The sequence below is a fragment of the Paenibacillus sp. AGC31 genome, assembly GCF_057334655.1.
Genome location: NZ_JBHFJH010000003.1, coordinates 57,672 through 113,757, shown reverse-complemented (window position 1 = coordinate 113,757; position 56,086 = coordinate 57,672). Strand labels below are relative to the sequence as shown.

The 56,086-nt window shown below is 46.3% G+C and carries 64 protein-coding genes and 1 other annotated feature (1 of these 65 running past the window's edge); of the genes, 61 read left to right on the top strand and 3 right to left on the bottom strand.

Annotated elements, in window-relative coordinates:
- Positions 1 to 29 precede the first annotated feature (29 nt).
- The gene (locus tag ACE04G_RS03420; RefSeq protein WP_486094156.1) at positions 30 to 905 is read left to right on the top strand and encodes a BclA C-terminal domain-containing protein; all 876 of its coding nucleotides are present in this window, start codon (positions 30 to 32) and stop codon (positions 903 to 905) included.
- A gap of 299 nt (positions 906 to 1,204) precedes the next feature.
- Here the strand turns inward: ACE04G_RS03420 and serA are convergent, their stop codons facing one another.
- The gene (gene serA / locus ACE04G_RS03415) at positions 1,205 to 2,800 is read right to left on the bottom strand and encodes a phosphoglycerate dehydrogenase (protein ID WP_047843574.1); all 1,596 of its coding nucleotides are present in this window, start codon (positions 2,798 to 2,800) and stop codon (positions 1,205 to 1,207) included.
- Positions 2,801 to 2,999: 199 nt separating this feature from the next.
- Positions 3,000 to 3,230, bottom strand: a binding site (T-box leader).
- A gap of 334 nt (positions 3,231 to 3,564) precedes the next feature.
- Between serA and ACE04G_RS03410 the strand changes: the two genes are divergently transcribed.
- Genes ACE04G_RS03410 through ACE04G_RS03400 form a run of 3 tightly spaced genes read left to right on the top strand, consistent with a single transcriptional unit; the run spans position 3,565 to position 5,434 of the window.
- Positions 3,565 to 4,158: a CPBP family intramembrane glutamic endopeptidase gene (locus tag ACE04G_RS03410; RefSeq protein WP_036607728.1), complete on the top strand. Its 594-nt coding sequence runs from the start codon at positions 3,565 to 3,567 to the stop codon at positions 4,156 to 4,158.
- The gene (locus ACE04G_RS03405; protein ID WP_221820294.1) at positions 4,155 to 4,607 is read left to right on the top strand and encodes a hypothetical protein; all 453 of its coding nucleotides are present in this window, start codon (positions 4,155 to 4,157) and stop codon (positions 4,605 to 4,607) included. The genes ACE04G_RS03410 and ACE04G_RS03405 overlap by 4 nt, the downstream gene beginning before the upstream one ends.
- Positions 4,608 to 4,636: 29 nt before the next feature.
- Positions 4,637 to 5,434: a metallophosphoesterase gene (locus tag ACE04G_RS03400; protein WP_449003589.1), complete on the top strand. Its 798-nt coding sequence runs from the start codon at positions 4,637 to 4,639 to the stop codon at positions 5,432 to 5,434.
- Positions 5,435 to 5,480: 46 nt separating this feature from the next.
- Here ACE04G_RS03400 and ACE04G_RS03395 read toward each other — a convergent pair whose 3' ends face one another.
- Entirely contained in the window at positions 5,481 to 6,377 is an 897-nt protein-coding gene (locus ACE04G_RS03395) for a polysaccharide deacetylase family protein (RefSeq protein ID WP_221820296.1), read from the bottom strand.
- A 94-nt stretch (positions 6,378 to 6,471) separates the two neighbouring features.
- Between ACE04G_RS03395 and ACE04G_RS03390 the strand changes: the two genes are divergently transcribed.
- From ACE04G_RS03390 to ACE04G_RS03120, 55 genes are all read left to right on the top strand, one after another.
- Positions 6,472 to 6,825: a hypothetical protein gene (locus ACE04G_RS03390; protein WP_221820297.1), complete on the top strand. Its 354-nt coding sequence runs from the start codon at positions 6,472 to 6,474 to the stop codon at positions 6,823 to 6,825.
- A 187-nt stretch (positions 6,826 to 7,012) separates the two neighbouring features.
- On the top strand, positions 7,013 to 7,627 hold the full coding sequence (locus ACE04G_RS03385) for a genetic competence negative regulator (RefSeq protein ID WP_076209900.1): 615 nt from the start codon (positions 7,013 to 7,015) through the stop codon (positions 7,625 to 7,627).
- 43 nt (positions 7,628 to 7,670) lie between these two features.
- Complete coding sequence (gene prsW / locus ACE04G_RS03380) at positions 7,671 to 8,366, top strand: glutamic-type intramembrane protease PrsW (protein WP_221820298.1); 696 nt, start codon at positions 7,671 to 7,673, stop codon at positions 8,364 to 8,366.
- A gap of 114 nt (positions 8,367 to 8,480) precedes the next feature.
- On the top strand, positions 8,481 to 8,651 hold the full coding sequence (locus tag ACE04G_RS03375; RefSeq protein ID WP_165980215.1) for a hypothetical protein: 171 nt from the start codon (positions 8,481 to 8,483) through the stop codon (positions 8,649 to 8,651).
- Between the two features lie 121 nt (positions 8,652 to 8,772).
- Positions 8,773 to 10,119, top strand: coding sequence for a germination protein YpeB (ypeB, locus tag ACE04G_RS03370; RefSeq protein WP_221820299.1), 1,347 nt, complete (start codon positions 8,773 to 8,775; stop codon positions 10,117 to 10,119).
- A 148-nt stretch (positions 10,120 to 10,267) separates the two neighbouring features.
- The gene (locus ACE04G_RS03365; protein WP_221820300.1) at positions 10,268 to 10,921 is read left to right on the top strand and encodes a flagellar brake protein; all 654 of its coding nucleotides are present in this window, start codon (positions 10,268 to 10,270) and stop codon (positions 10,919 to 10,921) included.
- A 62-nt stretch (positions 10,922 to 10,983) separates the two neighbouring features.
- Positions 10,984 to 11,208, top strand: a complete 225-nt coding sequence (locus ACE04G_RS03360) for a hypothetical protein (protein WP_221820301.1) — start codon at positions 10,984 to 10,986, stop codon at positions 11,206 to 11,208.
- Positions 11,209 to 11,311: 103 nt separating this feature from the next.
- Positions 11,312 to 12,016, top strand: coding sequence for a (d)CMP kinase (gene cmk, locus ACE04G_RS03355; RefSeq protein WP_076209905.1), 705 nt, complete (start codon positions 11,312 to 11,314; stop codon positions 12,014 to 12,016).
- Positions 12,013 to 12,600, top strand: coding sequence for a lysophospholipid acyltransferase family protein (locus tag ACE04G_RS03350; protein ID WP_076209906.1), 588 nt, complete (start codon positions 12,013 to 12,015; stop codon positions 12,598 to 12,600). Before cmk ends, ACE04G_RS03350 begins: the two co-directional genes overlap by 4 nt.
- Before the next feature lie 142 nt (positions 12,601 to 12,742).
- Positions 12,743 to 13,957, top strand: a complete 1,215-nt coding sequence (rpsA, locus tag ACE04G_RS03345) for a 30S ribosomal protein S1 (RefSeq protein WP_036607712.1) — start codon at positions 12,743 to 12,745, stop codon at positions 13,955 to 13,957.
- 185 nt (positions 13,958 to 14,142) lie between these two features.
- Entirely contained in the window at positions 14,143 to 15,465 is a 1,323-nt protein-coding gene (gene der, locus ACE04G_RS03340) for a ribosome biogenesis GTPase Der (RefSeq protein WP_076209907.1), read from the top strand.
- Positions 15,466 to 15,476: 11 nt separating this feature from the next.
- Positions 15,477 to 16,100, top strand: a complete 624-nt coding sequence (gene plsY, locus ACE04G_RS03335) for a glycerol-3-phosphate 1-O-acyltransferase PlsY (protein WP_221820302.1) — start codon at positions 15,477 to 15,479, stop codon at positions 16,098 to 16,100.
- Positions 16,093 to 17,133: an NAD(P)H-dependent glycerol-3-phosphate dehydrogenase gene (locus tag ACE04G_RS03330; RefSeq protein ID WP_221820303.1), complete on the top strand. Its 1,041-nt coding sequence runs from the start codon at positions 16,093 to 16,095 to the stop codon at positions 17,131 to 17,133. Before plsY ends, ACE04G_RS03330 begins: the two co-directional genes overlap by 8 nt.
- A 103-nt stretch (positions 17,134 to 17,236) precedes the next feature.
- On the top strand, positions 17,237 to 17,512 hold the full coding sequence (locus ACE04G_RS03325; RefSeq protein ID WP_145322508.1) for a stage VI sporulation protein F: 276 nt from the start codon (positions 17,237 to 17,239) through the stop codon (positions 17,510 to 17,512).
- 173 nt (positions 17,513 to 17,685) lie between these two features.
- On the top strand, positions 17,686 to 17,865 hold the full coding sequence (locus ACE04G_RS03320) for a DUF2768 family protein (protein WP_017687688.1): 180 nt from the start codon (positions 17,686 to 17,688) through the stop codon (positions 17,863 to 17,865).
- 83 nt (positions 17,866 to 17,948) lie between these two features.
- Entirely contained in the window at positions 17,949 to 18,566 is a 618-nt protein-coding gene (locus ACE04G_RS03315) for a hypothetical protein (RefSeq protein ID WP_221820304.1), read from the top strand.
- A gap of 17 nt (positions 18,567 to 18,583) precedes the next feature.
- Positions 18,584 to 18,934 carry a 2Fe-2S iron-sulfur cluster-binding protein gene (locus ACE04G_RS03310; protein WP_017687690.1) on the top strand — a complete coding sequence of 117 codons (351 nt, stop codon included), beginning with the start codon at positions 18,584 to 18,586 and terminating at the stop codon, positions 18,932 to 18,934.
- Between the two features lie 46 nt (positions 18,935 to 18,980).
- Positions 18,981 to 19,760, top strand: a complete 780-nt coding sequence (locus tag ACE04G_RS03305; protein ID WP_221820305.1) for a DUF3939 domain-containing protein — start codon at positions 18,981 to 18,983, stop codon at positions 19,758 to 19,760.
- Between the two features lie 453 nt (positions 19,761 to 20,213).
- Complete coding sequence (spoIVA, locus tag ACE04G_RS03300) at positions 20,214 to 21,692, top strand: stage IV sporulation protein A (protein ID WP_036607700.1); 1,479 nt, start codon at positions 20,214 to 20,216, stop codon at positions 21,690 to 21,692.
- Positions 21,693 to 21,909: 217 nt separating this feature from the next.
- A complete protein-coding gene (locus tag ACE04G_RS03295) occupies positions 21,910 to 23,007 on the top strand; it encodes a sugar ABC transporter substrate-binding protein (RefSeq protein WP_036672016.1) in 1,098 nt (365 codons plus the stop codon).
- 114 nt (positions 23,008 to 23,121) lie between these two features.
- Complete coding sequence (locus ACE04G_RS03290; RefSeq protein ID WP_221820308.1) at positions 23,122 to 24,639, top strand: sugar ABC transporter ATP-binding protein; 1,518 nt, start codon at positions 23,122 to 23,124, stop codon at positions 24,637 to 24,639.
- Positions 24,636 to 25,622 (top strand): ABC transporter permease, encoded by a 987-nt coding sequence (locus tag ACE04G_RS03285; protein ID WP_017687695.1) that lies wholly within the window; start codon positions 24,636 to 24,638, stop codon positions 25,620 to 25,622. Before ACE04G_RS03290 ends, ACE04G_RS03285 begins: the two co-directional genes overlap by 4 nt.
- Positions 25,623 to 25,839: 217 nt before the next feature.
- Positions 25,840 to 26,112, top strand: a complete 273-nt coding sequence (locus tag ACE04G_RS03280) for an HU family DNA-binding protein (RefSeq protein ID WP_024630670.1) — start codon at positions 25,840 to 25,842, stop codon at positions 26,110 to 26,112.
- 169 nt (positions 26,113 to 26,281) lie between these two features.
- The gene (gene mtrB, locus ACE04G_RS03275; protein ID WP_017687697.1) at positions 26,282 to 26,503 is read left to right on the top strand and encodes a trp RNA-binding attenuation protein MtrB; all 222 of its coding nucleotides are present in this window, start codon (positions 26,282 to 26,284) and stop codon (positions 26,501 to 26,503) included.
- A gap of 121 nt (positions 26,504 to 26,624) precedes the next feature.
- A complete protein-coding gene (locus ACE04G_RS03270; protein ID WP_076209915.1) occupies positions 26,625 to 27,176 on the top strand; it encodes a hypothetical protein in 552 nt (183 codons plus the stop codon).
- 101 nt (positions 27,177 to 27,277) lie between these two features.
- Positions 27,278 to 28,141, top strand: coding sequence for a heptaprenyl diphosphate synthase component 1 (locus ACE04G_RS03265; RefSeq protein ID WP_221820310.1), 864 nt, complete (start codon positions 27,278 to 27,280; stop codon positions 28,139 to 28,141).
- Positions 28,142 to 28,156: 15 nt separating this feature from the next.
- Entirely contained in the window at positions 28,157 to 28,885 is a 729-nt protein-coding gene (locus ACE04G_RS03260) for a demethylmenaquinone methyltransferase (protein ID WP_017687700.1), read from the top strand.
- Positions 28,878 to 29,744 (top strand): UbiA-like polyprenyltransferase, encoded by an 867-nt coding sequence (locus ACE04G_RS03255; protein ID WP_449003578.1) that lies wholly within the window; start codon positions 28,878 to 28,880, stop codon positions 29,742 to 29,744. The genes ACE04G_RS03260 and ACE04G_RS03255 overlap by 8 nt, the downstream gene beginning before the upstream one ends.
- Positions 29,745 to 30,365: a UbiX family flavin prenyltransferase gene (locus ACE04G_RS03250; RefSeq protein ID WP_221820317.1), complete on the top strand. Its 621-nt coding sequence runs from the start codon at positions 29,745 to 29,747 to the stop codon at positions 30,363 to 30,365.
- 343 nt (positions 30,366 to 30,708) lie between these two features.
- A complete protein-coding gene (locus ACE04G_RS03245) occupies positions 30,709 to 31,683 on the top strand; it encodes a polyprenyl synthetase family protein (RefSeq protein ID WP_017687703.1) in 975 nt (324 codons plus the stop codon).
- A 154-nt stretch (positions 31,684 to 31,837) separates the two neighbouring features.
- Complete coding sequence (gene ndk / locus ACE04G_RS03240) at positions 31,838 to 32,281, top strand: nucleoside-diphosphate kinase (RefSeq protein ID WP_017687704.1); 444 nt, start codon at positions 31,838 to 31,840, stop codon at positions 32,279 to 32,281.
- A 25-nt stretch (positions 32,282 to 32,306) separates the two neighbouring features.
- Positions 32,307 to 33,101, top strand: a complete 795-nt coding sequence (locus ACE04G_RS03235) for a CheR family methyltransferase (protein WP_047843560.1) — start codon at positions 32,307 to 32,309, stop codon at positions 33,099 to 33,101.
- 178 nt (positions 33,102 to 33,279) lie between these two features.
- Positions 33,280 to 34,449: a chorismate synthase gene (gene aroC, locus ACE04G_RS03230; RefSeq protein WP_221820319.1), complete on the top strand. Its 1,170-nt coding sequence runs from the start codon at positions 33,280 to 33,282 to the stop codon at positions 34,447 to 34,449.
- A gap of 1 nt (position 34,450) precedes the next feature.
- Positions 34,451 to 35,545: a 3-dehydroquinate synthase gene (gene aroB, locus ACE04G_RS03225; RefSeq protein ID WP_221820321.1), complete on the top strand. Its 1,095-nt coding sequence runs from the start codon at positions 34,451 to 34,453 to the stop codon at positions 35,543 to 35,545.
- A gap of 5 nt (positions 35,546 to 35,550) precedes the next feature.
- Entirely contained in the window at positions 35,551 to 35,928 is a 378-nt protein-coding gene (gene aroH, locus ACE04G_RS03220) for a chorismate mutase (RefSeq protein ID WP_036607677.1), read from the top strand.
- 731 nt (positions 35,929 to 36,659) lie between these two features.
- Entirely contained in the window at positions 36,660 to 38,228 is a 1,569-nt protein-coding gene (trpE, locus tag ACE04G_RS03215; RefSeq protein ID WP_449003579.1) for an anthranilate synthase component I, read from the top strand.
- Positions 38,229 to 38,296: 68 nt separating this feature from the next.
- Complete coding sequence (gene trpD / locus ACE04G_RS03210; protein WP_091034830.1) at positions 38,297 to 39,337, top strand: anthranilate phosphoribosyltransferase; 1,041 nt, start codon at positions 38,297 to 38,299, stop codon at positions 39,335 to 39,337.
- On the top strand, positions 39,327 to 40,115 hold the full coding sequence (gene trpC / locus ACE04G_RS03205) for an indole-3-glycerol phosphate synthase TrpC (protein ID WP_405117902.1): 789 nt from the start codon (positions 39,327 to 39,329) through the stop codon (positions 40,113 to 40,115). The genes trpD and trpC overlap by 11 nt, the downstream gene beginning before the upstream one ends.
- Before the next feature lie 35 nt (positions 40,116 to 40,150).
- Positions 40,151 to 40,852, top strand: coding sequence for a phosphoribosylanthranilate isomerase (locus tag ACE04G_RS03200; RefSeq protein WP_449003580.1), 702 nt, complete (start codon positions 40,151 to 40,153; stop codon positions 40,850 to 40,852).
- Positions 40,849 to 42,048 (top strand): tryptophan synthase subunit beta, encoded by a 1,200-nt coding sequence (trpB, locus tag ACE04G_RS03195; RefSeq protein ID WP_405117901.1) that lies wholly within the window; start codon positions 40,849 to 40,851, stop codon positions 42,046 to 42,048. Before ACE04G_RS03200 ends, trpB begins: the two co-directional genes overlap by 4 nt.
- A complete protein-coding gene (trpA, locus tag ACE04G_RS03190) occupies positions 42,045 to 42,851 on the top strand; it encodes a tryptophan synthase subunit alpha (protein ID WP_047843555.1) in 807 nt (268 codons plus the stop codon). Before trpB ends, trpA begins: the two co-directional genes overlap by 4 nt.
- Positions 42,852 to 42,937: 86 nt before the next feature.
- Positions 42,938 to 44,038: a histidinol-phosphate transaminase gene (gene hisC, locus ACE04G_RS03185; RefSeq protein ID WP_221820327.1), complete on the top strand. Its 1,101-nt coding sequence runs from the start codon at positions 42,938 to 42,940 to the stop codon at positions 44,036 to 44,038.
- A 26-nt stretch (positions 44,039 to 44,064) separates the two neighbouring features.
- Positions 44,065 to 45,159 (top strand): prephenate dehydrogenase, encoded by a 1,095-nt coding sequence (locus ACE04G_RS03180; RefSeq protein WP_017687717.1) that lies wholly within the window; start codon positions 44,065 to 44,067, stop codon positions 45,157 to 45,159.
- Between the two features lie 726 nt (positions 45,160 to 45,885).
- Positions 45,886 to 46,479 (top strand): RNA polymerase sigma factor, encoded by a 594-nt coding sequence (locus ACE04G_RS03175; protein ID WP_036607662.1) that lies wholly within the window; start codon positions 45,886 to 45,888, stop codon positions 46,477 to 46,479.
- Positions 46,476 to 47,111 carry an anti-sigma factor family protein gene (locus ACE04G_RS03170; protein ID WP_076209924.1) on the top strand — a complete coding sequence of 212 codons (636 nt, stop codon included), beginning with the start codon at positions 46,476 to 46,478 and terminating at the stop codon, positions 47,109 to 47,111. Before ACE04G_RS03175 ends, ACE04G_RS03170 begins: the two co-directional genes overlap by 4 nt.
- A gap of 43 nt (positions 47,112 to 47,154) precedes the next feature.
- On the top strand, positions 47,155 to 47,754 hold the full coding sequence (locus ACE04G_RS03165; protein WP_221820330.1) for a histidine phosphatase family protein: 600 nt from the start codon (positions 47,155 to 47,157) through the stop codon (positions 47,752 to 47,754).
- Positions 47,755 to 47,986: 232 nt separating this feature from the next.
- Positions 47,987 to 49,105, top strand: a complete 1,119-nt coding sequence (locus tag ACE04G_RS03160) for a hypothetical protein (RefSeq protein WP_221820332.1) — start codon at positions 47,987 to 47,989, stop codon at positions 49,103 to 49,105.
- A 44-nt stretch (positions 49,106 to 49,149) separates the two neighbouring features.
- Entirely contained in the window at positions 49,150 to 49,656 is a 507-nt protein-coding gene (locus ACE04G_RS03155; protein ID WP_091028957.1) for a gamma carbonic anhydrase family protein, read from the top strand.
- A 23-nt stretch (positions 49,657 to 49,679) separates the two neighbouring features.
- Entirely contained in the window at positions 49,680 to 49,859 is a 180-nt protein-coding gene (locus tag ACE04G_RS03150) for an IDEAL domain-containing protein (protein WP_017687723.1), read from the top strand.
- Positions 49,860 to 50,011: 152 nt separating this feature from the next.
- Complete coding sequence (locus tag ACE04G_RS03145) at positions 50,012 to 50,434, top strand: DUF2487 family protein (protein WP_221820334.1); 423 nt, start codon at positions 50,012 to 50,014, stop codon at positions 50,432 to 50,434.
- Between the two features lie 192 nt (positions 50,435 to 50,626).
- Positions 50,627 to 51,169, top strand: coding sequence for a QcrA and Rieske domain-containing protein (locus ACE04G_RS03140; protein WP_017687725.1), 543 nt, complete (start codon positions 50,627 to 50,629; stop codon positions 51,167 to 51,169).
- Positions 51,170 to 51,184: 15 nt separating this feature from the next.
- Entirely contained in the window at positions 51,185 to 51,856 is a 672-nt protein-coding gene (gene qcrB / locus ACE04G_RS03135) for a menaquinol-cytochrome c reductase cytochrome b subunit (RefSeq protein WP_017687726.1), read from the top strand.
- Between the two features lie 21 nt (positions 51,857 to 51,877).
- Positions 51,878 to 52,762: a menaquinol-cytochrome c reductase cytochrome b/c subunit gene (locus tag ACE04G_RS03130; RefSeq protein WP_405117832.1), complete on the top strand. Its 885-nt coding sequence runs from the start codon at positions 51,878 to 51,880 to the stop codon at positions 52,760 to 52,762.
- A gap of 111 nt (positions 52,763 to 52,873) precedes the next feature.
- Positions 52,874 to 53,500 (top strand): DUF1405 domain-containing protein, encoded by a 627-nt coding sequence (locus ACE04G_RS03125; protein WP_221820336.1) that lies wholly within the window; start codon positions 52,874 to 52,876, stop codon positions 53,498 to 53,500.
- Between the two features lie 66 nt (positions 53,501 to 53,566).
- Positions 53,567 to 54,436: a sporulation protein YpjB gene (locus ACE04G_RS03120; RefSeq protein ID WP_405117831.1), complete on the top strand. Its 870-nt coding sequence runs from the start codon at positions 53,567 to 53,569 to the stop codon at positions 54,434 to 54,436.
- Positions 54,437 to 54,544: 108 nt separating this feature from the next.
- Here the strand turns inward: ACE04G_RS03120 and ACE04G_RS03115 are convergent, their stop codons facing one another.
- A complete protein-coding gene (locus ACE04G_RS03115; RefSeq protein ID WP_221820340.1) occupies positions 54,545 to 55,414 on the bottom strand; it encodes a YitT family protein in 870 nt (289 codons plus the stop codon).
- Between the two features lie 171 nt (positions 55,415 to 55,585).
- Between ACE04G_RS03115 and ACE04G_RS03110 the strand changes: the two genes are divergently transcribed.
- Both ACE04G_RS03110 and ACE04G_RS03105 read left to right on the top strand, forming a co-directional pair.
- Positions 55,586 to 55,915 carry a nucleotide pyrophosphohydrolase gene (locus ACE04G_RS03110; protein WP_017687732.1) on the top strand — a complete coding sequence of 110 codons (330 nt, stop codon included), beginning with the start codon at positions 55,586 to 55,588 and terminating at the stop codon, positions 55,913 to 55,915.
- Between the two features lie 50 nt (positions 55,916 to 55,965).
- Positions 55,966 to 56,086 carry the beginning of a tetratricopeptide repeat protein gene (locus tag ACE04G_RS03105; RefSeq protein ID WP_091028965.1) on the top strand. Its footprint extends 404 nt past the window's final position, so 121 of the gene's 525 nt are visible here — the first part of the coding sequence; the start codon lies at positions 55,966 to 55,968; the stop codon falls past the right edge of the window.

Below are 56,086 nucleotides of genomic sequence, written 5' to 3'. Positions count from 1 at the left end.
GCATAACGGGAAGCATCGGGGTGACTGGTATCACAGGGGAAACCGGAGCGACAGGTATAACGGGAGCCACAGGAGTCGGCATAACGGGAAGCACCGGGGTAACTGGTGTCACTGGGGGAACAGGAGCGACAGGTATAACCGGAGCCACGGGAGTCGGTGTAACAGGAAGTACCGGAGCAACTGGTGTTACGGGGGAAAGCGGAGCGACAGGTATAACGGGAGCAACGGGAATCGGCGTAACGGGGAGCACCGGGGCAACTGGTGCGACGGGGGAAACCGGAGCAACGGGAAGTACCGGGCCAACTGGTGTCACTGGGGAAACAGGGGCCACAGGTATAACGGGAGCTACGGGAGTTGGCCTAACGGGAAGCACCGGAGCAACTGGTGCGACTGGGGGAACAGGAGCTACAGGAGCCACGGGAGTGGGCTTAACCGGAAGTACCGGAAGTACCGGAAGTACCGGAGTAACCGGAGCAACAGGTGCAACAGGTGCAACTGGAACATCTGTAACATCTAACTCGGCTTTTGCTGAGAACACTAATGGTACGATTGTTGTAATATTGGGTGGTACACTCGTTCCATTACCGAATAACCAAAATATTGGCACAGGTATAACCGTCAATGGGGCTAATGACACCTTCACACTGACCAACGCAGGTCGTTACTACATCTCATACAAAATAAGTCTGACAGCTGCACTTGCTATCCAATCTCGGGTTTTACTTAACGGTACAGCTATTCCAGCGAGTGTAGTATCTCCAGTACTTTCTCTCAGTCAGCTGCAGTCGGACTTTATGATTACCGTTACCGCTGGTTCAACAATACAGTTACAATTACTCGGGCTCGTTGGCACAGCTATTCTTTCTCCTCCGGGATCTACACTAAACATTATTCAGTTAAGTTAATAGTTCGATAATGTATTAAGACTATTTCCCTAATAGGCAAAAGAAGCGGAACTCATATGAGATTGGTGCATTTGATTCTCGAGAAACCCAGATCAATTTAAGATCTTGGGTTTCTCTTTCTTTCCAGGTAGTAGTGGTCAATCCTACATTAGATGTTTGGGACGACCGAAAGAGTCAGTTCCGCACGGCCAGAAGTAAAATTAATTTTAAAATTGAAATGAATACGCAATTTACTTAGCGACAAAAAAGACGGAACCACAAGGGTCCCGTCTCTTCTTATACATTTAAAAATATTTTGATTATTCCAGAACAATTTCAACAGCAGTATTGATTTCTGGCAGCGCAGCAAGCTGCACAAGCACATCTTTTGGAACAGCTTTATCTACGGTCAGAATCATGATCGCTGCACCACCAATAATTTTACGTCCAACTTGCATGGATGCGATGTTGACATCGTTTTGTCCAAGTAGGGTTCCTACACGCCCGATAATACCTGGTTTATCATTATGTGAGATCAAAATTTGATGACTTTCCGGAGCGATATCTACCGGGAATTTGTCCAGACGAACAATACGTTCTCCATAACCTGCAAGCAATGTACCTGCTACACGGCGTTCCTCAGCATCCTGAGTTGTAACCAATGTTACGGTAATCAGGTTAGTAAATCCTTTAGTTGTTGAGGTTTGGCTTACAACCACATTCAGATCACGGATTTTGGCCAGATGCATGGAGTTAACGATGTTGGCTTCCCCACCCAAATGTCTGGCGAGAATCCCTTTCACAATGTAACGTGTGAGAGGAGAAGTATCTACTTCAGAAAGTTCACCAGCATAGTCGATCCGAATCTCCTGCACTGCATTTTGTGTAATCTGTGCTGCAAAACTACCCAACGTTTCACCCAATTTGAAATACGGCTGCAATTTGTTCATCACGGTTGGTGCAACAGCCGGCATGTTAACTGCGTTCTTGAACGGTTCATTGCGCAGAATATGAAGAACTTGTTCCGATACATCGATAGCCACGTTCTCTTGTGCTTCTACTGTGGATGCACCAAGGTGAGGCGTAACGATAATGCTTGGGTGATTCAGGAACGGGTGATCAGCGGCTGGCGGCTCGCTTTCAAATACGTCAAATGCTGCACCAGCAACAATACCTTGATCAATGGCTTCCACAAGTGCCATCTCGTCAACTACACCACCACGGGCACAGTTGATGATACGCATGCCTTTTTTCATCACTTCGAATTGTGGACGTGAAATCATATGCCGTGTTTCCGGTGTTAATGGCGTGTGAACGGTCATGAAGTCCGCATTGCGAATGATATCATCTACACTAGCAAGTTTCACTTGCAGCTTCTCGGCACGCTCCTCCGTCAGGAACGGGTCGTAAGCAAGAATGTCCATTCCGAATGCTTTGGCGCGCTTGGCAACTTCACTACCGATCCGTCCCATACCCAGTACACCGAGCGTTTTATTTCTTAATTCCACACCCAGGAAGGTTTTACGATCCCACGTACCCTGAATTGTTTTGGCGTAGGCCTGAGGAATGTGTCGTGCCAATGCCATCATCATGGCAAACGTGTGCTCACAGGTTGTGATGGTATTGCCATCAGGTGCATTAATAACGATAATACCGCGCTGTGTAGCAGCTTCCAGATCAATGTTATCTACACCAACACCTGCACGTCCGATCACCTTAAGGTTGGTACCAGCTGTCATAATACGATCTGTAACACGAGTCTGGCTGCGAACCAAGAGAGCATCATAATCACCAATAATGGCAACAAGTTCATCTTCACTAAGACCGGTTTTCTTCTCAACAACAACATCATTTGCATCCACCAGTTGCTGGATTCCCAGATCACTGATTGGGTCCGACACTAACACTTTGTACATGGTTTCTTCCTCCTTAGGTATGTGTATCTATATCGTCAAGGTCTGACCTCAGCGAAGAGGTATTCCTTAAAACCAGGTTGATTCTTCCGCCCAACAACGCGGTGTCGCAACAGAGGGGGAAGGTGAAGCAAATAGAGTGATCCCACAGATATCCTTTAAAATAAATCAAAAAACTCTCAATCCAAATACTGCTTGCGCAATAAGGGACGAGAGTTGTCGTGGTACCACCCTAATTCACCGCCGTTTCGCAACGACAGTCTTAGCGGTCAATGAAGACCGAAGAGGATAACGGGTCTAAACCGATTGCACCTACTCCAATTTCAATGCAATAACTCAGGAGCGCTCAAGACCATTTGCCTGCCACCGATTCACACCTACCATCGGCTCTCTGTAAGACGAAGCAACGTCTTTTTTCCATCATCGTGTTTAACGTGACTAATTTTTTCATAATGTATCATGGCTGACATGAGCATGTCAATAGGCTTAAATGTTTTAAAATGTTTTGCAGATGTCTTTAGATTCACACATAAACAGAGTCACCATAAGTAATACCATAGTTAATATACCTACCACAAGAAGATGGAAAGTAAGCTGTTTGATGAACTGGATTTTACTGCTTAATGAAGTAATGGCATGGATATAAAAGCAGGACTTGGGGCAGGTCTTGAACCTAATTGGTTTTTTGGCTATCATTTAGTATACTATCCGATTGGACAACGTAATTGTTATCCATCAAATTTAACTCAAGAGGACAGACACATCCGATGAAAAAATTCAAGTTTCCCAAGTTCAAGATTCAGAAGGCTGAGCCACAGCAGCTTACCGAGCGTTTGCTTTTAATCAATCTATACTTTACACAAGGTCTGACACTGATTATCGGAGTTGTGTGGATCTTATTGCAGAAACGAAACTTGTTAGATGTACTCGCATGGCCTGACAATTACCAATTTATATGGTGGGGTCTTGGTCTTGCAGGAATTATGCTTGTTATGGACTTGGTACTGTCGTATGTTATACCTCAGGAAAGCATGGATGACGGTGGAATTAACGAGATGCTGTTCCGTGGGCGTCCGATCTGGCATATTGTATGCATAGCAGCCATTGTTGCTGTGTGTGAGGAATTATTATTCCGTGGAGCCATCCAACATGCCATCGGTCCTTACTGGACAAGTATTTTATTCGCAGTTATCCATATTCGTTATTTGCGCCACTGGATTCCAACAGGCTGGGTGTTTGTCTCAAGTTATGGATTGGGTTGGATTTACTTGCAGTCCGGCACATTATGGGCGCCTATATTATGTCACTTTATTATTGATTTGGTGTCCGGATTAGCGATACGTTTTCGGAGGGGATCATGAATCAGCCATTAAGTAGAATGAAGACATATGGCAGTCAGCGCCATCGTCAATCGGATAAAAAAGAGAAATCTGAGCGTCAGGTGGCTTCTCAAGTAAGCATCGTTGCTGAAACGGCAGCAGCTGCTGAGGTTGGCGGAATCACACCAATTACTTCCGTTTCTTTACCTAGATCACAGCGCAAGCCCTATACAGAAAAGCTGGAAAGTCCAGTACTTCCTCAAAGGGCACCATCACGCTCCAAAAAAACGTCAACATCAACGGAAGAATCGATCCCCGAAGCGGGTTCGCTTCCTACACGAACAGAGTTGCATCCTTCACGTCGGTTAAAATTGAGCAAGAGGTTTGTCAATTCACTCATTTTTATTTTTGTCATGTTAACGATTAGTCTGGTTTGGTGGGGGGTTGAAGGGGCACCCGCTCTGAATACGTTCCTTCCCTTGCCGTGGTAATGCTTTTACTCACAGGTTTTATCATTTTGATGGGAATTTTACTACTTTTTCATATGTGGCGTGAAGCCCGCGTTCATCAAATGATTGAAGAAGAGGTTGAAGTGCCTCATCTGCCAACATCCTTTGACGGGGCTAAGATTTTGTATGTATCCGACACGCACAAGCGCAAGCTGAACCAGAAGGATCTGGAAAACGTTAAAAACAAGGTGGACTGGGTTCTCATCGGCGGGGATGTTGCGGAAAAAGGAATTTCATGGTCTATAGTTAGACATAACATGAAAATTTTATCGAACATTGCTCCTTCATTTACGGTGTATGGCAACCATGACAAGAGGGCGGGTACCGCTCAACTTGCGCGAATCCTTCGGGAATCGGACGTTAAACTCCTGCAGGATAATGTGGAATATCTGCAAAGGGGCAACGACAGATTGAGCCTGATCGGTGTAGATTATCGTTCCAAACAGGGCGATGTATTACTACAGCAGATCGGTAACCGTTTTTGCAAAATTGCTATCGTTCATGATCCTTTGCAGGCCCTTCGCTTGGAAGAAAATGCAGATCTTATTTTAAGCGGTCATACACATGGCGGACAATTGGTTGTACCATTTTTCGGACCTGTGTTCCTGAGCAAAGCGTATCGTCCCGTATCGAACGGGTGGTACTCCCTGAAGCGAAGTCCGGAGGACGTTTACCAAGAAGGCAAAATGCTTGTTAGCAGAGGATACGGTACAAATCATCTTCCTCTCCGACTAGGTTGTCCTGCGGAGATGCATATCATCACGTTAAGAGTGCCCACGGAAAAAGCACTCACAGAGAAACAGCCTTAATCCATTGGATCAAGGCTGTTTCATTATTAATGCGCAAAAGTACAATTTAACGAGCTTCCAATTCAATTGCGCGCGGATCAACAAAGGAATATCCTTTCTTCTCGAGCTTGGTCAGCAATTCATCCAATGCTTCAACCGTCCATGGCAACTCGTGCATCAAAATATTGCTTCCGGGATTTAACTGGTCCAGTACATTTTGGATGACTTTTTCCGGTTTGTCTTTGGTGCTTTTATCCCAATCGAGCGAACCATTAGACCAAGTCATATATAACATGCCCTTTTTCTTCACAGCAGCCTTCAGTGCATCATTTCCCGACCCAAAAGGTGGACGGAAGAATTGCGGTTCCTCACCAATGGTATCCTTCACTATTTTTTGGACATCTGTAACCTGTTTTGCCGCCTCAGCTTTGGACATTTTTTTGAGATCCTCATGATCCCAGGCATGATTGCCTACAATCTGACCCCGTTCATGTATGAGTTTGAGCAATTCCGGATGGCTTTTCACCCGATATCCATTGACGAAAAATATCGCTTTAGTGTTATGTTTATCTAAAGTGTCGATCAGTGAAGTAATCATTTTTTCTTCTTTGGGCCCATCATCAAATGTTAACAAGACGACCTTGTTTGGACTCGCTTCATCGTTTGGTTTAATATAATAATTTTCATTCATATGATACGTCTTTTCCACTTTCTCTTGTGTAGAAACCTTCTCCGAAGATTCAGGTTTTTCTTCATTCGCAGTTGAATCTTCCGTTGAAGGCTCGGGTACACCAGATCCGGGTTTTCCTGTTTCAGCTGGGTTAGAGTTATCTTGCTCTTCTTGAACCGTGGTAGTTGATTCACCCGCTGGTGCGGAATTATCAGATGTTTTTTCTTCCGCTGTCCCACAAGCTGACAGCAGCAAACTTGCAGCAATGATCAATGCGGCTGTATGTCTAAACATGATTTCAACTCACTTTCCTGTATTTATACGGAATGAGATCGCTCACTACCGCAAACACTAAATATGATTTTAACACTTGAAGGAGGTTGGTGTAATGAAGACGTCATCCTTTTTTTGGGGCATTGTCATTGGTGTTGCAGCCAGTTCATGGCTGTCCAAAGGCAGATTGCCCATGATGTCATCGGGTTCATCACGTAACATGATGGATCAGGCAAAACATAAGATGATGGAAATGACTTTCCCGGGTATGGACGGGTTCACAAGCAAGCAAAATCAACATGGTGAATCCCACAAAAATCCGGCTGCAAAGACCGCAAGAGCAATCACACCGCAGGAGAAAGAAGCGAATATGAGTATGCTCAAAGATTTTATTCGCACCAATCCGGATGTGAAGCATGAAGTTGAGCAAATTTTAAGTCAAACAAACACAACAGTACCGGGTTTATAAACCAAAACCTCCAATTAGAATCATCCACAGTCTAGATTGGCTGTGGAATGATTCTTTTTTTGTCGATTTTACTTCGTGCATTTAGAGGTATAAAATGATAACATAACTACATAGATTTATTTTCAGCACATATTGTTTTGTGCTTCATAATCTGTTATAAGACTTGCTTATAAAGGGGAGATCCTGTATGAAAATAGAACGACTAAGTCACGATAAGATACGGATTTTCCTGACCTTTGACGATCTGAGCGAGCGCGGAATACAAAAAGAAGATATGTGGCAGGAAATACCTAAGGTTCATGAACTGTTCACTGAAATGATGGATCAGGCCTATTCCGAACTTGGATTTGATGCCACAGGTCCACTCGCTGTCGAAGTATTCGCACTTCCCGCTCAAGGGATGGTTGTCATTGTCACACGAGGAAAATATGATCCGCAACAATATGGTTCAGGTCATGAAGATGATCTTCCTGAAGAAGTATATGAAATGGAAGTTACACTCGAGCAAAGCGATTCCATCGTTTATGCATTCAAGGACTTTGAAGTGCTCATTGAAGCTGCACATATGTTGCGTCAGCATGTTACGGATGCTGGGAGACTTTATTCTTATAAAGACAAGTGGTTCTTGCATTTGGAGCCAGATGAGGTAGATTCCACCAAACATGCGGCATTGATTGCCTTGCTTGCTGAATTTGGCGAAGGTTCCTCAGTTACTCCAGCAGTTATGGAAGAGTATGGTAAGGTTGTTATTCCTGCACAAGCGATTGATGTTATCTGCACCCACTTCAAACGCCAGGATTAATCTCTAGTTGTAATCGCGTCTTTAGTCAGAGGAGGGAATTTCGGTGCTTTTGTTTTCGGTCTTAGCGGCAGCAGTTGCTCCGGGTCTCGCCTTGTTAACATACTTTTACCTGAAAGACCGTTATGATTATGAGCCACTTCATATGGTATTGCGGGTTTTCCTCATGGGGATTCTGATGGTACTGCCTGTGATGATTATTCAGCGTGGCATGATGATATGGCTCGGGGATAATCCTTATCTTGAGGCCATTATGATCTCAGGTGGTGTAGAGGAATTTGTTAAATGGTTCGTACTTTACCATATCATCTATAATCACACCGAATTTGATGAGCCGTATGACGGGATCTTATATGCAGTCGCTGTTTCACTTGGATTTGCCACTGTTGAGAATGTGTTGTATGCCTTTGCGGGGAATGCATCCGTCTCAGCCATGTTCCTTCGGGCACTGCTCCCTGTTTCAGGGCACGCTATGTTTGCGGTAATCATGGGTTATTATATGGGTAAAGCCAAGTTTATCGGTGGTAAGAAAAAGCGGTGGTACCTGGTTCTTTCTCTGGTTTTGCCTTTTTTCTGGCATGCATTGTACGATGTCATCATGAACACCATGCTGAACAATTGGTTGTGGTTTATAGCGCCGCTAATGGCGGGCCTGTGGTATGGGGCAATGGGTAAAATCACACGAGCTAATAACCGTTCTCCTTTTCGTTTTGTGAAGCGGGAGGAAGAGGTTAAATTATAAAAATACGGACACACTGGTGGACATAAAGCGCATATTGCGCCTATGGCTCCGGTGTGTTTTTATTTTTACGGATAAACTCCCGGGGAATGACCAACAGAAACGGAGATCGTTGTGATGAGAATTAAAATTAAAATCAGATGCAAACAATGCGGTGAACGATTTACATTACGAGGCAAGAAAGAGCGGGGCCGGATTGAGACGGGATTTAAGCAGTGCCTCTGTGATAACAGAGACCAGTTCGAAATTGAAGAAGAGGGCATGGCAACTGGGATTCAGCTGAATTAAAGGGAGGACCCAAACGGGACTTTAGCAGCCTGCTTGTGTAAGGACTGGAAATCGCATGCATAAGAGATCTTTCTTCGATCCACAATAGAGGTAGTGGTTTAGAAGAAAGGAGACTCTACGGATGTATAAACGTTTAAGTTCAGTTATGTTTCCGATATTTGCGGTTCTGCTGGTCGGTGCGCTTGTGTGGGGTTATCAGGAGAATCAGGAGAAGAATGCAATTCTGATCAAGGCAGAGAATCAATATCAGCGTGCCTTTCACGATTTATCTTTTCATATGGACAAATTGCATTCGGAGATTGGTAACACCTTGGCGGTTCACTCTACATCACAGGGGATGCATCGCAAAGGTTTGATGAATGTATGGCGACTCACCAGTGAAGCGCAGAATGAGATCAACCAACTGCCACTTACCATGCTGCCATTTAACGAGACAGAGGAGTTTCTCTCACGTATTTCCAACTTTGCCTATCGGGCGTCGATGCGGGACTTGACGAACGAACCGCTAAGTGAGAAGGAAATGGGCAACCTGAAAAAGCTGTATCAGAATTCATCCGAGATTACCAAGAATCTGCAGGATGTACAGCAGAAAGTCCTGACGGACCGATTGCGCTGGATGGATGCAGAGACTGCCATGGCAACGCAAGAGCAAACCATGGACAACACGATCGTTGATGGTTTTCGTACTGTGAACAAAAAGGTACAGGAATACCCGGAGCTTGATTGGGGTCCTTCCGTATCCAATATCTATGCAAAACGATCAGTCAAGAAACTGGGCGGTTTGCCGGTGACCAAAGAACAGATCCAGAGCAAGGCTGCAAAATTTTCTAATGCGGATAGTAGCAAAATCCAAGTGCAGGAGAACGGCAAAGGAACTGACTGGGAGTCCTACACTGCCACAATTGATCATGCCAACAATGGCAAACTGATGATGGATTTCACCCGTAATGGCGGAATGCTGATCTCTTACAGTGATACGCGTCCAATCGGAACCAAAAAAGTGTCTCGTCAGAATGCCATGGCTAAAGCAGATCAATTCCTAATGAACAAAGGTTATAAGGATATGAAGGCCGTAAACTACGATGAATATGGTAATCTGGGTAACCTTACTTATGTACGGAAGCAAGGAGACATTTTGATCTATCCTGAGAAAATGTCAGTTCGTGTAGGTTTGGATACAGGTGAAGTAACCGGCTTCCAGGCGAGTGACTTTGTCTACGAACATAATGACAAGCGCAAAATTCCGAAAGCAACTCTTACGGAGCAACAGGCGCGGAAAAAGCTTAACTCGGAGTTCGAAGAAAATTATGTTCGCAAATCCCTGATTGAGAATGATTACAGCAAAGAAGTATTGTGTTATGAATTCGGAGGGAAAATTAACGGTTCTCGTTACCGGATATACATTAATGCAAATACAGGAATGGAAGAAGCGGTTGAAGAGATCAAACCGGTCAATGCAACCTCATAAAAAGATGGATAATCTGAATTTTAAGCTGAGCGAATAACTGTGGCAGACCACGATGTGGTCTGTTTTTTTCTTGTTCATTGTGAGAAAGGTCATGGTATAATAGTCCTTGTACATACGAAGATAAATACATAAAGTGGCGGTGAACGGCTTGTTTCCGAAAATAAATGAAATTTTATACATCCAGATTGCTTCGGCAGATGAAAAAGAGGAACACAAAGAATACAAATCACGCATTGCAGATATGGATGACAGCAGTTTTCTGATTGAGGTCCCGATACAACAAGGAAGTAGCCGTCTGAAAAGGCTCTTTTTCGGAGAGGAATTGTCCATTTCATATATTACGGAGGATGGGGTCCGGCATTATTTTAATACCTATGTCACGGGATTTGAGGAAGATGTGGTCCGTCTTGTCCGTATCCGCAAACCGCTTCCGAGCGATATATCCAAAATACAACGGCGCAGCTTTCTTCGTGTTCATGCAAACCTCGAATTGGCCATCCAGAGTGAAGACCTGACTCGTACCGTCGGATTGACTGAAGATATTGGTGGCGGTGGATTGTCCATCTATGGCGAAACAGGGTTTTCAATAGCTGAAGGTCAAAAACTGAAATGTTGGTTGCTGGTTCCCTACCGGAATTCAACCATTGAACATGTGAATTTTGAAGCTGAAGTTGTTCGGATCAAAACCCTGGAAACCGGCAGACAGTTATGCATGCTGAAATTTGTGCAGATTTCAGATTCGGAGCGCCAAAAAATTATCAAGTTTTGTTTTGAACGGCAACTAGACTATCGCACGAAATAGGAATGTTGTGGCATAAAGAGAGGGAACTGCGGGTACCGTAATTGAAAAACGGAGGTATTGCCTTGAATCATCGTCATGCAACCCGCAGATATGAAAGACTCTATTATGTTTTCTCCAGGCGAATGGAACGAAAGGTTGCTATTCTGATTATAGCCCTTCTAATCCTGCTTGTGGTATATCAATTGCTGCTGTTGGTGCCAGACTTCAAAAAGAATTTGACCACCATTGACCGCCTGGAAGGAACGCCAATTGAAATGCAAACGGTGAATGATTACAAACGTCGTTGATTTGTCTGTTTTTGCATCCATGTGTAGAGTGTGGTATAATTTTCACGATGCAGGCAATGCCTGTTTTTTTATTGAGGTTTATCGTTTGAGGAGGAATGCCCCGTTGGCAAGCCAGAACACATCAGAGAACGGGAAAATGAACGTTGCAATTGACGGACCTGCCGGTGCCGGGAAAAGCACGGTGGCCCGATTGGTTGCAGAGGCGCTCGCGTATGTATACGTCGATACAGGCGCAATGTACCGTGCGGTAACCTTGCACATGCTTCGGAAAGATATTGCGCCGGAAGAAGTGGCACAGGTACTTCAGGAAGCCCAAAAGCTGGTCATTGATTTACAACCGGATCCCGACGGACAGAAAGTGTTCTGTAATGGGGAAGAAGTAACCTCGGAAATCCGCTCCCGTGAAGTTACGGGAATCGTGTCCCGATATGCGCAAATCGAGGGGCTGCGTACGCAATTAGTGGATACTCAGCGGCAAATGGCTTTGCGCAAGGGCGTCGTCATGGATGGACGCGATATCGGAACGACAGTACTGCCCGATGCGGAAGTGAAAATCTTCATGACTGCCAGTGTCGAAGAGCGTGCGCTTCGCCGCTTCAAAGAACTGGACCCCTCTGAAGGACTGACGTTGCAACAGCTGGAGCGAGACATTGCCACCCGTGACAGATTGGATGAGAATCGGGAAATTTCCCCATTGCGTTGTGCTGAGGATGCTATCGTCCTTGATACAACGGAGATGAACATTCATGAAGTGGTTGACAAAATCGTATCTTATTGCACAATGGTCAGAGGAGAGATCGGTCTATGATTTACACATTTTGCAGCACATTACTGCGGATCATTTATACCATTCTTTTCCGCTTGGAGGCCGTTGGACGGGAGAATATTCCGAAAGAAGGCGGCGTACTTTTATGTTCCAATCATATTAGTAACTTCGATCCTCCAACCGTTGGTATCAAAATTCGCCGTCAGGTGCGTTTCATGGCCAAAAGCGAATTGTTTGACATTCCGGTACTCGGCCGAATTATTAAAGCTGTGGGCGCTTTCCCCGTTAAACGTGGAGGTGTCAGCAAGGAATCCATCAAAACCTCACTCAATATTTTGCGTGATGGTCAAGTGCTTGGAATCTTCCCCTCGGGAAGCCGCCACAATGATGGAGGTATCGGCAAAAAAGGGGCAGCGAGTTTTGCTCTCCGCAGTGGCGCTACAGTTATTCCTACTGCTATTATCGGTAACTACAAAGTTTTTCGTAAGATGAAAGTTGTATATGGAGCACCAGTAAGTTTGGACGAGTTCAAGGAAGACCCATCTGGAGAAGCTCTGGAGAAGGCGACTGAAAAGATTATGTCCAAGATTAACGAAATGGTGCAAACGGGCGTGCCAAGCAAGTAATGGCTTCGTCGGTAGCTGAGTGCATGTTTCCATATTTTTGAGGGAGACTAAAGCATGAGCACTCAGTGATGAAAGTGTTTTGAACTCTGCTACAGGCAGGTTTGAATATAATGGGGTTTTTGAATTGAGGAGGGTATTTGACATGTCGGAAGAAATGAAAAATCAAGAAGCAACCCAAGATGAGTTGGATCAATTCGTTTCCTTGAAAAAAGGAGATACCGTAAAAGGAACCATCGTCAAATTGGAAGATAACCAAGCCTATGTGAGCATTGGATATAAATATGACGGTGTCATTCCAATTCGTGAACTGTCTTCATTACATGTTGACAGCGCGTCTGACGCAGTAGAAGTTGGACAAGAAGTTGAAGCTAAAGTTCTTAGCATCGACGACGAGAAAGAAAAACTCGTTCTGTCCAAACGTGCAATCGACAGCGAAAACGCATGGGATCAATTGCAAAAGCATTTTGAAGACCAAGACGTATTCGAAGTTGTTGTAGGTGATGTTGTTAAAGGTGGTCTGGTAGCAGACGTGGGCGTACGTGGATTTATCCCGGCTTCCATGGTTGAACGCCATTTCGTTGAAGACTTCAGCGACTACAAAGGACGCACACTGCGTGTTAAAGTGAAAGAGATCGACCGTGAGAACAACAAAGTGATCCTTTCCCAAAAAGACGTACTGGAGCAAGAATTCGAAGCAAACAAAGCTACAGTAATGGCTGGTTTGCAAGAAGGTCAAGTGATCGAAGGTACAGTACAACGTTTGACTCAATTCGGTGCATTCGTTGATGTGGGCGGAGTTGACGGTTTGGTTCACGTATCCGAGCTGGCTTGGACACACGTTGAAAAACCATCCGATGTACTGTCTGAAGGTGATAAAGTTAGTGTGAAAGTGCTGAAAGTTGACCCTGAAAAAGGCAAAATCAGCCTGAGCATGAAAGCTGTTCAACCTGGTCCTTGGGAAACAGCAAGCGAAAAATTCAATTCCAGCGATATCGTAACAGGTGTTGTAAAACGTCTGGTAGACTTCGGTGCATTTGTTGAAATCGCTCCTGGTGTTGAGGGACTTGTGCATATCTCGCAAATCTCCCACAAACACATCGGCACTCCTCATGAAGTGCTGAAAGAAGGACAGGAAGTTCAGGTTAAAATCTTGGACATGAACCCTTCTGAGCAACGTGTAAGCTTGAGCATCAAAGAAACAGAAGAGGCTCCAGCTCAACCACAAAAATCAGAAAGACCTTCAAGAAACAACGCTCCGCGTGAAGAAATTAACAATCCAAACGTTTCCTTGAACAATCAAGGTATGAGCACTACGCTTGGCGAACTGTTTGGAGACAAACTCAGCAAATTCAAATAAGTTAACAATGCATGGTTCTAAGTTATATACTGCATATTTTGCTGAATAACAAAAGCAAGATCGGCGAGCCCAAGGCGGGTTCGCCGATTGTTTTTATTGCGAGTAATTTGGCATGAAACGTTAGCCAAGACATATCTTTTTTGCTATGATGAGTATCGTAAGTATGGACAGGAGGAGTGGAATGTATGGCAAGACCCGTTGTGGCAATTGTCGGACGACCGAACGTGGGTAAATCGACCATTTTCAATCGGATCATCGGCGACAGACTGGCCATTGTGGAAGACAAGCCGGGCATTACCCGTGACCGCATATATGGAATCGGTGAATGGAACGGTAAACCATTTAGTATCATTGATACAGGTGGTATCGAAATTGATGGTGAAGATGTAATCTTAAAATCGATTCGGATGCAAGCAGAGCTCGCTATTGAAGAAGCGGATGTTATTGTATTCATGTGTGATGCAAAAGCAGGTATTACGCAATCGGATGAAGAGGTAGCAGAGATGCTCTACCGCTCAGGCAAGCCTATTGTTGTAGCCGTTAACAAAGTGGATAATATCGGACGAAGTGAGCTCATTTATGAGTTTTATGGATTTGGTTTCGGTGATCCTATCGGCGTATCCGGAAGTCACGGTACAGGTGTAGGTGATTTGCTTGATGCAATTGTGGAGAAGCTGCCAGAACTTGAGGAAGAGACTTACGATGAAGATGTCATTCGTGTAGCTCTGATCGGACGTCCTAATGTGGGTAAGTCTTCACTGGTGAACGCTATTCTGGGTGAAGAGCGTGTCATTGTAAGTGACGTGGCTGGAACGACCCGGGATGCAATTGATACACCTTTTGAAAAAGACGGCCAACGTTACGTGCTGATTGATACAGCAGGTATGCGTAAGCGTGGTAAAGTATATGAAACAACTGAGAAATACAGTGTAATGCGTGCGATGCGTGCGATTGAGCGTGCAGATGTTGTTCTGATTGTCATTAATGGTGAAGAAGGCATTATTGAACAGGACAAGCATATTGCAGGATATGCATTCGAAGCGGGTAAAGCGTCATTGTTTGTTGTGAACAAATGGGACGTGGTAGAGAAGCATGACAAGACGATGAAAGAGTTTGAGAGAAAAATTCGGGATCACTTCCTATTTATGACTTATGCTCCGGTCGTATTTTTGTCGGCTCTCACAAAACAACGCTTACAAAAACTGTTGCCGGTTGTGCAACGTGTAGCAGAGCAACACTCGTTACGTGTGCAGACACATCTGCTTAACGATGTGGTGTCTGATGCGGTTGCCATTAATCCTCCGCCAACAGATAAAGGACGGAGAATGAGAATTAACTATGTGACTCAGGTTGCAGTTAAACCACCGACCATGGTTATTTTTGTGAACGATCCTGAGTTGATGCACTTCTCATATGAGCGCTATCTGGAGAATAAAATCCGTGCAGCGTTTGATTTCGAAGGAACACCAATTCGCATATTTACTCGGAAGAAGTCCGACGAAAGTTAGGGGAGAAGTGTGTGATTTTACAAATCGCAGCGATTGTACTGAGTTATCTGCTCGGTTCGATCAGCTTTAGTGTCCTCCTTGCCAAAGCGATACGGGGGATCGATATTCGTCAGCACGGAAGCGGAAACGCGGGAGCTACCAATACATTGCGTATTTTGGGTAGAGGACCGGCAATTGCTGTTCTGTTACTTGACGTACTTAAAGGTGTTGCAGCTGTATGGATTGGAATCTGGCTGAGTGACGGTTCTGCCTGGATTCCTGCACTCAGTGGTATAGCAGCCATTGCAGGACATAACTGGCCGCTTTACTTCCATTTTCGTGGAGGAAAAGGCATTGCCACAGCCATTGGTGTTCTGGTGAGTCTTGCTTTCCTACCTGCGTTATGTGCTGGGGTGATCGCCATTCTGTCTATTGTATTGACACGCTATGTTTCATTGGGGTCTCTGATTTTTGTAGCATTTACACCCATCTTTATCCTGGTATTACCCGGATATTCAATGAATATCTTCTGGGGGAGTCTGATTATTTGTCTGTTTGCGTTCTGGAGACATCGTACCAATATTGCGAAGCTCGCCAAAGGACAGGAAAATAAATTGGGATCGAAAAACCCTGGAGGGGGTAAACGAGTTGTCTAAAAAAGTTGCTGTTCTGGTCGCTGGAAGCTGGGGGACAGCTCTGGCCAGTGTACTCGCCGCCAATCAGTTGGACGTGATGATGTGGACACGTGGTGAAGACCAGGCTAACGAAATCAATAACAAACACACCAATACTCGCTATCTTCCGGATGCGGAGCTTTCACCACGAATTCAAGCAACAACTGATATGGAAGCTGCGGTGGAAGGCGCTATAGCTGTGTTAATTGTTGCGCCTTCATCAGCCATGCGTGCAGTTACGAACCAGCTTAAGGCTTATTACAAGCCTGAGATGTTAGTCATTCATGCAACCAAAGGTTTCGAGACAGAAAGCCTCAAACGGATGTCCACAGTCATTTCAGAAGAGCTTGAATGTGAAGAAGGACGTGTTGTTGTTCTTTCTGGCCCAAGTCATGCGGAAGAAGTGGTGAAGCGTTGTCCAACGACAGTGGTTGTAGCTTCACTGGATAAGTCATCTGCCGAGGCGGCCCAAGCTTTGTTTATGAATGCTTATTTCCGTGTTTACACCAATCGTGACATGCTCGGTGTTGAACTGGCAGGCGCATTCAAAAATATCATTGCTCTTGGTGCAGGCATGTCCGATGGTCTTCAATTCGGTGATAATGCCAAAGCAGCGCTGTTGACCCGTGGTCTGGCGGAAATCACACGTATTGGTGTGGAGATGGGGGCAAATCCTTTAACGTTTTCAGGACTTGCCGGAATCGGGGATCTGGTTGTAACGGCTACAAGTCAGCACAGCCGTAACTGGAGAGCGGGTTCTATGTTGGGTCAGGGACAGAAGCTCGATGATGTCCTGAAGTCAATGGGCATGGTGGTGGAAGGCATTCGAACCACACAGGCAGCCTATTTCATCTCTCAAAAATACGGTGTGCAAATGCCGATTGCAGATCAGTTGTATCACGTTTTATTCCAAGAGAGACAGCCGCGTGATGCGGTTGAAGCCCTGATGGGACGTGACCCGAAGACCGAAATGGAAGTCATGAAGCTTGAAACCTGGGAGCAGTGGCATTCCTGATTGTTATCAGCCTAAACGCATCTTGTGAAATAAGGAGCTTATTCACCTTTTCTGTAGCGGACTCATACTATACACATGAGTATTGCCGGAGGAGGGGAGACGAATGGGTAACAACATTTCCAAAGATGCGCTGAATGCAATCAACAAAAAAACGGGTAAAACGATAACTGAGGGTGCCGTCAAGAAATTGGCAAGCACGGTGAAACCAACGACGATCCAGAATGAAGCTCAGTTGCGCCAATTGATCAAGCAAGTATCCGCCATGGCGAAAGTTCCGGTATCTGAGGATACGGTTAAGGATATTGTGAGTGCGGTCAAGAAAAGCGGATTGAATCCAAACAGTATGGAGTCGTTAATGAAAATGATGATGAAAAAATAATAGATCACACCTGCTTGTGCAGGTGATCCAGTAAGACAAAAAGACGAGTCGGCATCTGCCGGCTTGCTTTTTTGTCTTTTTTTTGGAAAGTTGAGCTGAATTTCATGTTATAATGGTTGCAATTGTCACAGTGTCAGTGATGAATATCGGACTGAAGGGGAGACTGCTGGATTATGAGCGCAATGGACAAGATGTGGCTGTCATTGGTGGCCATCCTCATTATGGGATTATCTGTATTCCTGATTACGTTTGCTCGTGCCAAAACAAAGGGGATTGTACGGGGGATTCTTTCTCTAATTGCATTTTTGATTATGCTGATTGGCTTTTTCGGTGGAATCGCTTCTCTGACCTGATTTCCCATGCCTGAAAGATAACATCCGCATAAGCACATCATAAGAACTGACACAATGAACACGGATGAGGGGAGTGTGAGCCTATGAGGCCGCATGATACGGAGGGTCGGACAGAGCGTTATCCGGAATTACACGCGGCTTTGCTGGAAACGGCCAAAGCTTGGAACACACAGCCGCAGACATGGTTACTTGGAGGAAGTTGTGGGTTGCTGCTTCAAGGGGTGGAGTTGCAACAGGCTCCGAGAGATATTGATATCTATGCGGATGTTGCCGCTGCTAAGGAACTTCACCGTAGCGCTCCGGGGGAAATGCTTGACGAGCCTACAGTGGACAAGACAGGACCGTATGCTTCTCTGCTGAGCCACTATCAGGTGGGTGAATGTGCGCTGGAACTGGTTGGTGGTTTCGAAATATGGGCTCGAAAAAGTTGGTACCGTATCGAGATTGAACATGTACTTGCTCTGCATGCACCAGTAGCACAAGTGGGTTCATATACCCTGCGACTGATGCCGCTTGCGCATGAGCTGTTGTTTAATCTGCTGCGAGGTCGTGAAGATCGTTATGTCCCCATTGCGACACAGATGCGCGAGCAGCCAGATGCACATCAACCTATAATGATGCTGTTAAGTCAACAGAATGTGTGGGCAAGTCGCTTCAGAGCCGAAGTGGAAGAGCTTGTTGGCTTTACATGGCCCCAGTAGGTTGAGGGAGGAAAATGATGGACTATAAAGTTACTTTTTTACCTATGAACAAATCGATAGCGCTCAAACCAGGGGTGACACTTCTGCATGCAGCACGACGTGCTGGAGTCAAGATTACGACCCGATGTGATGGTAAAGCGGCTTGCCTGATGTGCAAAGTGAATGTGGATGAAGAACATCGGGCGGAACTGTATCCACCAACAGATGCAGAAAAGCGCAAGCTGGGTTCTCTGTTGGAAGCAGGTACACGACTGTCCTGTCAGGCCAAGGTGTGTGGATCTCTATCGGTTCATGTTCCAGAGGACCCGCTGAAGGCAGCCATTCGGAAACAACTGGAACGTCAGCAACAGGAAGATGACTGGTTCTGAGCGTTATGAAATGGATTCTCTAATGAGTTATTCAAGGAGGACACGAATGATTAGGAACAAGCCAAAATGTGTGGAAGGAAGTGGACAGCAGCGTCTGAGACATCAGACGGGCAGTCTGCTGTTATTCCTGTTGTTTGCTTTTACAGCAAGTGGTTGTATGTATCCATCCCAGAGCAATTCGGACCCTAAGATAGCGTATCGGGAAAGCGTGAGCCGTATCCAGAGTGCGGTCGAGGCATTCCAGCAAGATGAGGGGATTTTGCCAATCATTAATGCAGATATGGAAACGCCTAAATATGAAAAGTTCAGAGTGGATTTGCCCAAGTTGAAACAACTGGGGTATCTGGATGAAATACCGGAGACTGCTTTTGAAAGTGGTGGGAGCGCTTACTTCCTTATTCAGGACGAAGAAGTGAATCCGACCGTTAAAGTGATGGACCTTCTGACCGTACAGAAAGTAAACGATGTGCAACGAATGGTTAATCAATATAAGTCCGTACATAACAATAAGCTGCCAAGCGGGGAAGAACTGTATCCGGGGTTATATGCTGTGGATATGGAGCTGGCTGCTCAGGCAGGTACTCCTTCCATTACGCTGAATAGTGTATATTCAGGTCAGGCGTTACCTTTTATGATGGATGACGAAGGCAAGGTCTATGTAGATTATGCTTTTGATATTATGCAGGCAGTGGACAAGTCTGACGTGTCTCCAGCAGAGACTGAAGATGTTCGGGATTTGCTGGTGGAACACTCCTACTTCGTACCTGTAAAATCCGTTTTCTACGCATGGCAAAATAATGCGCCGGTTGCCCAGCCAATAAAATAAGCATGATTGCAATTCAAATGGTTTAGCTGTATGACCACCATGCCTCTAATGGTTCAAAAAGAGATATTCCAAATAAGGGATATCTCTTTTTTCTTTGTCAGTATGAGCAATAACCGTCATAAAAGCTTCACGGATCACATAAAGTAGATTGAAATAAAGACGCGCAGTCCGAGATCGGGGGATTCTCCTAATGTCATCACCATAAGATAAAAAAACAAAAATACGCGTCATATTGCCGCATACGGATACATAAGATGATACTAGTCCAATTGCATGTACGAGTTAACGCCGCTCTCGCCGGTTTCATCAGAATGCAACGTTCGGCGGCGGACGACTTCCGGGCACTCACAAAGGCGGCTCTACCGTTGCAGGGATTTCAGTCTTCTGATTGAAAAAACGAAGCGGATGCTCTTTAGCATTTTTCCTTCGGAGTAATTTAGGGAGGGGATTTCATTGGAGAAAGTGGACATTTTTAAGGACATAGCTGAGCGGACCGGAGGGGATATTTATCTCGGGGTTGTCGGCGCAGTCCGGACGGGAAAATCAACATTTATTAAACGATTCATGGAAACCATCGTGTTGCCAAACATCACTAACGAGGCTGACCGTGGTCGAGCGGTGGATGAACTTCCACAGAGTGCAGCAGGTAAAACCATCATGACTACCGAACCAAAATTCGTACCAAATAACGCAGTCCAGATCAAGGTGGCAGAAGGACTTGATGTCAATGTGCGTCTTGTGGATTGTGTAGGTTACGCGGTGGAAGGAGCCAAGGGATACGAGGATGAGAATGGTCCACGCATGATCTCCACGCCTTGGTTCGAGGAACCAATTCCATTCCAGGAAGCCGCCGAGATTGGTACTCGCAAAGTCATTCAGGAGCATTCTACACTGGGTGTTGTGGTAACAACAGACGGCACAATCGCCGAAATTGCCCGCAGTTCCTATGTGGAATCTGAAGAACGGGTCATTGCAGAATTAAAAGAAGTGGGTAAACCGTTTGTCCTGGTCATCAACTCCACTCGTCCTCGCAGTGAAGAAGCCCTGCAATTGCGTAGTGAGCTTGCTGCCAAATACGACATTCCGGTGATGACACTCAGTGCAGCGACCATGACGGAAGATGATGTGACGGGTGTACTTCGTGAAGTGCTCTATGAGTTCCCTGTGCATGAAGTGAATGTAAACTTGCCGAGCTGGGTTATGGTGCTCAACGAGACTCACTGGCTGCGGAGCAACTACGAAAATTCCGTACGGGATACCGTCAAGGATATTCGCAGACTTCGTGACGTGGATCGGGTTGTCGCACAGTTCATGGAATATGAATTCATTGATCGCGCAGGTCTGAGTGGCATGAATATGGGGCAGGGTGTAGCCGAAATTGACCTGTATGCGCCGGATGAACTGTATGATCAGATTCTCGTGGAAGTGGTTGGCATCGAGATTCGCGGTAAGGATCATCTGCTGCAATTGATGCAGGAATTCTCGCATGCGAAGAGAGAATATGACCGCTTTGCAGAAGCGCTGGAGATGGTCAAAACGACCGGATACGGCATTGCTGCTCCATCTCTTGCCGAGATGGCTCTGGATGAACCTGAGCTCATTCGTCAGGGCACCAAATTTGGCGTACGTCTGAAAGCAACGGCACCATCCATTCACATGATCCGGGTTGATGTGGAATCGGAGTTCGCTCCAATTATCGGTACGGAGAAACAAAGTGAGGAACTGGTGAGATACCTGATGCAGGACTTCGAGAACGATCCGATCAAGGTATGGGATTCAGACATGTTCGGTCGTTCCCTGCACTCCATTGTGCGAGAAGGGATTCAGGGCAAGATTGCCATGATGCCGGATAATGCAAGATACAAATTGCAAGAGACGCTGGGAAGAATCATTAACGAAGGTTCGGGCGGCTTGATCGCCATCATTCTGTAAGACATCAAAAGACCGTAAGGGGGCATCCCCTCGCGGTCTTTTTTACGTGATTTCTTTATTTTGGATGAAATGGATGGGAAGAATAGTGGTTTCAAAAAAACTTAGCGAGTTTTAGCTTTAAATTGCTAAAACCCATTTACATACTTGGGATTAGCCGTTATATTAATATTCAACTATTGTGATCGAGATCACAGAGAGTGGACAGGGGGATACAGAGATGAAAAGAAAAGAGACAAAATGGGTATGGTTGAGTGTGTTATTAGTATTTACATTGGCGTTGTCCGCTTGCGGAATCAAAAAAGAACCGGCAGCCACTCCGGCTTCGGGTGCATCAGATGATACACCAAAAACGGAAGCAGTCACGGGCCCTCTAAGTGGCAAACGGATCGCACTTATTATGGAATTCAATACAGGTACTTTCTCACAGCAATATGTACAGGGTGTAAAAGAAGAAATCGAAAAATTCGGTGGAGAACTGACAACCTTTGTTGCCGATAATGACAAAGCAAAGATGGTATCCTTGCTTGATAGCGCTATTAACCAGAAATTCGATGCCATTCTCACGGATCATGGAGATTCCCTGTTAGAGCCAGGCGTGAAGAAGGCAGTAGAACAGAATATTCCAGTGGTCGTGTTTGACGCAGCTATCAGTGTTCCGGGAGCCACAGTCCTGTCGCAGGATGATCAGAAGATGGCTGAGCTGACGCTGGAGCAAATGAAAAAAGATATCAATGGACAAGGAAATATTGTCAAAGTATGGGTAGCTGGGTTCGCACCGATGGAACGCCGTCAGATCGCATACGGTGAATTCATGAAAGCAAATCCGGACATCAAGGAAATAGCGACATTCGGTTCTGCACAGAACCCGGCGCTGGATACTCAAGCCAAAATGGAAGCTATTCTCAAGCAGTATCCAAAAGGTGAGATTACAGCTGTATGGACTGCATGGGATGAGTTCGCCAAAGGTGCAGCACGTGCGATTCAACAAGCTGGACGTGATGAGATCAAAGTGTATGGTATCGATATGAGTGACGAGGACCTGCAAATGATTCAGGACCCGAAAAATCCTTGGGTTGCTTCTGCTGCTGTTGATCCAACGGATATTGGACGCGTCCAGGTACGTTATGCTTATCAAAAACTGAACGGGGACGAGACGGAAGATGCAGTTGTTCTTAACCCGGTCTATGTTCAACGTGAAGCTCTGCCAGATAAACAAATCTCCACTTCGGAGCTGTCAGAGTTCGTTGAAGGTTGGGGTGGCAGCACACAAGGAATCAAGGACTGGATGAGCGAATACGGAATTACTGCTAAATAAGCAGCGTAAGGGAAGCGCGCCGCAAGGCGCGCTTTTTCAAACATAAATGAAGATATGTGTGGTCTGGATGAAAAAAGGGATGCTCCCGGAAGGGAACGATTGGAGGTTAACATCATGAGCACTGCACCGATTCTGCTTCAAATGGAACATATCCACAAGCAGTTTTCAGGTATTCCTGCACTGAAGGATGTGAATTTCTCTGTAAAAGGTGGGGAGATTCATGCGCTGTTGGGTGCCAATGGTGCCGGTAAGAGCACGTTAATGAAAATTCTGTCCGGTGCCTATCCATTGGATCAGGGTACGATTCAGTTGAGTGGACAAGCGTTACATTTAAGTTCTCCTGGAGACGCAAAGGCAAGTGGGATTCACTGTGTCTATCAGGAAGTGGATGCGGCACTGGTGCCACAGCTGACGGCTGCGGAGAACATTATGTTGGATCAGTTGGCTTCATCTGCCGGGGGTTGGTGGAAAAGTCCACGAAAACTGCAACAGCGTGCGGTTGAGGCGTTGAAGCAATTAGGAGCAGACATATCCGTTCACCAAAAAGTGGCCGATCTGACACTTGCAGAAAAACAGATGATACTGTTGGCACGGATTTTGATTCAGGATGCCAAAGTCATCATTTTTGATGAACCGACCGCACCGCTGAGCCAGGAAGAAACGGATGCATTTTTCCGGATTGTACATCTGCTGAAGGAACGGGGCGTAGCCTGCATTTTCATTACCCATCGTCTTGCGGAAGTGACAGGTCACTGTGATCGCGTTACGGTTATGAGAGATGGGCAACATGTATTTACCGGTGAAGCAAAGGGTCTGACGATCAACGATTTGGTTACACAGATGCTGGGCAAACCATTCGAAGAAGAGTTTCCAAAGACGGAAGCGCCCGTAGGGGAGCTACTGTTGGAGGCACGTGGGCTTCGGCGTGGAGTGAAAGTCAAAGGTGTTGACCTCTCTGTACGCCGAGGTGAAGTCCTCGCTGTGGTGGGTCTGGTAGGCGCGGGTAAAACGGAAAGCTCTCGTTTGCTGATTGGTGCAGATCGGCTGGAAGGAGGCGAGATCCGGCTTAACAACCGTAATCTACGCCTGTCTCAGCCTGCGGATGCGGCGGCTCTGGGAATTGTTTCTGTACCGGAGGAGCGACGTAAACAAGGAATCCTGATCCAGGAGAATGTGGAACGGAATTTAAGTCTGCCTTTGCTAAGCCGTCTTAGTACATTAGGTTTTGTAAGCCGCAAGCGGGAACGACTGAATGCTGAGTCATTGGTGAAACAGCTTGGAATTAAAACATCGTCGGTGAAACAGGAAGTGAAATATCTAAGTGGTGGTAATCAGCAGAAGGTAGCCATTGGTAAATGGCTTAATGCGGATGCGGATGTATTTATATTTGATGAGCCAACCAAAGGTGTAGATATAGGGGCAAAAAGTGACATTTTCCGCATCATCAATGAACTGGCTTTGGCGGGCAAGGGTGTCATCTATTTCACCTGTGAACTGGATGAAGGCATGGGAATTGGCGACCGAATCGCTGTCATGTGCGAGGGTGTTATCGTAAAAGAGTTCAAACGAGGCGAGACTAACCAAGAACAGCTGCTATACTATGCAAGCGGTGGACAAGAGGTGCAATCATGAAGGATAAATCACTGGATTTTGCGTTCCGTTACGGGGCGATTATTGTCATCATAGGTGTTATCGCATTTTTCGGCATTAAATTGCCTTATTTCTTTACGTACAGTAACTTGACCGATATTTTGGGCTCGATCTCGATCGTTACGTTTGTAGCGATCGGTGTTACGTTATCTCTCATTGTTGATGGATTTGATCTCTCGGTTGGGGCGACTGTCTCATTAACTACCGTCGTTACGGCTTCATTAATGATCTGGTATCAGCAACCGCTCGCAATCGTCATTATCGTGCCATTGATTATCGGGGCTGTTATTGGTTTACTGAACGCTTTGCTGATCGTAAAATTGCGTATTCCGGATTTGCTTGCAACCCTCGCCACGATGTACATCATCGGAGGTATTCACAAAACGTATGCACAGGGATACACCATTTATAATCACATGCAGTTCCCTGATGGAAGCAAAGCTGCGGGAGAGATGGACCCGACATTCCTGCTAATAGGGCAGGGTAAATGGCTTGGTATGCCGATATCGGTTATCATGCTACTTATTGCGGTAATAGGTGTGCATATCTTTTTGACGTATACGAAATATGGTCGCCAGATGTACATTACAGGTGGTAATGAGGAAGCTGCACGGTTGTCTGGAATCAAGGTAAAAAAGGTGCGTACACTCGCCTATGTAGCCGCTGGAGTGTTTGCAGCAATCGGGGGTATTATCTATGCTTCCAAAGTAGGATCTGGGCAAATTGATGCGGGATCACCGTTGTTAATGGAATCCGTAGCTGCAGTATTTGTCGGTTTCTCTGTGTTTGGTGCGGGTAAACCCAATGTCATCGGAACCTTCATTGGTTCGGTTCTGATTGGTGTACTTGTGAATGGTTTAACGATGATGAACGTACAGTATTTCACACATGATATTGTAAAAGGTGGGGTTCTCGTGCTTGCCCTGGCGGTTACATTTTACGTCTTAAACCGCAACCGGACTTGAAATTGTGGGCTGTCTGTATTAGTATGAAATTTGTTCGGCGTCTGAAATGCCCGTGGTTTCAGACGACATTCTGCCGAAAATGACTGTTGACCGCAGGCGGAGATTTGTGTTCAGCGCTCAAGATGTACGTAGATTTTTTGCGTATGAACGTATATTTCGCTATAAAACGGAAACACAGTATAACATTCAGGACATTGATACAGGAGGTGAAAAACAAATGAACAAATCAGACTTGATTACACACGTATCTGAAGCGACTGAATTGTCCAAGAAAGATGTAACGAAAGCGGTTGATGCCGTATTCGAAGCAATCTCTGAGGCTCTTCAAAGCGGAGATAAAGTACAATTGGTTGGTTTTGGGAACTTCGAAGTTCGCGAGCGCTCTGCACGTAAAGGACGCAACCCGCAAACAGGTGAAGAAATCGAAATTCCTGCGAGCAAAATTCCTGCATTCAAACCAGGTAAAGCGCTCAAAGACGGAATTAAATAAGATTTCTACATATTCCATATGTCGACAAAAAGACCGTGACTTGTTCACGGCCTTTTCTTTTGCCCTTTAACGATGATTCTTGCGGTTCATTCGTATAAGGCGCAGGTTGACAAATGAAACAATCTTTATCATCATTAACGCTATCGAACGAAAGAAGGGGACATGCGTGATGGATCATCCAACCGGCAATGATTATATTGTAATTAAGGCAGAGGAAAATGGTGTCCAGGTGATCGGATTAACCCGAGGTCAGGATACACGTTTTCACCACACCGAGAAATTGGACAAGGGTGAAGTGATGTTTGCCCAATTTACCACCCATACTTCAGCTATTAAAATCCGGGGCAAAGCCACGCTGATTACCAAGCATGGACAGATTGAATCGGAGTAATGTACAGATTGAATATATTCAAATGAAGATTGCAGGCATAGCCTGCTTTTTTTCATTGTACAATGAGGTATGAGCCTTTACCGGACAGACTACACTAACAGGTAAAGGCAGGGAGGCGTATATGAAACCGCGGATGATTGTTACTGCTTCAATGCTGGCAACGGTTGCGGCGGTCTTTCTGCTTGTTGCGATACAAACCTTACATATGCGTACATGGGGCGGGGACAACGTACAGCCTGCCTCTGCATCACATCATCCAGTTCAGCTAACGAATGACAATCTGGTTGATGTGCTAAGTTCCATGCAACTATCAACGCCCATTGCAAGAGTGGAATGGAAACAGTCTATTTTGACGCTGGACCTCAAAGTTAAAGGAACGGGTACAAGTTACACTGAAATCTATGAAAACATGGCAGCTGTGGCGGATCTGGGCTTTCGGAGCCTGGATAACGTGGATCAGGTGCTGCTGCGTGTGATGGCAGAAGATGAATGGATGCATAAACGACATCTGTTACTTGCTGCTGATATTCGGCGTGGAGAGTGGCCTCTGTATGCGATTGAAACATTACGGAACTGGAAAAGTGCGGCCTTTTCAGATGAATTGAAGGACTGGTTTCATTTGATGGAGACCGAACTCTGGAAGAAGCAATTCGAAATGACAAGTCAGGGGTAATAGAATAGCAGGATTCAGTGCGTGCCCGTTCAACATATGCTATAATATATAAGATTGTAGTGCAGAAATAGTTTAACAATGTTAAGGCTCGGAGGCTGAGAATGAATTCATATCGCGTACCCCAACTAGCAAAGAAATATACGGATTACGACATGATTCGACAACATACGGAAATCCCATCATTTCCGGATAGCCGGGCACGTCTGTTGCAGGTATTTGTGGGCCGCACAGACGAAAAGGTGCATCAAGAGTTATATGCTCTTGCAACTTCGCTCGTTCAGTTGGCCATGGATACGCATGATCGAATCGATACCATTTCCGGTGAGCGGAGAGAGCAGGAGATGCGTTCACGCCAGTTGAATGTACTCGCCGGGGATTATTTAAGTAGCCGTTTTTATCAATTGCTTGCCCAAGCGGGCAGAATTGAAATGATTGGCAAACTCAGTGGTGCTGTATCCGGAGTGAACGCACGCAAGATGACGCTGTATGAACGGATGAAGAAGCTTCTCGTTTCGGCTGATGAATACTTGCGTGAAACGGTACAGCTGAGGATGCAGCTGTTTCTTTCATTTACAGGCATGATTCAACATAACGAAGAGTCATTATGGAACAGCCTGCTGACCGAATTCAGCTCCTGCGAAACGATCGTGGAAGAACTGAAGCGGATGAATGACGCAAAACAATATCTTCATTGCTATGCATACTGGCACATATACGAGCACGGTAATGACGATGAACGCAATGTGTTGCGTCAGTCTGAACCGGATGCACGTGCATGGAATGCTATGGTGCTGAAGCATAGGGTTGGCGAGGTTTTGCTGGACAAGCTTCGCGAGTGTACACACCGCATTCAACTGTTGTTGCAAGACGAGGAAGGGCGGATGGGTTTGCATGAGATACATGCAATTCTAGAGCCTTACCTGGCATATTTGCAGCCTTCACATGCGGCAGTAAGGGAAGATTGAGGGGGAGACAGACGAATGGGGAGCGGAGAGACCAAACCGAAAGAAGAATATGTCCATTCGGTTTTTCAGAGTATAGCCGGAAAATATGATGTCATGAATGATATTCTAAGTTTCCGCAGGCATAAGGCTTGGCGTAAATTCACCATGAAAAAGATGAATATGTCCAAAGGCGATACCGGTCTTGATTTGTGCTGCGGCACATGTGACTGGACGCTTGCTATGGCAGAGGCAAGTGAAACGGGGCACATGCACGGACTTGATTTCAGTAGCAACATGCTGGAGGTCGGCCAAACAAAGATCAATGCGGTGCAACGTCAAAAGCAGATTACCCTGACACAGGGAAATGCTATGTCACTTCCTTATGAAGACAATTCATTTGATTATGTGACGATCGGGTTCGGGCTGCGTAATGTCCCTGATCTCAGACAAGTGTTGTCTGAGATGAAACGTGTGGTCAAACCGGGCGGTATGGTTGTGTGTCTGGAATTGTCCAAGCCAACATGGCAGCCGTTCAAAGGTATTTATTATTTTTATTTTGAGAAGGTTTTACCGAATCTTGCCAAAGTGTTTGCTAAAAGTTTTGAGCAGTACAAATGGTTGCCGGACTCACTGGCCATTTTTCCGGGAAGGCAGGAACTGGCAGACATTTTTGCAGAAACTGGATTACAACAAGTGCAGGCCTACCCTCTGACCGGAGGTATAGCGGCACTGCATATTGGAACCAAGGAGAATCAGCATGTTTAGGAAAATTCGCATCTTTTTAGAAATGATCAAGATTGAACACACGCTTTTTGCTTTACCTTTTGCATTTATGGGGGCCATTCTCGGCTCTATGGTAGTGAATGATACCTTCCCAAGCTGGATGCAGATCATGTGGGTATTGCTTGCGATGGTCGGCGCACGTAGTGCGGCTTTTGGTTTGAACCGAATTATTGACCAAGCGATTGATGGCAAAAACCCGCGTACCGCGATGAGAGCCATCCCGGCAGGACTGTTGAAAAATGGGGAAGTTGTTATATTTGTCATTATCTCATTTATATTGTTATTCTGGGCCTCATCCAATCTTAATGTATTATCGATGCAGCTGTTGCCTATTGCTGTGTTTATGTTAGTACTGTATTCGTATACCAAACGATTCACATGGTTATGCCACGTTGTCCTCGGAATGACGATTGGTTTGGCACCACTTGGTGGCTGGGTAGCTGTAACAGGAACGATGGATTGGACAGCGATTGTGCTGTACGTTACGATTGTGTTCTGGACAGCGGGTTTTGATATTATCTATGCATGTCAGGATCTGGATTTCGATCAGGGAGAGGGGCTTCACTCCATACCTTCCCGTTTTGGCTTGGTTAAATCCTTGCAGATCGCCAAGTTCTTCCATGGGATTACTGCAATTGGTTTTCTTGCGTTATTATTGATGACAGATCTGAGCTGGTGGTATGGCGTAGGCATGTTGGTGACGTATGGAATTCTGTTCTACCAACACTATATTGTATCGCCTAATGATATGAGCCGTGTTCAAACGGCGTTTTTTACCATGAACAGTTTGCTTAGTTTAATTGTATTTACGTTCACTCTGATTGATCTGGCGGTGAAATAAATGGTGCAGCAGCCGGACAATAAACGACTGGTTGTCGGAATTACCGGAGCGAGTGGCAGCATATATGGCATTCGATTAATTGAAACACTGCTTGATTTGGAATATAACGTTCATCTGGTCATATCCAATGCAGGGTGGCGTGTACTGAAAGAAGAATTGGACTGGGATGTGACGAATCGGGACGCGGTGCTGGAAGAAAAATTCGGCAACCGTGCCGGTTCTCTGATCTATCATCCTGTGAGTGATATAGGGGCCTCCATTGCAAGTGGTTCTTATCTGGCCGACAGCATGGTTATCATGCCATGTTCTATGGGAACTCTTTCGTCCATCGCGCAGGGATCATCGGATAATCTGATGTCTCGCGCAGCCGATGTTATGATGAAAGAGGGAAGAACATTGATCCTCGTACCACGTGAGACGCCTCTTCATGCAATCCATCTGGAGAACATGCTGAAGCTTTCTCGTCTTGGTGTACGAATGATACCGGCTATGCCTGCTTTTTATTACAAACCTCAGACTATGGATGAGTTGATTCTGTTTTTGGTGGGGAAAGTGCTGGATAGCTTGCGCATCCCACATCAACTGTTTACAAGATGGGGAGAACCGGATGAACGGGGATAACGACTGAGTTCGATACAAGGCTGTTTTTTGCCAACGTGTTGCTCGGTTTATTTGTCCCCCGAATCCCGGGGTATTGGTGAGTGCTGATGGTGAGTCTTCATGAACCACAGTCTTGACCCATGCTCCGGCAACTTCTGTATTTTGTTTCAGAACAAGTCGCAGAGTTTAATTTCCGGGTGTCGGCTATGACATTCGGAGAAGAAAAATACGTTAGATTACCTTATAGCAAAACACAAGCAAGAACGGTAAGCCGGGTTTTTCGTAATGCCTGCAGGCCCGACTTGCTGGAGGGGAAGGTAAGCATGAATTTATGGACTGACAATACGCTGATACGGGTGAACGAATGAAACTATTGGATATTTTCGGGTTGTTAAAAAAGGACATGGATTACATTGAGAAAGAGTTGTATCGCAGTGTTCGAGGAGAACAGAAGCTGCTGAGTGAAACGTCACTTCACTTGCTCAAAGCAGGAGGAAAACGGTTACGGCCCGTTTTTGTGTTACTTGGCGGGAAATTTGGTACATACGACATTGAACGTCTGAAGCTGGTTGCGGTTCCGCTGGAGCTGATTCATTCGGCATCCCTTGTTCACGATGATGTTATTGATAATGCGGAGACGCGCCGAGGCAAACCCACGGTGAAGTCAAAATGGGATAATCGGATTGCCATGTACACTGGAGACTATATCTACGGTAAGGCACTTGAAATGACTGCAGGCTTATCCGATCCAGCTATTCATCGTATCCTTGCCAAAGCCATGGTACAGATGTCCATTGGTGAGATGGAGCAAATTCGCGACTTTTTCAATACGGGACAAAGTGTTCGTAACTATCTGCTGCGGATTCGCCGCAAAACAGCACTTTTGATTGCGGTTAGCTGTCAGTTAGGGGCATTGGCTACACGTGCGCCTGAACATGTATCTTCCCTGCTGTATACGTACGGATACAATGTGGGGATGGCTTTCCAGATTCAAGATGATGTACTTGATCTGGTGGGTACCGAGAAACAACTTGGCAAGCCACCTGGCAGTGACATGAAGCAAGGGAATATCACTCTTCCTGTACTTTATGCCTTGGAAGAATCCGATCTGCGGGAACCTTTGCTTAAGGAGATTTCCCGTGTCCAGCATGAAGAAGGACGGGCAAGTGCATCGGATGCAATTGGAATGATTCGCCAAAGTCAAGGAATTGCTAAAGCAGAAGCCCTTGCTGACCGATATATGAAGAAAGCGCTCGATGCTCTCGATCAGCTACCTAACATCAAGACGACCAAAAACCTGCGTGATATCGCTCATTTTGTGGTTAAACGTACGCATTAAACTTTGTATGACCTTCAACTCTCGGATTGCTCACACCCAAAGATGAACAGAACTGTGATATTCCTCATTGGGAGGATTTGGACATGTATGTTACAATCAGAGGGATTGCGTTTACATAGTGATTAACTTTGAACCGTGAGTGAGGAGTGAGCTGATGGATCGTACATTTTTGATGGTGAAGCCGGATGGTGTGCAGCGTGGATTGATCGGTCGAATTATTAGCCGTCTGGAAGACAAAGGATTTAAGTTGGTGGCAGGCAAATTGGTGCAGATGTCTGAGGATCAGGCAAAACGTCATTATGCTGAACATGAGGGCAAACCGTTTTTCGATGATTTGGTTCGTTTTATCACATCTGGGCCTGTATTTGCCATGGTGTGGGAAGGGGACGATATTGTGGCGCTTGCGCGCATCGTCATCGGAAAAACCAATGTGAAAGAAGCAGCTCCGGGTACCATTCGCGGAGACTTCGCCAGCCACACACCACATAATCTGATTCATGGGGCAGATTCACCAGAAAGTGCTTCCCGTGAAGCAGCAAATTTCTTTGCTTCAGATGAACTGGTGGTATACGACAAGAGTATCGCAGCCTGGTTGTAATTATTAGCCAAAAGGGTGATACACGATGCTGGAGCAAGAACAACTACTAGACCCGGATTACACCGGATTCATTCGTAAAATCAAAGAGAGCACAGGCATTGATCTTGCTCAATACAAGGAAGGCCAGATGAAAAGAAGGCTGACCACACTTCGCAACAAAAACGGGTTTCATACATTTTCTAACTTTTTTGAAGCTATGCAGAAAGATAAATCATTGTTTTACGAGTTCCTTGATCGTATGACGATTAACGTGTCGGAATTCTGGCGTAATCCCAACCGTTGGGAAGTGCTGCGGGACGAGATTCTGCCTGAGCTGTTGGGTTCCAAGCGTCGTGCTAAAGTTTGGAGTGCAGCCTGTTCAACAGGTGAAGAACCTTATACACTCGCCATGATTTTGGACACGATGGGTATTTTGAAGGACAGCTCCATTACGGCAAGTGATCTGGATGAAGGTGCATTGGCCAAAGCCAAGGAAGGGCGTTATATGGAACGCTCGCTTAAGGATGTGCCTAAGGAAACCGCGAACCGTTACTTCAAGCAGGATGGCTTGGTATACCGTATTGATGAGCAACTCAAAAATTCGATCAAGTTCATGAAACAAAATTTGCTGGTGGACCGTTTTGACGATGGGTACGATCTGATTGTGTGCCGGAATGTCATGATCTATTTTACCGAGGAAGCCAAAAACCTGTTGTATCACAAATTTGCAGCAAGTTTGCGTCCAGGCGGTATTTTGTTTGTGGGCAGTACGGAGCAGATTTTCTCCCCGGGACAATATGGTCTGGAGACAGCAGAGACATTTTTCTATCGGAAAAAATAATGATAATGGTTGTTCAGCCGTCTGAAGCACATGTACATGTGTTCAGGCGGTTATTTGTATACCAAGTACAAGAAAGAGCCGACTTTCTTGTCAAAGCCGGTCAGCTATACTATAATAAGCAAAGAAATTATGGGATTTTAGCAATGTGAAGTTTAACAGTTTAAAGGGGGAACGTATTATGAGTTTACGCTATTTAACCGCAGGGGAGACGCACGGACCCCAATTGACCGCTATTATTGAAGGATTGCCAAGTAATTTGACGATTGACTTTGAAGAACTGAATTTCCAGCTTCACCGCCGCCAAAAGGGATATGGCCGTGGACGCCGGATGCAGATCGAGAAGGATCAGGCGAATTTCGTTGGTGGTATCCGTCACGGATATACAACAGGTGCTCCGGTAGCGCTGGTTGTTCAAAATAACGACTGGAAACATTGGCAGAATATTATGAATATTGAGCCGGTTGAAGGCAGTGACGAGGAGAAACGTCGCGTTCACCGTCCTCGTCCCGGACACGCTGATCTGAACGGTGGACTCAAGTATAATCTCAAAGACTTGCGTAACGTACTGGAGCGCTCCAGTGCACGTGAGACAACGGTACGTGTGGCATGTGGTGCCATTGCACGTCAATTCCTGGCTGAATTCGGAATCAAGGTAGCTGGACGTGTACTTCGCATTGGAGAGATCGAAGCTCCGTATCAGGACCTTCCGATTGATGAACTGATCGCGGTGACAGAAGCTTCCTCTGTACGTGTTACGGATGCTGAGACAGAGAAGAAGATGGAAGCCTACATCGACCAGATTAAACAAGAAGGCGATTCCATCGGAGGAATAGTGGAATGTATCGTTGAAGGGGTACCTATTGGTCTCGGTAGTTATGTTCAATACGATCGCAAGCTGGATGCACGAATCGCTCAAGGCGTAATGTCCATTAATGCATTCAAAGGTGTAGAGATTGGTATCGGATTCGAAGCCGGAGTCATTCGGGGATCACAGGTGCATGATGAAATCATGCATACGGACGAGCGCGGCTACCACCGGGCAACCAACCGTCTCGGTGGATTCGAAGGTGGTATGACGAACGGTATGCCAGTCGTTGTACGTGGTGTGATGAAGCCGATCCCAACGTTGTATAAGCCACTGCAAAGTGTTGATATTGATACAAAAGAAGCATTTACGGCTCAGGTTGAGCGCTCGGACGCTTGTGCTGTACCCGCAGCGAGTGTGGTTATGGAGCATGTTGTAGCGTGGGAAATTGCCAAAGCATTCCTGGAGAAATTCGGCGGCGATTCCATGGAAGAGATCCGTGCCAATGTTGCTAGTTATAACACTCAACTGGAGAATTACTAATATGCGTCAGCTGACGGTACAGTTGGAGGAACGCTCATATCCGATTCTGATTGGTAGCGGCCTATTGGCACAAGCCCCTCAATATTTTGAGCAATATGGCTTGACCAAAAAAAGTCCGTTACTCATCATTACAGATGAAAATGTGGCTCCCAAATACTTGTCAGGTTTGGAGCAAACGCTGCGTACGGCTGGTTATACAGTCGTATCGGCGGTTGTGCCCTCTGGTGAAACATCGAAATCCCTTTCGGTGTACCAGGATATGATGACCGTTGCGATCGAAGGTAAGCTGGATCGGAGTTCTGCGATTCTGGCCCTAGGTGGTGGGGTCGTAGGTGATCTGGCTGGCTTTGTTGCCGCTACATATATGCGTGGAATCAAGTTTGTTCAAGTACCTACAACGATTTTGGCGCATGACAGCAGTGTGGGCGGTAAAGTAGCTGTCAATCATCCGCTGGCCAAAAATATGATCGGTGCGTTCCACCAGCCCGAGCTAGTGCTCTATGATGTGGACACACTTCAATCCTTGCCACCACGAGATGTATCGGCAGGGTTGTCAGAGATGCTGAAGCACGGACTGATCCGTGATGAGGCTTTTGCACATTGGTGTGAGGAACATGCGGAAGAACTGCTTGCGCTTAATCCGGAAGCATTGGGATACGGCTTGGAGCGTGGTTGTAGTATTAAAGCAGAGATTGTATCCAGAGACGAACGGGAAAATGGAGAACGTGCGTTATTGAACCTGGGACATACGATTGGTCATGCCATTGAAGCGATTGCCGGTTATGGAGAATTCCTGCACGGAGAAGCGATCTCGATCGGTATGGCTGGATCAGCATTGCTTGGTGAGAAGCTTGGTGCGCCAGCAGGGCTCTATGAAGATACGGTCCGCATGCTGCGTTCACTTCGCCTTCCAACAACGATGCCTGCGCATCTCGACACGGATGCATTAATGGAAGCGATGATGCATGACAAAAAGTTCCGTGAAGGTCATATGGTGTTTATCATTCCTGATCGGATTGGGGCTGCAAGAATTGTGAAGGACGTACCTGTGTCGGCAGTTCGGGACGTCATTGAAACGCTCAGGAAGGGAGAATGACAGCAATGGTCACACGGGGAATTCGCGGGGCTACAACAGTCACGCAGAACAACGAAGAACAGATTTTGAAGGAAACGGCTGTATTGTTGCAGGAGATCGTGGATCGCAATGAGATCCAACCGGAAGATATCTGCAGTGTGTGGATTACGTTAACTGGGGATCTGGATGCTGCATTCCCGGCAAAAGCTATTCGCCAACTGGATGGCTGGGAACTTGTACCACTAATGTGTGCACTGGAGGTTCCTGTTAAAGGTGCCTTGGCGCAGTGCATTCGTTTCATGGTGCATGTGAACACAAACAAAGCTCAGAATGAAATCAACCATGTGTATCTGAACGGTGCACAGGCATTACGTCCGGATTTGGCAACACCTTCTGGCTCTTAAGTAGTGGGTTGTCAAACCGATCATAATGATGTATAGTGAGAACCAGTTGAGTAGAGTAGAGATTGAGCTGAGAGCAGCTGAGCTAGTGGAGTATATAGCAGAGTCCAGTGGGTGGTAACCGGGGCAACAGAAACCGGTCAACTGATTCACGGTACGTCGTGCTACGGAATAGGTAACAGGAACAGGGAAAACAAACGTGTCATAAGACACCTTTTGTTTTGATATATTTTGGTACAAACACAATCAATGCACTTTCCTATATTTTATGAAATGTTGGAATGAGTAGTTGAAGTGTTATAACTGATATATTTTCCCGAATTGGATGATGTGAGATGCATCAATTCAGTGACCTGTGAATAATCCGACAGCGAAGTATAGGGACTTGTTATTTATGAAGCATCACCCTGTTAAATGCAGCTTATAACCAAACCTCTACCTGATGGTAGAGGTTTTTTTTGTATATTGAATTGTTTCTTCTACACCTATAAGTTCAACTAAACTTTTACACAAAAACGGAGAGGACAGAAATAACGTGAAGAAGCGAAGCGTTCGCCTAAAAGCTTTCTGAAAGAAAGCTACATCGGAAGCATACGCTATCCCCTGATTTTCCCTTTTGAAAGGGAATCAAAAAAATCTGGGGATAACAGCGATCGGAAGGTTGTTCTGTCATTGGAGTGCTCAGTGTAAACCTCTTTAGTTGAACTTACCTAAATCTGAAAGGACGTGATCTAATGATAACGCCAAACGTTAATCAAGTACTGAAAATGTCGAATGAGTATAATCTGATTCCGGTAGTCAAACGGATTTTGGCAGACATGGAGACCCCGATTCGAATATTCCGCCGTTATGCTGACAACGACCGGGCATTCCTGCTGGAAAGTGTAGAGGGTGGTATTCAATGGGCGAGATACTCGTTCATCGGTACAGATCCGTTCCTGATGATTTCGGCCAAGAAAGGCCGGATTGTTGTAGAAGAAGCAGGGAAGACTCGTGAATTGCCAGGCAAACCGATCGAAGAACTGAAAGCACTGCTGCGTAAGTACCGCAGTCCAAAAGATGATGAACTGCCACCATTCACAGGTGGGGCAATTGGTTTCTTCGGATATGATCTGCTGTCCTATTATGAGAAACTTCCAGCTCACGCGCTGGATGACCTGAATATGGATGACATTCGTTTTATGTTCTGTGACCAGATTATCGTGTTTGACCATGTGAAGCAGCAGATGCTGCTCGTTGGTAATGTACACGTCAAGGAAGGTGCAACGGATGACGAGATACGTCAAGCGTATGCAGTGACTTCGGAGAAGCTGGAGCAGGCCGCAGAACGTTTGCAACAGCAAGGACCAGGGGAGAACCTGAATCCGCGTTCCATTCCGGGAGACGTGGAGCTGGGGGACATCCGCTCCAACCTCACGAAAGAGCAGTTTATCGGTAATGTGGAGCAAGCCAAAGATTACATTCGCGCAGGTGATATTTTTCAAGTGGTATTATCCCAGCGTTTCCACATTGATACGGAAGTTTCTCCGCTTCACGTGTATCGTGTGCTTCGGACCCTGAATCCATCACCTTATATGTACTACCTCAAAATGGATGATGAGATTATCGTGGGAACCTCACCAGAAGCGCTAGTCAAGGTGGACGGGAATCGTGTGGAGACACGACCGATTGCAGGTACACGTCCAAGGGGGGCAACAGAAGCGGAAGATCGTGCACTCGCTGCTGATCTGCTCCAGGATGAGAAGGAACGCGCGGAGCATCTGATGCTGGTTGATCTGGGGCGTAACGATCTGGGCCGGGTATCCAGCTTCGGCAGTGTGAAGTGTGACATGTTCATGGAGATTGAACGGTATTCTCACGTTATGCACATGGTATCCAATGTTACGGGCGAGCTAAGAGAAGATAAGGATTTCTTCGATGCATTCCTCTCTTGCTTGCCAGCGGGTACCGTATCCGGTGCACCGAAACTGCGAGCAATGGAGATTATCGCGGAACTGGAGAAAGAGGCACGGGGTGCTTATGCAGGAGCAATCGGATACCTCGGATTCTCGGGTAACATGGACTCCTGTATTACGATTCGTACGATTATTTTCAAAAAAGGAAAAGCTTATGTACAGGCCGGAGCGGGAATCGTATGGGATTCTGTACCTGAGAATGAATATGAGGAAACGGTTAACAAAGCTAAAGCGTTGCTCAAAGCGATTCGAACAGCAGAAGCAATGTTTCCTGCCAAAGAAAAGGACAGCACGTTGAGACTGGCGAATGCAGACTACTTTGTCACACCAGCGGCCGCTAAGAACTGAGAGAGGAGAGACCGGAGATGAACATAAACCCAATAATGAATGAGAACCCTGTAACCCCCATTGCTGAAATTACTCGTGAGGAAGGCATGAAGAATGGCCTGGCGAAGATTTTGGAGGGCAGCCATCTGGAGCAAGCCGAAGCAAGAGATTTGATGTACTCGATTATGAGAGGTGAGGCAACGCCGGCTCAAATCGGAGGTTTGCTGATGGCGCTGCGGATGAAGGGGGAAACGGTGGATGAGATCACCGGTTTTGCTGAAGCCATGCGTGGTCAGGGTGGACGAATTCTAACGGATGGCAGCGGTTTGCTGGACACGTGTGGAACAGGTGGATCGGGTATTCACAAATTCAACATTTCCACAGCATCCGCCATCATTGCTTCGGCCGTTTCGGTTCGGGTCGCCAAACATGGCAACCGTTCAGCTTCAGGTAAAGCGGGTAGTGCAGATGTATTAGAGGCACTCGGTGTAAATATCCATCTGAACGGGGAGCAGGCCAGACAATGTCTGGATGATATCGGAATCTGCTTCTGTTTTGCCCAGGTATATCACCCTTCCATGCGACATGCGGCAGGACCAAGAAAAGAGCTGGGAGTTCGCACCATTTTCAATATGCTCGGACCATTAACCAATCCTGCGGGAGCAGATCGCCAACTACTTGGCCTGTATGATCGTTCCCGGACGCCGATGATTGCTGAAGTACTGAATCGTCTTGGTCTCAAAAGAGCGTTGGTTGTGGCCAGCCATGATGGTCTGGATGAAATTAGCATCTCGGCACCGACTCAGGTATCTGAACTTCGCAATGGTGAAGTGCACACCTATGATATTGATCCACGTGATATGGGCTTGTCTCTGCATCCGCTCGAAGCGGTACTTGGAGGAGATGCGGCACAGAATGCCGAAATTATTAAGAGGATCTTCCAGGGTGAGCAGAGTGCCTATCGTGATGTCGTTCTGTTGAACGCCGGAGCGTGCATCTATGTATCCGGTCTTGCAGATAGCATTGCTGAAGGGGTAACACTTGCCGCAGAAGCGGTAGATTCGGGCAAAGCTGCCGGGAAGCTTGAACAGTTAATTCATACAACGGAGGCGTACAGTCATGTATCTTGATCGAATCGTTGCAACCAAACATAAAGAAGTTGAAGTTCTTGCACAGACATTTCGCATGGATGAAGCTATCCAAAAAATCGAACAACTACCCGCAACTCGGGGGTTTGAAAAAGCATTATCAAGCAGACGCAATCGCAAACTCGGCCTTATTGCTGAAGTGAAGAAGGCTTCGCCGTCCAAAGGGTTAATTCGTCCGGATTTTCATCCGGTAGAGATTGCTGCCGCTTATGAGCGAGCGGGTGCTGACTGCATCTCCGTATTAACGGATGTGTCGTATTTTCAAGGCAGCAACGAGTACTTGCAGGCGATTCATCAAGCGGTGAACATTCCGCTATTACGCAAGGATTTTATTATAGATGAACGACAGATTGCCGAGGCCAGATTACTGGGTGCAGATGCAATACTGCTGATTGCCAGCATTCTGACACCTGAACAGATTCGTCAATATCTGGAATTTGCCAAAAGCTTGGGGTTGGATGCCTTGATTGAAGTCCATGATCGAACAGAACTGGAGCAGGTATTGGAGATTCCGCAGGCAACCCTTGTGGGCATCAATAATCGGAATTTGAAAACATTCGAAACCAGTCTGAACACGACACTGGATTTGATGGAATTGATTCCAAGTAGCGTTACCTTGATTAGCGAAAGTGGTATTGACGGACCAGAATCAACAGTACCTCTGATCCAGGCCGGCGTTCACGGTATTCTCGTAGGTGAGCATCTCATGCGCAAGGATGATGTCGAGGCGGCTGTATATGATCTGATGGGACCCAAATGATGAATACTTCCATACACGATGGCACAGGCGACAGTATGTCAGAACTGAGAAACCCGCTGCCAGCGGCCGTAAAAATATGTGGACTTCAGGACGTTGAAGTGCTAAAATCGATGATAAACTTGCCTGTGGATTACATTGGTGTTGTTTTTGCCAAATCACGCCGCCGAATCGAACCCGAGCAGGCTGCTGCATTAAGAACGGTGCTGTTCGAATGGTCTACCTATGATCGGCCGAAGCTTGCGGGTGTATTTGTGAATCCTACGCTCGATGAACTGGAACACATTATGGAGGTTGCTCACCTGGATGTTATTCAACTGCATGGACAGGAGTCTGCGGAATTTTGCCAGCAGGTGAAGCAGCGGTGGAGTGCCAAAGTATTCAAAGTTTTTTCTTTTCCCAAAGATGAAACGGGACCGGAAGCTGATGAAGCAGCCATAAGGGCTCTTGATATTTACGATAAATTCGTGGATGCGATATTGCTTGATACCCATGATCCTCTATATGGAGGGGGCTCCGGGAAAACGTTTGCCTGGGAGCGAATCCCCGCCTATGCTGAATGGGCAAAAAGTCGCGAAATTGCTCTGTTCGTTGCAGGAGGTTTGCAGCCGGACAATGTACAACAACTAATACAGACATATGCACCTTTCGGCGTCGATGTATCCAGCGGAGTTGAGACTAAAGGTGTGAAGGATATTGCCAAAATTACAGCATTCGTAGAAAGGGTGAAGCAGGCATGACACATCAATTGCCGGATCAATACGGGCGTTTCGGTCACTTCGGAGGCCGCTTTGTACCTGAGACACTAATGAACGCACTCATAGAGTTGGAGGAGGCATATAGCCACTTCTCTGAAGATGAGGAATTCAACAAGGAACTGAACTATCTGCTAAGCGAGTATTCTGGACGTGAAACGCCATTGTATCATGCAGAGCAATTGTCACGCCGATTAGGCGGACCGAAAATTTATCTGAAACGTGAAGATCTCAATCATACAGGCGCACACAAAATTAATAACGCCATTGGACAAGGTTTGCTTGCCAAACGGATGGGCAAAAAGAAAGTTATTGCTGAAACGGGTGCAGGTCAACATGGCGTTGCAACGGCAACTGTAGCCGCATTACTTGGACTGGAATGCAAAGTATTTATGGGCGAAGAAGATACAGAGCGTCAACAGTTAAACGTATTTCGGATGAAGCTGCTTGGAGCAGAAGTGATTCCGGTTACGTCTGGAACACGGACACTGAAGGATGCTGGTAATGAAGCACTTCGCTACTGGGTCAGCAATGTGGAGGATACATTCTACGTGCTGGGATCAGTGGTTGGTCCTCATCCATATCCGATGATGGTGCGGAATTTCCAACGTGTGATTGGTGATGAGACCCGTCGTCAGATTCAGGAGATCGAAGGGCGTTTGCCGGATGTAATTGTAGCAGCTGTAGGTGGAGGAAGTAATGCGATCGGTATGTTCTATCCATTTATCGGTGATCAGGATGTGAAGCTTGTTGGTGTTGAAGCCGCAGGCAAAGGGGTCGAAACCGAGTATCACGCTGCAACGATGACCAAAGGTACACATGGTGTATTCCAGGGATCTATGAGTTACCTGTTGCAGGATGAGTATGGGCAGGTTCAGCCAGCACATTCCATCTCGGCCGGACTTGATTATCCGGGTGTTGGTCCGGAGCATTCCTATCTCAAGGATATTGAACGGGCAAAATATGTACCGATCACGGATCAGGAAGCACTGGATGCCCTGCAACTTCTATGTCGGACGGAGGGAATCATTCCTGCTCTGGAGTCTGCACATGCGGTAGCCCAAGTTGTCAAACTGGCGCCTGAACTTACAGCAGATGATATTGTAGTCATTTGTCTGTCGGGACGTGGAGATAAGGATGTTGAATCCATCATGAAATACACGGGAGGTGACTTGGGATGAATCTGATGGACCAGACCTTCCAGCAATTGAAGGAACAGAATCGCACGGCACTTATTCCATTCTTAACCGTGGGAGACCCGGATGTGGATACAACGATTGATATCATCAAGGAGCTTGAACAGGCTGGAGCGGACATTTTGGAACTGGGTGTTCCCTATTCCGATCCGCTTGCAGATGGCCCAGTCATTCAACGCGCTTCCGAACGTGCGCTGAAGAGCCAGATTACCATTCGTACTGTTATGGAAACTGCTGCAAATGCTCGTAAGGCAGGTGTGAAACTGCCGTTTGTACTGTTCACCTATTATAATCCGGTATTGCAGACAGGACTGGATGTATTCTTTGATGAATTGGTCAAACACGATATTAGTGGCATGATCATTCCTGACCTGCCGATTGAGGAAGCGGAAGAGATGCGAGAACGCGCAAATCGTGCTGGTGTGCATCTGGTGCCGCTTGTTGCACCTACATCTAATGCCCGGATTGAGCGGATTGTAACGGGCGCGAGGGGCTTTATCTATTGTGTATCTTCTCTTGGCGTAACCGGAGAGAGAGCTTCTTTCTTTGATGGCGTAGAGAGCTTCATTGAGACGGTGAAAAGTCTGACAGACCTCCCTGTAGCAGTAGGTTTTGGTATCTCCAGTCATGAGCAGGTGGCCCATTTCTCCCGCATCTGCGATGGCGTTGTTGTAGGTAGTGCCATTGTTCGTCAAGTGGAAGATGCGATTCCTCTGCTTGAAAATCCGGATACGCGTGCAGCGGGACTGTTGCAAATTCGCAACTTTGTGGCACAATTAAAGGGATAGAGATGTCCTGAAAGGACATCTTTTGGACACGTGAGGTGCACGCTGATTCGTGTCTAACATTATTTCAATAACAGGAGGCGGTCGGGTTGAAACCGAAATCCCAGATTGTCAATCTGCCTGTGTACCAGCCGGGCAAACCGATTGAAGAAGTGAAACGTGAACTGGGGCTTGAACAAGTCATCAAGCTGGCCTCCAACGAAAACCCGTACGGCAGTTCTCCTGCCGCCCTGGAAGCCATTACGAGAGAAATGACGAATATAAGCATATACCCAGACGGTAGCTCGGTTGAGCTGACGGGAGTTCTTGCCAAGCATCTTGGCGTTGAACGGAACAACTTAATATTTGGTTGTGGTTCCGATGAGATTATTGCTTTGATCACGAGAGCTTTCTTCTTGCCGGGTGACGAGACCATCATGGCAGATCAGACATTTTCTGTATATAAAAGCAATGCAGATATTGAGGGTGCCGTGTCCATCGAAGTGCCTCTGAAAGATGGCACGCATGATCTGAGCGCGATGCTCGCGCAAATTAACGACAAAACCAAAGCAGTATGGGTGTGTAATCCAAATAATCCGACAGGTACGATTATCTCCGAGCAGGAACTTACAGCCTTTATGGACCGTGTGCCTGCTCATGTGATGGTCATACTGGACGAAGCTTATTATGAATTCGTAACCGATGAAGCATATCCGCAAAGTATACCATTGATCGAACGGTATCCGAACTTGGTCATCCTGCGGACATTCTCCAAAATTTACGGTTTGGCTTCGCTTCGGATCGGATATGGTATTGCACGTCCCGAAATTATTGATTTGATTAACCGTGTACGTGAACCGTTTAACACCTCCCGTTTTGGACAAGTTGCGGCAACCGCCGCACTACTGGATCAGGATTTTGTTCAAGAGTGCTCGAAGCGGAATGCAACGGATCGGGATTACCTGCAAAATGAATTTACACGGCTCGGATTGTCGTATTTCCCTTCACAGGGTAATTTCATTATGGTTGACCTGAATATGCCTTCGGCAAATGCGTTCCAATCCTTGCTCAAACAAGGCATTATCGTTCGCTCAGGATTCCACGTATACCCAACTTACATTCGTGTGTCCGTCGGAACATCAGAACAGAACCGTGCATTTGTCACGGCACTGGAGAACACGCTGGCTGAGAAGGCGGTAGCACGCCCTTAATACTGGCGATGAAAGAGTGAGGACCCATGAAACTAAAAATTGCAATGATTGGTGTAGGACTCATCGGCGGTTCACTGGCGCTCTGCTTCAAAGGCAAGCCAGATGTAACCGTGATGGGTTACGCCCACTTGGATGAACTGAAGGACAAGTACATAGCGAGCGGTGTAGTGGATGATGCTACGCTCTCTCTGGAAGAAGCGGTAGAGGATGCCGACTTTATTTTTTTGTGCGTTCCCGTAGGTTTGCTTGAATCCTATTTCGAAAAGCTCTCCAAGCTGCCATTGAAAAAAGGATGTATCATCACGGACGTAGGAAGCACTAAAGCTTCCATTGCCGCTTGTGCCGAGCATGTGCGGTTGACTGACGCTTACTTCATTGGTGGTCATCCCATGGCGGGGTCGGAGCGTGCAGGCGTAGATGCGGCCTCAGCTGTGCTGTTTGAGAATGCATACTATGTCTTAACCCCTTCAGAACATGTACCTGAGGAAGCCTACAGCAGGCTGTCAGAGCTGCTTGCGTATACGCGGGCACAGATCGTGCGTGTGGAGCCCCTGCTGCACGATGACATCGTGGGGGCGATTAGTCATCTGCCACATGTTATTGCTGTTGCGCTGGTGAATCAGGTACGTGAGTATAATGAGTCGAATCCACTGTATAAAATGCTGGCTGCAGGCGGTTTCCGGGATATTACCCGGATTGCGTCCAGTGATGCGATTGTGTGGAGAGATATCTTGCTTAGCAACCGTGACGTACTGCTGGGCTTGCTTAAGGACTGGAATAGCCAGATGACGGCCTTTACGGATATGTTGGAGCATAAGAACGGTGAAGGTATAGAGGAGGCATTCCGTCAGGCCCGCGAGTTCCGCAGTATATTACCAGAACGACGCAAAGGCATGATTTCTCCGTTATTTGATCTGTATACTGATGTCCAGGATGCACCGGGTATGATCGGTAAGATCGCAACTGAGCTTGGGGCGAATGACATCAACTTGAGCAACTTGGAGATTATCGAAAACCGGGTGGATGTGCCGGGCATTATGCGTCTGTCTTTCCGTCAGGAAGAAGATATGGAACGAGCCAAGACGTTATTGGATTCCTTAGGCTATCAAGTGTGGATATAAGACGAGAAAGAGGGCGAAAGCCCTCTTTTTTGTGAGGTTATATTGGAGTATGTTATTTGATTTTCAGTCACGAAAAAAAGGATGTATTATCCTGAATTACCGAAAGATATAATTAATTCAAACAATTTTACTGAAAGTGTTGACAAAATGAAAACGTATACATATAATAAGGGTACAGTATGGTTTCTCTCCACTCCTATCCAATAACTGTATTGCTCCACGTGAGCAATGGCCGCTTATGTAAGCGGTCTTTTTTTTGTCTTAAAAAGTTATGGGAAAGGCATTGATATGTTAATAGTTACATTTAAACTTACATCCTCTATTTACATCTCCCTCCTTAATCTGTTAGGATACCTTAGATCAAAAAAATATCACATTTCTGTAACCTTTTCAGTATGTCGTCCGTCTATATAAGCAAGGCTTGCCAAAAAGGAGCAAAATGAAGTCATGAACGTGAAAATGACCGCATATGAATGACAGGTCGGGTTCTGTGGATACCAATGGATTTGCCAGGATGATGCAGACCGTTGTACAATAAATACTGTTAATGTAGAAACGTTGGGGAAATTGCCATTACATAGGGGAATTTGGCGGGAAGGCCAGTTATGGCGCTGAACGCTGTTTATATGCGGTGAGAACCGCAACTTTTTTGTGCCTGTTCGGTAATACATGGATAGAGTCGAACGGGGAGAAGCACATGGATGGGCGAGGAGGGGTCGCACTCAAATGACGGATTCCCAGTTGATTCGAGAGATCAAGGAAGGTAACCTGGAGTTATATTCCGAGCTGATGAGTCGTTATCAGCGTAAAATACTGGCTTTCGTATATCATATGTTGAAAAGTTCCAATATGGAGCTGCTTGCGGAAGATCTCTGTTCTGAGACTTTCTATAAGGCGTTCCGCAGTCTGCACTCTTTCCGTGAGGTGGATGCCTCATTCTCAACCTGGTTATATACCATTGCGAGAAATACGGTACTGAGTGAGCTTCGCAAACAGCGCAGCGGAAATGTCCCACTTGAAGAGAGCGGGATTGTTCCCGTTGCTCCTTCGGAGAATACACCGGAGTATGCTGTACTACGTAGCGAGCGGGTGATGCTGGTTAGGGATGCGATTAACAATTTGCCAGAGAAGCAACGTTCTGCGATTATACTCCGCGAGTATGATCAACTAGACTACCAAGAGATTGCGAATATTCTTGGGCAGAGCGTCAGTTCTGTGAAATCGCTATTATTCAGAGCAAGATCAAGCGTAAAAACTCAATTGGAACCTTATTTCTTCGAACCGGTGTACGAGCCATATGAAGGGATGAAGAACCGATGAATTGCAATGAAGCCCAGGAACTGTTTGCACTGGTTTGGGACTTGCCGGAAACTCATCCTCAGCGGATTGCATTTCATGCTCATCTCGCTGGTTGTGATGAGTGCTCCGAGCAGTTTGAGGTCTGGGAAGAAGCTCAGATCTTGCTGCACAGCATTCCGGTTCCAGTGACAGAACAACAGGCAGAGAGAGTGAACCGTAACGTGATGGACCGGATCTACGCGGAGTCTCCATGGCTTCTGCCGGAAGAGGTAAAGGTTAATCGTTTCTCTGCTGTGATCCGCAAGCATATGTCTTTGTGGATCGCCGCGTTCCTGGCTATTTTTTTATGCAGCTTTCTGTATATGGCAATGTTTAAGCCAGACGTATCAGAAGCTGAGCAAACCAAGGTTGTTGCTACGGGTATTCTGGAGACAGGGGTTGCCGGAAGCGGACCATCGTCCTCTGGAATGTATCAGTACAACATGACTGGAGCGGACAGAGGAAGTATCATAGAACCTTTTGTTGTGAGCATGGGACCTGCTTATCCACAGTATTGGATGGCCCTCTCTTTACTTGCAATAGGAATGGCGTTATTTTCTCTTGGACGTATGCATCGAACAACGAATAAACGCAAACAAGGTGCGAGTGCATAGGTAATAACCTTTCGTTCGCCGTGTGGAGAAATGAGGGATGTAAGTGCGAATCGGGCTTATTCGTCACGGTCTTACAGACTGGAATGCGGCGGGCCGTATACAGGGTCAGACGGATATTCCTCTGAATGGAGAAGGTCGTGAACAGGCAGAGCGCCTGGGAAGACGTCTGCTGACGGAAGAATACCAATGGGACTATATCATCACAAGTGGATTATCGCGGGCACAGGAAACAGGGGAGATTATCTCCAAGCTGTTGAATGTACCTTTGCTTGAGCCGGACGCACGGTTGAAAGAAAGGGCTTTTGGTCAGATTGAAGGTCTGACTTCAGAAGAACGGGTTGCCCGCTGGGGCAAATCCTGGGAGACATTAGATTTGGGGCAGGAGCAGATAGCGGATATCCAGATTCGTGCACTGGCGTTTCTGGAAGATCTATGGTCTGCCTATCCAGATCAAAACGTACTCATTGTCACTCACGGAGCTTTCTTAGCCAACCTGTTAACAGCCTTGTTTAAAGATCGCTATACAGAACGTATTGGAAACCTGTCACTGACGATCCTGGAAAAGGAACGTGATGACTGGAGTCCGCTGTTATATAATTGCACACGACATCTGTCTTTGGACACAGCGAAACAACCTGAGTAAGCTAACTTGGGTTGTTTTTTTGCGTTTTATGGGGAAATAAGACTTTATATGATTTCAAACCTCTCATTTTTCTTCTGATTGACCAACTTGAGGCATAGTATGTTTTAAAACATAAAAGATTTCCAAAAAGAGGTTTAGATTATGGGAATTCCGTCAACGATGTTTACAAAACCAAACTATTTCAGGCTCCGAATCAGCAGTCGAAGTAGTTAACGGGCGAGGCGATGGACCCATGAATCTAGCGGATATGCTTACTTTTGCCGATATTGGCCAGCTTAATCGAATAGCAGACTATTACCAATGTGAATGCAAGCCCAATTCCAAACATGAACTCATCCAGAGTATTCTCACTACATTGGGCAGCAGACCCTTTTTTGAGCAGCAGGTACGTCAACTGAATCAAGCAGATCAGCGTTTTTTGAACAACTTGTTGTTTGACCCTCGCCAGTATTATGGTATGGAAGAACTCATTGCCATAGCCCGTCAATCGATGGACAAAAAGGAGAGTGAGGCAGGCGCGAGTCCGCGTGATCTCATTGTTCGCTTCAATAAGAGTGGATGGTTGTTCAATGGAACAACGCAGCAGACCAGGTATTTGTATCAGGTACCCCAGGATCTGAAACTAAGATTCAGGGATGTGTTATCCACACATCTGCGAGCAGGGATTACCAAAACAACAGAACCACCCATGTATCGGGATGAGTATCATCTCTTAGCGGATGATCTCAAGTTGTTCCTGCAGTTTGTCCAGCAGCACGAGATTGCCCTTAACGCTGAAGGCATGATGTACCGTCGCTCTCAACAGCAGATTATGGAGCACCTGCACATTAGTGAGGAATTGGTGGGCAAAGGTGGATGGAGATTCGGATATGGCCGTTCCTTCAAGGATTACCCGGATCGTTTCGCACTTCTCTACGACTATGCATTTCACCATCGGCTGGTTCGTGAGGAGCAAGGCACGCTGAAGTTATCACCAGCTGGAGAAGACAAGCTGGGAGCTGAGAAAACAGCCGAAATGATACAGCTATTTAGGTTTTGGTTAAGATTGTATAAAGGTGCTATTCCCAATCTGTCCTCTATTGTGTACTGGACAGGCGAATGTGCCCAAGAATGGTCAACTGCCGAGTCGCTGTTTCGTCAGATCGGTCCATTCATTCAGCCGTTTTATTATGATACGGCCGATGCCATCTATGATAACAGAATTGTTAAAATGATGCTGCATCTTGGCATGGTTCGTATTGGGGAACATGAGGAAGGCCGGACTATACAAATGACAGCTTGGGGCACTCGTCTTGCTGTATCCTGTCGCTCCATCTCAGGAGACATTACACCCATTATGTTTGACAAATGAAGGACAAGTTGCTAAAATCACTCCCAAATTAAGGAGTGATAATAATGATAATTCCATACAAAGGTCTACAACCTCAGTTACACTCTTCGGTATATATGGCTGAAGGTGCAAAACTGATCGGTGATTTGAGAATGGGAGAAGAGTCTTCCGTCTGGTTCAATGCAGTCCTGCGGGCTGATTTGGCTCCTATTATCATTGGAAAGCGCTGTAATATTCAAGATAACGTTGTCGGGCATGTCAATACTGATCAACCTTTGATTGTGGGAGATGATGTTTCAGTAGGACATACAGCGATCATTCATGGGTGTTGTATTGGAACAGGATCATTAATCGGCATGGGAGCCATTCTGCTGAATGGAGCCGACATTGGCGAATATACGCTGATTGGAGCCGGTTCTGTTGTTACTGAGAATAGTAAAATTCCGCCCTATACTCTTGCTTTGGGGACACCTGCCAAAGTGATACGTGAGCTGACTGATGCCGATTTGGAGCGGATGTCCAGAACTTCACTGGGTTATGTTACCAAAGGAAAAGAATATAGGAGCTCTTAAATCCGTTTTGGAGGTGCATCCTATTGGATAAAATGAAAGTTACGTATGAAGTCATGTTGGGGCTGGCAGCTGAGATGGTGTGGGACGAAGCGCTTCGCAAACAGCGCAGCGAGAAACTCTATTTGGAAATCGATAAAGCGTTAGCTACCGGAGACGAAGTAGCTTTCCGGAGTCTGACGGATGAACTGAGGACCATAAACTGATAGGCAAAATAGTTCCTTTCTGAGATAAAAGGGAATGCGCAGAGGCGTATTTCCTTTTTTGATATGTGTAATTCCAAAATGAATGTCTGGATTTATAAGATATGGTCATATATAATATGGGAATAAAATGGATAGAGAGGGGATATAGGGAATTGAAATTCAGTGAGATGACTCAAGACAGCTGGGCTGAACTGCAACTCTATCTGGATACATGCCTTATTCCATACACAGCTCTTAGCGGTGAGCAGTCGCCAGTTGAAGCTACCGAGGCATTGGAGCGGCTGAGAGATTTTCTGGATCTGGTCGAAATTCCTTTCAAAGGGAGAATCATGACTTATCCAGCCTTTCATTATGCTAATTCGGAATTGTCAATGACATTAAATTCCTTGTCCGCACAGCTTAAATCCTCGGGATTCAAATATGTGGTTATTATGTCATCAGATGGTCATTTGAATGGCATGGAAATTCCAGCTGCTGATTTGGTTTTGAGTCGGTCCGTGTTAACTCGTGAGGTCGGAGAAGAGGGGATTGCGAGATTTATAGGGGAGAAAATACGAGAGTTGTGGAAAAAATAGTTTTTGGCGACAAATGTGACAATTTTACAACATTTTTTTAATAACGCTTACAATTGAACCTTAAAAATGTGTGACAAATTCTTGACGGTGTTCTAGGGCTACTATATGATTATGTATGTTCTAGTAAGTCGTGGAATTTATGAAAATGAAAACGTTTGAGAGAGTTGGCTGAAAAAGGGGGTTGGAGACAGTATGAGCAGTGAGCATGACCACCACGAAGCTTCATTGAAATTGCCAAGCCGCATGGAGATGTCACGCAGGCAGTTTTTGACGTACACGCTTGGTGGAGCTACAGCCTACATGGCCGCCGGTGCAATCCTTCCTATGGTCCGTTTTGCGGTGGACCCGATTTTGCAACATAAGGGAGAAGGCACCTCTGTCAAAGTAGCTGAAATCAGCAAAATTACGAATGAGCCTCAAGAATTCACCTTTGAACTTAAACAACAGGATGGTTGGTATCTGAGTAATGCATCGTTAGTGGCGTGGATTCGCAAAGATGAACAGGGTAAAATTTATGCACTCTCACCTATCTGTAAACATCTGGGATGTACAGTAGGCTGGAATAGTGACAAGCAATACCCTGACGAGTATCATTGCCCCTGCCATGGCGCGCACTATGACAAGGAAGGGAAGAATCTTGCCGTAGCCCCCAAACCGCTGGATGAGTACGTAGTCAAGGAAGAGCAGGGTTGGGTATATCTGGGCGACATTGTTCCGAACACCCGAGTGAATTAGGAGGCGTGAACGCAGATGTTTAAAAATGTCTATGACTGGATTGACGAGCGTCTTGACATCACGCCAATCTGGCGGGACGTTGCGGATCATGAAGTTCCAGAGCATGTAAATCCGGCTCATCACTTTTCCGCATTCGTGTACTGCTTTGGTGGATTGACGTTCTTTATTACTGTTATTCAGATTCTGTCAGGCATGTTCCTGACCATGTATTATGTACCTGATATTATCAATGCCTACGCAAGTGTGGAGTATCTGCAGACCAAAGTAGCCTTCGGCCAAATTGTTCGCGGCATGCACCACTGGGGAGCCAGTCTGGTTATCGTAATGATGTTCTTACATACGATGCGTGTGTTCTTTACAGGCTCTTACAAGGCACCGCGAGAAATGAACTGGGTTGTTGGCATGCTGATCTTTTTCGTCATGTTGGGCCTGGGGCTCACAGGGTACTTGCTACCATGGGATAACAAAGCCTATTTTGCAACAAAAGTAACACTGGAGATTGCCAACACGGTTCCTTGGCTGGGACCAATCATCAAAGAATTCCTGCAAGGCGGTACGATTGTTGGTGCACAGACACTAACCCGATTCTTTGCCCTGCACGTATTCTTCCTCCCCGCTGTGCTTCTGGTGCTTCTGGTCGGACACTTTATCATGATCCGCAGACAGGGCATTTCGGGACCACTATAAACTGAGAAGGGAGGAATCGCAATGGCTCACGGACATAAGAAGGATGATGAGGAAAAGGTTATCTTTGTCGGTGATTCACGGGTCCGTAAAGGGGCGGGATTTATTACCCCTCCTGATTACACGGCATATCCCGGCAAATCAGAAGCCTTTATCCCCAACTTCCTGCTGAAAGAATGGATGGTTGGTGTCGTTGTATTGGTGGGGATTCTGGTTCTCACGATCTCAGAACCTGCACCTTTAGGCTATCCGGCCAATCCGAGCGCATCCGTAATTCCTATGCCGGACTGGTACTTCCTTTTTCTGTATCAGTACTTGAAGTATCCATACGCATCTGGCGATTACGTTCTGCTCGGCGTACTGGGGGTCAGCGGAGTCGCTTTTGGAGCTTTGCTGCTGGCACCATTCCTGGATACAGGCAAGGAGCGGCGTTTCTATAAACGCCCAATTGCTTCATCACTGATGATTTTGTCGGTCATTTCTGTATTCTACCTGACAAATGTAGCGTGGACGCACTACGAGCATGAGTTGGAAGCAAGTGGACAGAAGCCTGAACATATTCAACGTGAAGAAGAAGCGCTGGAGAGGCGTGAACAGGGGCTCCCACCCGTTTCCAATGCACCTGGACAGCAAGAAGAAGTTGCGATCGTGGAACAGGATGATCCTGCAATGGAAACGTACAAGAAGGCCGGTTGTATTGGTTGCCATGCGGCTGATATGAAGGGTGCAAGTGGACCTTCACTTCGGGGTGTGGGTGACAAGCACAGCCAGGAAGAGATTCTGACCATCATTAAAGAAGGTTATAACGAGATGCCTCCTCAGTACAATAACGCCATCGCTCAAGGTGTCACGGATGAAGAGATCACTCATCTGACCGAATGGCTTGCGAAACAGAAAGCAGAACAGTAAAATCGAAATAACCAATGAAACCTGATCGTTTATTCGGTCAGGTTTTTTTGAAGTGTTTTTTTGGATAGTACTGTATCGTGCACAATATTGATGAAGGAAGGGGCAGGGAATGTGGCTTTATCGTATTTCTGGAGTAGGGAATTTCTAACCAATCGTTATTTCCTGTGGCTATTATTTTGGTGTAATGCGGTAGGAACGGTATACGGATACATCTGGTACGGAGAGCAAATGAAATTGACGCTGGTTGAGCAGCCGATGTGGCAGATCGTATTTGTGCCAGATAGTCCAACAGCGAGTTTGTTTTTTACTTTATCGTTGTTATGGGTCTTGTACCCACCACGGTCCATCATGATCAAACGGATCGGACATGTGATTCAGGCGCTTGCCGTGGTTACATCTGTGAAATATGGCGTGTGGGCCGTATCCATTATTTTCGCTGGCTGGATGCAAGGTGGTACACAGCACTGGCAAGACTGGATGTTGATTGCTTCGCATAGTGCGATGGCCATTGAAGCTCTAATTTATGTACGCTTTTTCGGCTTCCGCTGGGCTGCCCTTGTCGTTGCAGGTCTCTGGACACTGTTGAACGATACGATGGATTATACATATGATATATACCCTTGGTTACCCGCTTCCCTCTATGATCATGTAGATGGTGTGCGTAATTTCACATTTGGACTGACACTGGTGAGCATTCTGTGCGCGTGGCTGGCCTTAAGACAAGCGAAACGAACCTGATATCCGATCTTGAGCTTGTTCTAACGAACTGTTTCCCGCCATACATTGGTGGTGGGAGGGATGTCCATGAAGAGAACGTTTGGGGTCAAAACTGGTTTATTGGTGGTATCGTTCATGGCTCTGCTGCTTTGGACGAACTTAGCATATCGTGTATCCGCGCAAAGTGAAGCATTGAATTCGAATTCAGATCAGCAAGTGTCCACAAGCAATTCAATTGCACAACTGAACGAGGAAGCAGCCATATTGTATCGTCAGGCGCTCGAGAATAATATTGAAGAAGTGCGCGGAAGCATTCTGCGTATCAGTAAAAGTCTGGAGCATATCTCCTTTGAGGGACAAACAACAGTTGAGGGCATTCACGCCTTGTCCGAAACCATAGTTGAAGTGAAACAAGCCGTTGTGAAGGTGAAAAATGACGATGCTTCTCTTCAGCAGTCCTCTGCCAAACTCAGACTTGCAGCAGATAGTCTCGCGAATCCAACCAAGCCTCTATGGCTTCAGTATTATAAAATCGTGAAAAACGATCTGGACGCTTTATCCGCTGCTACAAATCAAGGGCAAACTGCGGCCGTACTGGCAAACCGCTACACCGTTCTGGAGGAGCATTATGAGACGATTCGTCCTGCCGCACTGATTCGCCGTGAACCGTATGAGATTGCTCAGATGGACGCCTGGTTATCTCATACCAAAGGGCTCACCGCTGCCAAGCAACCTGATCTGGCTCGATTAAAGAGCATGGTGGGCCATGGGGAGGAACTGGTGAATCAGTTGTTTGGTCGCGAGAAGGACGAGAGCGCCTTTGTACCTTTTGTACAGGGGCCCGATCGCAGGGCAGCCGGGCTGCTCATTAGTTCGGTCATTGTGGCGACGTTAAGTTACGCCGGATATCGTAAATATCGTGCACAGCAGCAGGGGATTTTTCCTTTTCGGCGCTAATTGGATATGAAGTTGATCGTGGTATATAAAAAGACCTCTTTCCGCATGACCAGCCACACTAACGGCTCTTCATGTAAAAAGAGGTTTTCATGTACTTTCTGTGTTATATCAGCTTTCTTTGAAACCTTCGCCATGTACATCGTGAACATCGCTGATGATGACAAAAGCTCTCGGGTCAATGGAACGTACAATGGTCTGCAGTCGCCTGAACTCTTGCCTGGAGATCACGCAGTAGGCCATGTGTTTGGCCTGTTTAGAGTACGCGCCAATGGCTGGAATGAGGGTGACGCCACGGTCCATATCCCGTGTAATCTGGTCCGCAATCTCGGGTGCATGGTCACTAATGATCATAAATGCCCGGGCAGAATATGCACCTTCCTGAATAAAGTCGATGACTTTGGAGGCGATGAATACAGCTACGAGCGTATACAGAATTTTTTCTTTGGGGATGTAGATGAGAGAGAGCCCGATAATGACGAAGTCGATGCCCAGTAATACTCGGCCCATACTCCATCCATACTTGCGGTTGAGAATACGGGCAATGATGTCTGAACCGCCCGTTGTTCCACCCCAACGAAATACAATGCCAAGGCCGGCTCCAAGGGTGACACCTGCATATAGGGCTGCGAGCAGGAGGTCATTCTCGGTATGTAATGGTTCAATCCAGCCCAAGTGAATCAACTTCTCAAACAACCATAGAAAAACAGTCAGTGCCCCGATTCCGATACCCGTATAGATCATCTGTCGGCCGCCCAAAATTTTGAGCCCAATCAGAAAGAGGGGAACATTTAGAATTAAGGTTGTAAGTGAAGGTGAGATGCCAAAAGCGTAATTGATCAGCACCGTAACCCCGGTGAGGCCGCCTTCCATAAGCTGGTTGGGGATAATGAAATAGAGGAGCCCAAAGGCATATAAGGCTGTCCCCAGCACGATGGGAAGAACCAGTTTAACTTGAACCCAGGTTTTGGCAGTGCTCATAAGATCCCTCGCTGTAGATAAATTAGAATGAAGAACTAATCATTCCCATCTAGTATACCTGTTTATTGAATCTTTAAAAATGATTTGTCGCTGATGATGGTGGAAGTGAATCTAAATAACTGATATTATTAGGAACAAATACGACATCATTTCAAAGGAGAATCCGTTCTCATGGAGAAAAGCATCGCAGAAATGCAGCGTGAGGTTGATCAGTATATCTCCCAGTTCAAGGAGGGGTATTTCAGTCCTCTGGCCATGTTGGCCCGGATGTCTGAAGAGGTTGGGGAGCTAGCGAGGGAAGTGAATCATGAATTCGGCGAGAAGCCGAAGAAATCTTCCGAAGCAGCCAATTCCATTGAACTTGAGCTTGGAGATATTTTATTTATCACGATTTGTTTTGCGAACTCACTGGGAATTGATCTGGCTGAGGCGCACGATAAAGTCATGCATAAATTTAACACCCGCGATGCCAATCGGTGGACACCCAAAAACACCGATTAGGCGTAGATTACATATGCTGTACCATCACCCGATCGGGGAGGGTCAGCTTAATGATGAAACCGGAAGAATATATGCAGCAGGCTTACCGCTGTATATTGCAAAATGATTTTGAGCAGGCGATTCGTTGGTTCGAGTCAGCCATTCACGCTCATCCAAAACATGCGGAGTTAT

Coding starts and splice junctions, on each gene's coding strand:
- serA (WP_047843574.1), bottom strand. CDS start 2,800: ATGTACAAAGTGTTAGTGTCGGACCCAATCAGTGATCTGGGAATCCAG.
- ACE04G_RS03410 (WP_036607728.1), top strand. CDS start 3,565: ATGAAAAAATTCAAGTTTCCCAAGTTCAAGATTCAGAAGGCTGAGCCA.
- ACE04G_RS03405 (WP_221820294.1), top strand. CDS start 4,155: ATGAATCAGCCATTAAGTAGAATGAAGACATATGGCAGTCAGCGCCAT.
- ACE04G_RS03400 (WP_449003589.1), top strand. CDS start 4,637: ATGGGAATTTTACTACTTTTTCATATGTGGCGTGAAGCCCGCGTTCAT.
- ACE04G_RS03395 (WP_221820296.1), bottom strand. CDS start 6,377: ATGTTTAGACATACAGCCGCATTGATCATTGCTGCAAGTTTGCTGCTG.
- ACE04G_RS03390 (WP_221820297.1), top strand. CDS start 6,472: ATGAAGACGTCATCCTTTTTTTGGGGCATTGTCATTGGTGTTGCAGCC.
- ACE04G_RS03385 (WP_076209900.1), top strand. CDS start 7,013: ATGAAAATAGAACGACTAAGTCACGATAAGATACGGATTTTCCTGACC.
- ACE04G_RS03375 (WP_165980215.1), top strand. CDS start 8,481: ATGAGAATTAAAATTAAAATCAGATGCAAACAATGCGGTGAACGATTT.
- ypeB (WP_221820299.1), top strand. CDS start 8,773: ATGTATAAACGTTTAAGTTCAGTTATGTTTCCGATATTTGCGGTTCTG.
- ACE04G_RS03350 (WP_076209906.1), top strand. CDS start 12,013: ATGATTTACACATTTTGCAGCACATTACTGCGGATCATTTATACCATT.
- rpsA (WP_036607712.1), top strand. CDS start 12,743: ATGTCGGAAGAAATGAAAAATCAAGAAGCAACCCAAGATGAGTTGGAT.
- der (WP_076209907.1), top strand. CDS start 14,143: ATGGCAAGACCCGTTGTGGCAATTGTCGGACGACCGAACGTGGGTAAA.
- ACE04G_RS03325 (WP_145322508.1), top strand. CDS start 17,237: ATGGGTAACAACATTTCCAAAGATGCGCTGAATGCAATCAACAAAAAA.
- ACE04G_RS03320 (WP_017687688.1), top strand. CDS start 17,686: ATGAGCGCAATGGACAAGATGTGGCTGTCATTGGTGGCCATCCTCATT.
- ACE04G_RS03315 (WP_221820304.1), top strand. CDS start 17,949: ATGAGGCCGCATGATACGGAGGGTCGGACAGAGCGTTATCCGGAATTA.
- ACE04G_RS03310 (WP_017687690.1), top strand. CDS start 18,584: ATGGACTATAAAGTTACTTTTTTACCTATGAACAAATCGATAGCGCTC.
- ACE04G_RS03305 (WP_221820305.1), top strand. CDS start 18,981: ATGATTAGGAACAAGCCAAAATGTGTGGAAGGAAGTGGACAGCAGCGT.
- ACE04G_RS03295 (WP_036672016.1), top strand. CDS start 21,910: ATGAAAAGAAAAGAGACAAAATGGGTATGGTTGAGTGTGTTATTAGTA.
- ACE04G_RS03290 (WP_221820308.1), top strand. CDS start 23,122: ATGAGCACTGCACCGATTCTGCTTCAAATGGAACATATCCACAAGCAG.
- ACE04G_RS03285 (WP_017687695.1), top strand. CDS start 24,636: ATGAAGGATAAATCACTGGATTTTGCGTTCCGTTACGGGGCGATTATT.
- ACE04G_RS03280 (WP_024630670.1), top strand. CDS start 25,840: ATGAACAAATCAGACTTGATTACACACGTATCTGAAGCGACTGAATTG.
- mtrB (WP_017687697.1), top strand. CDS start 26,282: ATGGATCATCCAACCGGCAATGATTATATTGTAATTAAGGCAGAGGAA.
- ACE04G_RS03270 (WP_076209915.1), top strand. CDS start 26,625: ATGAAACCGCGGATGATTGTTACTGCTTCAATGCTGGCAACGGTTGCG.
- ACE04G_RS03265 (WP_221820310.1), top strand. CDS start 27,278: ATGAATTCATATCGCGTACCCCAACTAGCAAAGAAATATACGGATTAC.
- ACE04G_RS03260 (WP_017687700.1), top strand. CDS start 28,157: ATGGGGAGCGGAGAGACCAAACCGAAAGAAGAATATGTCCATTCGGTT.
- ACE04G_RS03255 (WP_449003578.1), top strand. CDS start 28,878: ATGTTTAGGAAAATTCGCATCTTTTTAGAAATGATCAAGATTGAACAC.
- ACE04G_RS03250 (WP_221820317.1), top strand. CDS start 29,745: ATGGTGCAGCAGCCGGACAATAAACGACTGGTTGTCGGAATTACCGGA.
- ACE04G_RS03245 (WP_017687703.1), top strand. CDS start 30,709: ATGAAACTATTGGATATTTTCGGGTTGTTAAAAAAGGACATGGATTAC.
- ndk (WP_017687704.1), top strand. CDS start 31,838: ATGGATCGTACATTTTTGATGGTGAAGCCGGATGGTGTGCAGCGTGGA.
- ACE04G_RS03235 (WP_047843560.1), top strand. CDS start 32,307: ATGCTGGAGCAAGAACAACTACTAGACCCGGATTACACCGGATTCATT.
- aroC (WP_221820319.1), top strand. CDS start 33,280: ATGAGTTTACGCTATTTAACCGCAGGGGAGACGCACGGACCCCAATTG.
- aroB (WP_221820321.1), top strand. CDS start 34,451: ATGCGTCAGCTGACGGTACAGTTGGAGGAACGCTCATATCCGATTCTG.
- aroH (WP_036607677.1), top strand. CDS start 35,551: ATGGTCACACGGGGAATTCGCGGGGCTACAACAGTCACGCAGAACAAC.
- trpE (WP_449003579.1), top strand. CDS start 36,660: ATGATAACGCCAAACGTTAATCAAGTACTGAAAATGTCGAATGAGTAT.
- trpC (WP_405117902.1), top strand. CDS start 39,327: ATGTATCTTGATCGAATCGTTGCAACCAAACATAAAGAAGTTGAAGTT.
- ACE04G_RS03200 (WP_449003580.1), top strand. CDS start 40,151: ATGTCAGAACTGAGAAACCCGCTGCCAGCGGCCGTAAAAATATGTGGA.
- trpB (WP_405117901.1), top strand. CDS start 40,849: ATGACACATCAATTGCCGGATCAATACGGGCGTTTCGGTCACTTCGGA.
- trpA (WP_047843555.1), top strand. CDS start 42,045: ATGAATCTGATGGACCAGACCTTCCAGCAATTGAAGGAACAGAATCGC.
- ACE04G_RS03180 (WP_017687717.1), top strand. CDS start 44,065: ATGAAACTAAAAATTGCAATGATTGGTGTAGGACTCATCGGCGGTTCA.
- ACE04G_RS03175 (WP_036607662.1), top strand. CDS start 45,886: ATGACGGATTCCCAGTTGATTCGAGAGATCAAGGAAGGTAACCTGGAG.
- ACE04G_RS03170 (WP_076209924.1), top strand. CDS start 46,476: ATGAATTGCAATGAAGCCCAGGAACTGTTTGCACTGGTTTGGGACTTG.
- ACE04G_RS03160 (WP_221820332.1), top strand. CDS start 47,987: ATGAATCTAGCGGATATGCTTACTTTTGCCGATATTGGCCAGCTTAAT.
- ACE04G_RS03155 (WP_091028957.1), top strand. CDS start 49,150: ATGATAATTCCATACAAAGGTCTACAACCTCAGTTACACTCTTCGGTA.
- ACE04G_RS03140 (WP_017687725.1), top strand. CDS start 50,627: ATGAGCAGTGAGCATGACCACCACGAAGCTTCATTGAAATTGCCAAGC.
- qcrB (WP_017687726.1), top strand. CDS start 51,185: ATGTTTAAAAATGTCTATGACTGGATTGACGAGCGTCTTGACATCACG.
- ACE04G_RS03130 (WP_405117832.1), top strand. CDS start 51,878: ATGGCTCACGGACATAAGAAGGATGATGAGGAAAAGGTTATCTTTGTC.
- ACE04G_RS03120 (WP_405117831.1), top strand. CDS start 53,567: ATGAAGAGAACGTTTGGGGTCAAAACTGGTTTATTGGTGGTATCGTTC.
- ACE04G_RS03115 (WP_221820340.1), bottom strand. CDS start 55,414: ATGAGCACTGCCAAAACCTGGGTTCAAGTTAAACTGGTTCTTCCCATC.
- ACE04G_RS03110 (WP_017687732.1), top strand. CDS start 55,586: ATGGAGAAAAGCATCGCAGAAATGCAGCGTGAGGTTGATCAGTATATC.